The 54,583-nt window shown below is 69.9% G+C and carries 59 protein-coding genes and 4 tRNA genes (1 of these 63 cut by a window edge); 40 read left to right on the top strand and 23 right to left on the bottom strand.

Going from position 1 to position 54,583, the window contains the following annotated elements; genetic code table 11:
* Positions 1-2, top strand: a 2-nt sliver of a protein-coding gene (locus FK219_RS08360) for a M56 family metallopeptidase (RefSeq protein WP_152583652.1). 820 nt of this gene lie to the left of the window's left edge; a 2-nt sliver of its 822-nt coding sequence is all that appears in the window; its start codon lies beyond the left edge, outside the window; its stop codon straddles the left edge of the window (only 2 of its three bases are visible, at positions 1-2).
* 78 nt (positions 3-80) lie between these two features.
* Here the strand turns inward: FK219_RS08360 and FK219_RS08355 are convergent, their stop codons facing one another.
* Complete coding sequence (locus FK219_RS08355) at positions 81-689, bottom strand: vitamin K epoxide reductase family protein (protein WP_152583651.1); 609 nt, start codon at positions 687-689, stop codon at positions 81-83.
* A 428-nt stretch (positions 690-1,117) separates the two neighbouring features.
* Here FK219_RS08355 and FK219_RS08350 point away from each other — a divergent pair, with 428 nt between their 5' ends.
* The 7 genes from FK219_RS08350 (at position 1,118) to lnt (ending at position 6,776) form a co-directional block, all read left to right on the top strand.
* The gene (locus FK219_RS08350; protein WP_328821655.1) at positions 1,118-1,987 is read left to right on the top strand and encodes a cation diffusion facilitator family transporter; all 870 of its coding nucleotides are present in this window, start codon (positions 1,118-1,120) and stop codon (positions 1,985-1,987) included.
* A 29-nt stretch (positions 1,988-2,016) separates the two neighbouring features.
* A complete protein-coding gene (locus FK219_RS08345; protein WP_152583649.1) occupies positions 2,017-2,475 on the top strand; it encodes an ArsR/SmtB family transcription factor in 459 nt (152 codons plus the stop codon).
* Positions 2,476-2,554: 79 nt separating this feature from the next.
* Positions 2,555-2,938, top strand: a complete 384-nt coding sequence (locus FK219_RS08340) for a hypothetical protein (protein ID WP_152583648.1) — start codon at positions 2,555-2,557, stop codon at positions 2,936-2,938.
* 127 nt (positions 2,939-3,065) lie between these two features.
* Complete coding sequence (locus FK219_RS08335) at positions 3,066-3,716, top strand: DsbA family protein (RefSeq protein WP_152583647.1); 651 nt, start codon at positions 3,066-3,068, stop codon at positions 3,714-3,716.
* A 104-nt stretch (positions 3,717-3,820) separates the two neighbouring features.
* Positions 3,821-4,822 (top strand): cytochrome c oxidase assembly protein, encoded by a 1,002-nt coding sequence (locus tag FK219_RS08330; RefSeq protein WP_328821653.1) that lies wholly within the window; start codon positions 3,821-3,823, stop codon positions 4,820-4,822.
* The gene (locus FK219_RS14125) at positions 4,819-5,196 is read left to right on the top strand and encodes a DUF6804 family protein (RefSeq protein WP_152583646.1); all 378 of its coding nucleotides are present in this window, start codon (positions 4,819-4,821) and stop codon (positions 5,194-5,196) included. The genes FK219_RS08330 and FK219_RS14125 overlap by 4 nt, the downstream gene beginning before the upstream one ends.
* Positions 5,196-6,776: an apolipoprotein N-acyltransferase gene (gene lnt / locus FK219_RS08320; protein ID WP_210416798.1), complete on the top strand. Its 1,581-nt coding sequence runs from the start codon at positions 5,196-5,198 to the stop codon at positions 6,774-6,776. Before FK219_RS14125 ends, lnt begins: the two co-directional genes overlap by 1 nt.
* Before the next feature lie 21 nt (positions 6,777-6,797).
* Here lnt and FK219_RS08315 read toward each other — a convergent pair whose 3' ends face one another.
* Positions 6,798-7,520, bottom strand: a complete 723-nt coding sequence (locus FK219_RS08315; RefSeq protein ID WP_152583645.1) for a DsbA family protein — start codon at positions 7,518-7,520, stop codon at positions 6,798-6,800.
* A gap of 106 nt (positions 7,521-7,626) precedes the next feature.
* Here FK219_RS08315 and ccsB point away from each other — a divergent pair, with 106 nt between their 5' ends.
* The gene (ccsB, locus tag FK219_RS08310; RefSeq protein WP_407941897.1) at positions 7,627-8,586 is read left to right on the top strand and encodes a c-type cytochrome biogenesis protein CcsB; all 960 of its coding nucleotides are present in this window, start codon (positions 7,627-7,629) and stop codon (positions 8,584-8,586) included.
* 160 nt (positions 8,587-8,746) lie between these two features.
* Here ccsB and FK219_RS08305 read toward each other — a convergent pair whose 3' ends face one another.
* Entirely contained in the window at positions 8,747-9,355 is a 609-nt protein-coding gene (locus tag FK219_RS08305; protein ID WP_152583644.1) for a hypothetical protein, read from the bottom strand.
* A gap of 81 nt (positions 9,356-9,436) precedes the next feature.
* The gene (locus tag FK219_RS08300; RefSeq protein ID WP_152583643.1) at positions 9,437-10,435 is read right to left on the bottom strand and encodes an o-succinylbenzoate synthase; all 999 of its coding nucleotides are present in this window, start codon (positions 10,433-10,435) and stop codon (positions 9,437-9,439) included.
* A gap of 120 nt (positions 10,436-10,555) precedes the next feature.
* Here FK219_RS08300 and FK219_RS08295 point away from each other — a divergent pair, with 120 nt between their 5' ends.
* The 3 genes from FK219_RS08295 (at position 10,556) to FK219_RS08285 (ending at position 13,799) form a co-directional block, all read left to right on the top strand.
* A complete protein-coding gene (locus FK219_RS08295; RefSeq protein ID WP_152583642.1) occupies positions 10,556-11,470 on the top strand; it encodes a 1,4-dihydroxy-2-naphthoyl-CoA synthase in 915 nt (304 codons plus the stop codon).
* Between the two features lie 147 nt (positions 11,471-11,617).
* Positions 11,618-12,748: an AMP-binding protein gene (locus FK219_RS08290; protein ID WP_152583641.1), complete on the top strand. Its 1,131-nt coding sequence runs from the start codon at positions 11,618-11,620 to the stop codon at positions 12,746-12,748.
* Between the two features lie 55 nt (positions 12,749-12,803).
* Positions 12,804-13,799, top strand: a complete 996-nt coding sequence (locus FK219_RS08285; protein ID WP_328821652.1) for a 1,4-dihydroxy-2-naphthoate polyprenyltransferase — start codon at positions 12,804-12,806, stop codon at positions 13,797-13,799.
* Positions 13,800-13,868: 69 nt separating this feature from the next.
* Here FK219_RS08285 and FK219_RS08280 read toward each other — a convergent pair whose 3' ends face one another.
* The 5 genes from FK219_RS08280 to FK219_RS08260 form a co-directional block, all read right to left on the bottom strand.
* Positions 13,869-15,014 (bottom strand): sensor histidine kinase, encoded by a 1,146-nt coding sequence (locus tag FK219_RS08280; protein ID WP_152583639.1) that lies wholly within the window; start codon positions 15,012-15,014, stop codon positions 13,869-13,871.
* The gene (locus FK219_RS08275) at positions 15,011-15,862 is read right to left on the bottom strand and encodes a response regulator transcription factor (protein WP_152583638.1); all 852 of its coding nucleotides are present in this window, start codon (positions 15,860-15,862) and stop codon (positions 15,011-15,013) included. The genes FK219_RS08280 and FK219_RS08275 overlap by 4 nt, the downstream gene beginning before the upstream one ends.
* Before the next feature lie 23 nt (positions 15,863-15,885).
* On the bottom strand, positions 15,886-16,629 hold the full coding sequence (locus tag FK219_RS08270; protein ID WP_152583637.1) for a cytochrome c biogenesis CcdA family protein: 744 nt from the start codon (positions 16,627-16,629) through the stop codon (positions 15,886-15,888).
* Between the two features lie 9 nt (positions 16,630-16,638).
* On the bottom strand, positions 16,639-17,163 hold the full coding sequence (locus FK219_RS08265; protein ID WP_152583636.1) for a thioredoxin family protein: 525 nt from the start codon (positions 17,161-17,163) through the stop codon (positions 16,639-16,641).
* Between the two features lie 93 nt (positions 17,164-17,256).
* Positions 17,257-17,508 carry a DUF4229 domain-containing protein gene (locus FK219_RS08260; protein ID WP_152583635.1) on the bottom strand — a complete coding sequence of 84 codons (252 nt, stop codon included), beginning with the start codon at positions 17,506-17,508 and terminating at the stop codon, positions 17,257-17,259.
* Between the two features lie 87 nt (positions 17,509-17,595).
* Here FK219_RS08260 and FK219_RS08255 point away from each other — a divergent pair, with 87 nt between their 5' ends.
* Genes FK219_RS08255 through FK219_RS08245 form a run of 3 tightly spaced genes read left to right on the top strand, consistent with a single transcriptional unit; the run spans position 17,596 to position 20,513 of the window.
* Complete coding sequence (locus FK219_RS08255; RefSeq protein ID WP_152583634.1) at positions 17,596-17,952, top strand: PLDc N-terminal domain-containing protein; 357 nt, start codon at positions 17,596-17,598, stop codon at positions 17,950-17,952.
* Complete coding sequence (menD, locus tag FK219_RS08250) at positions 17,924-19,651, top strand: 2-succinyl-5-enolpyruvyl-6-hydroxy-3-cyclohexene-1-carboxylic-acid synthase (protein ID WP_152583633.1); 1,728 nt, start codon at positions 17,924-17,926, stop codon at positions 19,649-19,651. The genes FK219_RS08255 and menD overlap by 29 nt, the downstream gene beginning before the upstream one ends.
* A gap of 37 nt (positions 19,652-19,688) precedes the next feature.
* The gene (locus FK219_RS08245; protein ID WP_152583632.1) at positions 19,689-20,513 is read left to right on the top strand and encodes a PPK2 family polyphosphate kinase; all 825 of its coding nucleotides are present in this window, start codon (positions 19,689-19,691) and stop codon (positions 20,511-20,513) included.
* Between the two features lie 82 nt (positions 20,514-20,595).
* Here the strand turns inward: FK219_RS08245 and FK219_RS08240 are convergent, their stop codons facing one another.
* Positions 20,596-21,861 carry an isochorismate synthase gene (locus FK219_RS08240; protein WP_328821651.1) on the bottom strand — a complete coding sequence of 422 codons (1,266 nt, stop codon included), beginning with the start codon at positions 21,859-21,861 and terminating at the stop codon, positions 20,596-20,598.
* A gap of 102 nt (positions 21,862-21,963) precedes the next feature.
* Here FK219_RS08240 and FK219_RS08235 point away from each other — a divergent pair, with 102 nt between their 5' ends.
* From FK219_RS08235 to FK219_RS08225, 3 genes are read left to right on the top strand one after another with little or no spacing between them, the layout of a single operon-like run.
* Entirely contained in the window at positions 21,964-22,758 is a 795-nt protein-coding gene (locus FK219_RS08235) for a class I SAM-dependent methyltransferase (RefSeq protein ID WP_328821650.1), read from the top strand.
* Between the two features lie 31 nt (positions 22,759-22,789).
* A complete protein-coding gene (locus FK219_RS08230; RefSeq protein ID WP_328821649.1) occupies positions 22,790-23,854 on the top strand; it encodes a polyprenyl synthetase family protein in 1,065 nt (354 codons plus the stop codon).
* A 55-nt stretch (positions 23,855-23,909) separates the two neighbouring features.
* Positions 23,910-25,259, top strand: a complete 1,350-nt coding sequence (locus FK219_RS08225) for an FAD-dependent oxidoreductase (protein WP_152583630.1) — start codon at positions 23,910-23,912, stop codon at positions 25,257-25,259.
* 51 nt (positions 25,260-25,310) lie between these two features.
* On the opposite strand, the gene FK219_RS08220 is transcribed toward FK219_RS08225, so the two are convergent.
* The 5 genes from FK219_RS08220 to FK219_RS08200 form a co-directional block, all read right to left on the bottom strand.
* The gene (locus FK219_RS08220) at positions 25,311-25,781 is read right to left on the bottom strand and encodes a type IV toxin-antitoxin system AbiEi family antitoxin domain-containing protein (RefSeq protein WP_152583629.1); all 471 of its coding nucleotides are present in this window, start codon (positions 25,779-25,781) and stop codon (positions 25,311-25,313) included.
* Positions 25,782-25,986: 205 nt separating this feature from the next.
* Positions 25,987-26,397: a DUF1801 domain-containing protein gene (locus FK219_RS08215; protein WP_152583628.1), complete on the bottom strand. Its 411-nt coding sequence runs from the start codon at positions 26,395-26,397 to the stop codon at positions 25,987-25,989.
* A gap of 32 nt (positions 26,398-26,429) precedes the next feature.
* Positions 26,430-27,917 (bottom strand): cardiolipin synthase, encoded by a 1,488-nt coding sequence (gene cls, locus FK219_RS08210; protein WP_152583627.1) that lies wholly within the window; start codon positions 27,915-27,917, stop codon positions 26,430-26,432.
* Between the two features lie 9 nt (positions 27,918-27,926).
* Positions 27,927-29,144 (bottom strand): MFS transporter, encoded by a 1,218-nt coding sequence (locus FK219_RS14120; RefSeq protein WP_152583626.1) that lies wholly within the window; start codon positions 29,142-29,144, stop codon positions 27,927-27,929.
* Between the two features lie 6 nt (positions 29,145-29,150).
* Positions 29,151-29,639, bottom strand: a complete 489-nt coding sequence (locus tag FK219_RS08200) for a YajQ family cyclic di-GMP-binding protein (RefSeq protein ID WP_152583625.1) — start codon at positions 29,637-29,639, stop codon at positions 29,151-29,153.
* A 6-nt stretch (positions 29,640-29,645) separates the two neighbouring features.
* On the opposite strand from FK219_RS08200, the gene FK219_RS08195 reads away from it, so the two are divergent.
* The 4 genes from FK219_RS08195 (at position 29,646) to FK219_RS14115 (ending at position 32,995) form a co-directional block, all read left to right on the top strand.
* Positions 29,646-30,494, top strand: a complete 849-nt coding sequence (locus FK219_RS08195) for a lytic transglycosylase domain-containing protein (RefSeq protein ID WP_235923843.1) — start codon at positions 29,646-29,648, stop codon at positions 30,492-30,494.
* A 91-nt stretch (positions 30,495-30,585) separates the two neighbouring features.
* Positions 30,586-30,667, top strand: a tRNA-Tyr gene (locus FK219_RS08190).
* Between the two features lie 3 nt (positions 30,668-30,670).
* Positions 30,671-31,489, top strand: coding sequence for an inositol monophosphatase family protein (locus FK219_RS08185; protein WP_152583624.1), 819 nt, complete (start codon positions 30,671-30,673; stop codon positions 31,487-31,489).
* 180 nt (positions 31,490-31,669) lie between these two features.
* Positions 31,670-32,995, top strand: coding sequence for a M23 family metallopeptidase (locus tag FK219_RS14115; RefSeq protein WP_152583623.1), 1,326 nt, complete (start codon positions 31,670-31,672; stop codon positions 32,993-32,995).
* 28 nt (positions 32,996-33,023) lie between these two features.
* Here FK219_RS14115 and FK219_RS08175 read toward each other — a convergent pair whose 3' ends face one another.
* Positions 33,024-34,736: a glycoside hydrolase family 13 protein gene (locus tag FK219_RS08175; RefSeq protein ID WP_152583622.1), complete on the bottom strand. Its 1,713-nt coding sequence runs from the start codon at positions 34,734-34,736 to the stop codon at positions 33,024-33,026.
* A 138-nt stretch (positions 34,737-34,874) separates the two neighbouring features.
* Between FK219_RS08175 and FK219_RS08170 the strand changes: the two genes are divergently transcribed.
* Together FK219_RS08170 and FK219_RS08165 are read left to right on the top strand one after the other, a co-directional pair.
* A tRNA-Thr gene (locus FK219_RS08170) sits at positions 34,875-34,946 on the top strand.
* Positions 34,947-34,981: 35 nt separating this feature from the next.
* Positions 34,982-35,058: transfer RNA gene (locus tag FK219_RS08165), tRNA-Met, on the top strand.
* 180 nt (positions 35,059-35,238) lie between these two features.
* Here FK219_RS08165 and FK219_RS08160 read toward each other — a convergent pair.
* On the bottom strand, positions 35,239-35,817 hold the full coding sequence (locus FK219_RS08160; protein ID WP_152583621.1) for a hypothetical protein: 579 nt from the start codon (positions 35,815-35,817) through the stop codon (positions 35,239-35,241).
* A gap of 393 nt (positions 35,818-36,210) precedes the next feature.
* On the opposite strand from FK219_RS08160, the gene FK219_RS08150 reads away from it, so the two are divergent.
* Genes FK219_RS08150 through FK219_RS08135 form a run of 4 tightly spaced genes read left to right on the top strand, consistent with a single transcriptional unit; the run spans position 36,211 to position 39,166 of the window.
* Complete coding sequence (locus FK219_RS08150) at positions 36,211-37,125, top strand: aminoglycoside phosphotransferase family protein (RefSeq protein WP_152583620.1); 915 nt, start codon at positions 36,211-36,213, stop codon at positions 37,123-37,125.
* Positions 37,126-37,183: 58 nt separating this feature from the next.
* Positions 37,184-37,633, top strand: coding sequence for an FAS1-like dehydratase domain-containing protein (locus FK219_RS08145; protein ID WP_407941895.1), 450 nt, complete (start codon positions 37,184-37,186; stop codon positions 37,631-37,633).
* A complete protein-coding gene (locus tag FK219_RS08140) occupies positions 37,630-38,049 on the top strand; it encodes a MaoC/PaaZ C-terminal domain-containing protein (protein ID WP_152583619.1) in 420 nt (139 codons plus the stop codon). The genes FK219_RS08145 and FK219_RS08140 overlap by 4 nt, the downstream gene beginning before the upstream one ends.
* 13 nt (positions 38,050-38,062) lie before the next feature.
* Positions 38,063-39,166 (top strand): UDP-N-acetylmuramate dehydrogenase, encoded by a 1,104-nt coding sequence (locus tag FK219_RS08135; protein WP_152583618.1) that lies wholly within the window; start codon positions 38,063-38,065, stop codon positions 39,164-39,166.
* Between the two features lie 170 nt (positions 39,167-39,336).
* On the opposite strand, the gene FK219_RS08130 is transcribed toward FK219_RS08135, so the two are convergent.
* Genes FK219_RS08130 through FK219_RS08115 form a run of 4 tightly spaced genes read right to left on the bottom strand, consistent with a single transcriptional unit; the run spans position 39,337 to position 42,889 of the window.
* Complete coding sequence (locus FK219_RS08130; protein WP_152583617.1) at positions 39,337-39,954, bottom strand: response regulator; 618 nt, start codon at positions 39,952-39,954, stop codon at positions 39,337-39,339.
* Entirely contained in the window at positions 39,951-41,099 is a 1,149-nt protein-coding gene (locus FK219_RS14110; protein ID WP_152583616.1) for a sensor histidine kinase, read from the bottom strand. Before FK219_RS14110 ends, FK219_RS08130 begins: the two co-directional genes overlap by 4 nt.
* Before the next feature lie 18 nt (positions 41,100-41,117).
* Positions 41,118-41,990, bottom strand: a complete 873-nt coding sequence (locus FK219_RS08120; protein WP_152583615.1) for an ABC transporter permease — start codon at positions 41,988-41,990, stop codon at positions 41,118-41,120.
* Positions 41,987-42,889 carry an ABC transporter ATP-binding protein gene (locus FK219_RS08115; protein ID WP_152583614.1) on the bottom strand — a complete coding sequence of 301 codons (903 nt, stop codon included), beginning with the start codon at positions 42,887-42,889 and terminating at the stop codon, positions 41,987-41,989. The genes FK219_RS08120 and FK219_RS08115 overlap by 4 nt, the downstream gene beginning before the upstream one ends.
* Before the next feature lie 253 nt (positions 42,890-43,142).
* Between FK219_RS08115 and FK219_RS08110 the strand changes: the two genes are divergently transcribed.
* On the top strand, positions 43,143-43,478 hold the full coding sequence (locus FK219_RS08110; RefSeq protein ID WP_152583613.1) for a histone-like nucleoid-structuring protein Lsr2: 336 nt from the start codon (positions 43,143-43,145) through the stop codon (positions 43,476-43,478).
* 47 nt (positions 43,479-43,525) lie between these two features.
* Here the strand turns inward: FK219_RS08110 and FK219_RS08105 are convergent, their stop codons facing one another.
* Positions 43,526-44,731, bottom strand: coding sequence for a pyridoxal phosphate-dependent aminotransferase (locus FK219_RS08105; protein ID WP_152583612.1), 1,206 nt, complete (start codon positions 44,729-44,731; stop codon positions 43,526-43,528).
* Between the two features lie 163 nt (positions 44,732-44,894).
* Here FK219_RS08105 and FK219_RS08100 point away from each other — a divergent pair.
* The 6 genes from FK219_RS08100 to FK219_RS08075 all read left to right on the top strand — a co-directional run bounded on the left by FK219_RS08100 (position 44,895) and on the right by FK219_RS08075 (position 48,382).
* A tRNA-Trp gene (locus tag FK219_RS08100) sits at positions 44,895-44,967 on the top strand.
* Between the two features lie 111 nt (positions 44,968-45,078).
* Entirely contained in the window at positions 45,079-45,366 is a 288-nt protein-coding gene (gene secE, locus FK219_RS08095; RefSeq protein ID WP_152583611.1) for a preprotein translocase subunit SecE, read from the top strand.
* 63 nt (positions 45,367-45,429) lie between these two features.
* Complete coding sequence (gene nusG, locus FK219_RS08090; RefSeq protein WP_152583610.1) at positions 45,430-46,407, top strand: transcription termination/antitermination protein NusG; 978 nt, start codon at positions 45,430-45,432, stop codon at positions 46,405-46,407.
* A gap of 120 nt (positions 46,408-46,527) precedes the next feature.
* A complete protein-coding gene (rplK, locus tag FK219_RS08085; RefSeq protein ID WP_152583609.1) occupies positions 46,528-46,959 on the top strand; it encodes a 50S ribosomal protein L11 in 432 nt (143 codons plus the stop codon).
* Between the two features lie 78 nt (positions 46,960-47,037).
* The gene (gene rplA, locus FK219_RS08080) at positions 47,038-47,727 is read left to right on the top strand and encodes a 50S ribosomal protein L1 (RefSeq protein ID WP_152583608.1); all 690 of its coding nucleotides are present in this window, start codon (positions 47,038-47,040) and stop codon (positions 47,725-47,727) included.
* A 124-nt stretch (positions 47,728-47,851) separates the two neighbouring features.
* A complete protein-coding gene (locus FK219_RS08075; RefSeq protein WP_152583607.1) occupies positions 47,852-48,382 on the top strand; it encodes a GNAT family N-acetyltransferase in 531 nt (176 codons plus the stop codon).
* Positions 48,383-48,459: 77 nt separating this feature from the next.
* On the opposite strand, the gene FK219_RS08070 is transcribed toward FK219_RS08075, so the two are convergent.
* Positions 48,460-49,428, bottom strand: a complete 969-nt coding sequence (locus tag FK219_RS08070) for an NADP-dependent oxidoreductase (protein ID WP_407941894.1) — start codon at positions 49,426-49,428, stop codon at positions 48,460-48,462.
* 569 nt (positions 49,429-49,997) lie between these two features.
* Here FK219_RS08070 and FK219_RS08065 point away from each other — a divergent pair.
* The 5 genes from FK219_RS08065 (at position 49,998) to rplL (ending at position 54,361) form a co-directional block, all read left to right on the top strand.
* Entirely contained in the window at positions 49,998-50,738 is a 741-nt protein-coding gene (locus tag FK219_RS08065) for a response regulator transcription factor (RefSeq protein WP_152583606.1), read from the top strand.
* A gap of 46 nt (positions 50,739-50,784) precedes the next feature.
* The gene (locus tag FK219_RS08060; RefSeq protein WP_152583605.1) at positions 50,785-52,212 is read left to right on the top strand and encodes a sensor histidine kinase; all 1,428 of its coding nucleotides are present in this window, start codon (positions 50,785-50,787) and stop codon (positions 52,210-52,212) included.
* A 44-nt stretch (positions 52,213-52,256) separates the two neighbouring features.
* Positions 52,257-53,102 carry an NAD-dependent epimerase/dehydratase family protein gene (locus FK219_RS08055; protein WP_152583604.1) on the top strand — a complete coding sequence of 282 codons (846 nt, stop codon included), beginning with the start codon at positions 52,257-52,259 and terminating at the stop codon, positions 53,100-53,102.
* Positions 53,103-53,403: 301 nt separating this feature from the next.
* The gene (gene rplJ, locus FK219_RS08050; RefSeq protein ID WP_152583603.1) at positions 53,404-53,919 is read left to right on the top strand and encodes a 50S ribosomal protein L10; all 516 of its coding nucleotides are present in this window, start codon (positions 53,404-53,406) and stop codon (positions 53,917-53,919) included.
* Positions 53,920-53,971: 52 nt separating this feature from the next.
* Positions 53,972-54,361, top strand: a complete 390-nt coding sequence (gene rplL / locus FK219_RS08045; protein WP_152583602.1) for a 50S ribosomal protein L7/L12 — start codon at positions 53,972-53,974, stop codon at positions 54,359-54,361.
* Positions 54,362-54,583: the final 222 nt, after the last annotated feature.

Raw genomic sequence — 54,583 nt, 5'->3', positions numbered from 1 at the left:
GATCGCCAGAGCCAGCAGACGCCTGGGCGCACTCTGGCTCACGAGTCGCACAGCGCGAGCGGGCGGACAGTGCCGGGCTGCTACCCGCTCAAGAGAAACGGAAATTCGACCAGAATGGATATCACGATCACGGCGTAATTCGCCAGCGTGGCGACCCACGCGAACGGGAAGAACCACTCGCCGAACCGCCGTGCCCTGGTCCCGAAGAGAGCGCCGCTACGCAACGCCCATGACACCAGGTACCACCACAGAGGAATTGTGACTGCCCAGACGACCATGCAGTACGGGCACAACACCCCGATCACGAAAACGCTCTGTGCGAAGAGCCACGTGACAAAAAGCCACGCTCCGAGAACACCGGCCGTGAATAGTCGCCAGTACCAGGCGCTGAAGCGCGCTCCAGCGAGCAGGCCCGCGGCGACGACGATTGGCGCAACGAAGCCCGCGACACCCAGGATCGGGTTCGGGAAGCCCAGCAGAGATGCCTGCCAGCGGTCGAAAAGAGCGCCGCACGTTACGAACGGACTGATGTCGCAACTGAGCGAGACGGTCGGGTTCTGCAGGCTACGGATCCGCTCCACCAGCAGGGCCGCAGAGGCAAACCATCCGATCAGCCCCGAGGCAAGCAGGACGATCGCGAGCGCGACCGGCGACCGGTGACCGACTGGCTGGAGTATGCGCTCGTTCATGGGTCATGCTCGCCTTTCGTGACATGCGGGTCTGCGGCTCGCAATGGAGGGGTCTGGAGCCACGCTACCTGAGCGGACGGCGTACTCATGATGGTCGCGAACGCAATCCGAATCAATCTACCCTGAGCGATCCACCGGCGTCGGAGGGGGTCGGTGCGCTCGAGCCGGCCCGTGGTCACAGCCCGCAGTCCCTCCTGAGTTGTCTAGGAGCGACGACCGAGGGAGCCCTTCTGCAATAGCGAGTGGCATGCCGCGATGGCCGCGACGTCTCGGTGGCACCGACTCGGATGATCGGCCCGGCCGCTCGCTCGCGCCCTTGAGTGCGTGGGGCCTTCCCGCGTCGACACGGCAAACACCCGTGACTGCGACGCAAGCTCCTGCTGACGTAGCGTCCGTAACCGACACCGCGCCACGCGACAAGGCCAAGACTGGCTCGCGGAACGGCCAGCGCACAGCTACGCCCTCGCGCCAGCGCTCGCCTGAACTGCATGGTGGTCGAGTTCGTGGCCGGAATCGCCGTGAATTCGCTCGCGTTGATCTCCGATGCTGCACACATGGCGACGGACGTGATCGGGCTCGGGATGGCTCTGGCGGCCATCACTCTGGCGAAACGCCCGGCCACCCTCCAGCGCACGTATGGGCTCTACCGGCTGGAGGTTCTCGCGGCACTCGCCAACGGAGCCTTGCTCTTCGGCGTGGCTGGATACGTCATCGTCGAAGCGATCCAACGTTTCAGCGAGCCGCCTGACGTGCCTGGTGTGCCTCTCCTGGTCGTGTCGACGATCGGGTTGCTCATCAACATCGTGAGTTTCCGTCTCCTCATGGCTGGCTCTCGGGAAAGCCTCAACATCCGGGGAGCATACCTCGAGGTCTTGGCGGATCTGCTCGGATCGGTCGGGGTCATCGCGGCGGCCGTCGTGCTGCTCACCACGGGATGGGCTTATGCGGATCCGATTGTCGGGGTCGCGATCGGGCTCTTCATTCTCCCGCGCACGTGGAGGCTGAGCAGGCAAGCGCTCAGGATCCTTCTGGAAGTGGCGCCGCCACACATCGATCTTGGCGAGCTGCGCGCGGCGATACTCTCCGTTGACGGGGTTGTCGACATCCACGATCTCCATGTCTGGACCGTGACATCAGGGTTGGAAGCTGCGAGCGGACACATCGTTGTCTCCCCCGAGCACGACTACCACGGCGTCCTCGACGAGATACTGATTGTCTTGCGGGACGACTACAGCATCGACCACCCGACTATCCAGTGCGAACCGATGGCATTCGATGAGGCTCCTCGGGCCGTGTGAGCGAAGGAGTGCGGAGTATCATCAGAACCATGGAGGACATCGGCTCGAGGCGGCACCGCGAGGTGCCTCCCGGATCCGATCATTCCGATCACGCTGAGCAGGTGCGGGCAAAGATGCCACACACGCCGCATGTTTCCGACTTGGCCGACATATTCCGCCTTCTCGGTGATCCCGGGCGGGTACGCATACTGATCGCCCTGTTGCCGGGTCCCATGGCCGTGCACGATATCGCTCGCGTCGTAGACGCGAGCGAATCCTCGGTGTCGCATGCCCTCCGCCTGCTCCGCGCCCACCGCGTTGTCGGAGTCAAGCGAGAGGGTCGCCACGCGTACTACGCCCTGGCCGATTCGCACGTACGCGTGCTCCTCGAGTTGGGTCTGGAGCACGTGGGACACCTAGTGCTCTTGCACCCCGGGAATGAGCACGACGACCAGCTCGGTGCGCGGTCCGACGGCGCGCGTCGGACGATCGAGAGTGGTGACCTCTAGCATGACGCAGGTCTCGTGGCGCCGAGATTTCCGAGTCGACCTTGCGCCTCGGCATCACGCCACAACCGCGAGAGTGGGCATGGCGATCGTCACACTCCTCCTCGTCGCCGCGGCGATCCTTGTCGCCCATCACTCGCAAGCGACTCAGGGCCCTGTCGAGCGATCCTTGTCATCCGACAGTGGTCAGGCGCTGCTCTCGACCGAACTCAGGGTGCTTGTCGACACGGCCGACGCGTCTGACGAGAACGAAGCCGCCTACCTCATGGCAGGTGGCATGACCGTGATTGTCGGTTGCCTGGCGGGCCTGTTCATCCTGGGCGTTCGCGCGTGGTTCGGACGAGTCGTACCGTGCTTATCATCGACCGGTGACAGGGTCCTTGGGCCCACAACATCGTCCGCGCCTCGGAGGATCATCGGCTGGCTCCGACCCGAACTCGCCGCTCTGTGCGTGAATCGCACGTAGGACCCGGCGCCGTCTGAGCTTCAGCGGTCGCTGAGCCCGCGCCATCGCTCTCTCATCTTCATTGCCGCGACGGCAACTGCCGTGCGCGCCCGCCCACGTGTTCCATCATTTCTAGAGGAGAACAAACATGAATTCAAACGTCAGAGTCGCCATCGTCTTGAGTGGCGTGATCGTGATCGTGGTGGTCGCGTTCGTCATCGTGGCCATAGCGCAGAACCAACAGCCAGGCCCCGTTGCGGCGCCGACCGCCGCCCCTGCGCTGTCTGAGGACAGCCACATCTTGCAAGACGCGGGAGAAGACGCGGTGACGGTAGTCGAGTTCCTCGACTTCGAGTGCGAGGCCTGTGGTGCCTTCTACCCAGTCGTGGAGGGCCTCCGCGCCGAATATGCCGGAGAGGTGACCTTCGCGATTCGGTACTTTCCGCTTCCCAGCCACTACAACTCGAGGAACGCTGCCGTCGCCGTGGAAGCCGCCGCACAACAGGGGCAGCTGGAGGCGATGTACAGCCGTCTGTTCCAGACTCAGTCGGAGTGGGGTGAGGCGCAGGAGTCACGCGCCCCGCTCTTCCGACAGTTTGCCGAGGAGATAGGACTCGATATGGCCGACTATGACGCGGCGATCGCCGATCCTGCCACCCTTCAACGAGTCAAGTCAGACTACGACGAGGGAGTTTCGCTGGGAGTCTCCTCGACCCCTACCTTTTTCGTCAATGACCAGATGGTTCAAATGGACTCCTTTGACGACCTCCAGAATGCCATCGAAGCGGAACTCAACTGATGAGAGCGTCTCTGACGCAACGTCGACCGCGCTGCTGGAAATCCGAGGACAACGAGCAAAGCAAGCCGAGACGCTAGCCGCCGAACGCGTGAGGAGCATCAGAAGTGACTGAAAACTGGGTGAACCTGCCCGAGGCTCCGCCGAGCCTCGGGCAGTTTCTGGCGTTCGATCCGCAGCCCCTACCGATCCTGCCGCTCGTCGGCTTGTCGCTCGCCGCGCTCTACGTCGTCGGTGCTGTCCGGCTGTGGGTAACGGGTCGACGCTGGTCCGTGGGCCGGACGGTCGTCTTCCTGCTGGGATGCTTGTCGATCGTGCTCGTGACGGGGTTGGGAGTCGAAGGCTACGGCTACGTGATGTTCTCCGTCTTCATGTTCCAGCAACTGACCCTCATGATGCTGATTCCGCCACTGCTCGTGCTCGGCTCGCCGGGCACACTCTTGCTCAGAGCGACACCGCATCACGGCTGGGGGCGCGGTGTCCTGCGCTTCGCAATGGCAGGGCTTCGAAGCCGAGTCAGCCGAGGGCTTCTGCATCCCGTGTTCACCGTGCCCCTCTTCCTCTTATCCTTCTACGGCCTGTACCTCGCGAATTTCGCCGATCCCATTCTCTCGACACCGTGGGGGCACATTGCCCTCGAGCTCGGCTTTCTCGCCGCGGGCGTGCTGTTCACGATTCCCATCCTGAGCAGTGATCCCCTGCCCATTCGGATGTCTTATCCGGCGCGAGCGCTCGATCTTGCGGCCGAGGTAGCCCTACACGCCTTTTTCGGAGTGCTCCTCATGATGAGCCCTTCTCTGGTCCTGGATTACTTTGCGAATCCGCCTCAGACGCTCGGCGTTGATCCCCTGGCGGATCAAGGGGTCGCGGGTGGACTGGCGTGGTCCTATGGTGAAGCTCCTACCGTTCTCCTCCTGATCTATATCCTGCACCGCTGGCATCGCGACGATACGTCGCGAGCCGCTGCCGCCGACGTGCGCGCCGACCAGGAGGGTGCCCCCGGGCTCGAGGCCTACAACGACTACCTCGCGCGCCTGGGGCAACGCGATCATGGGACGCAGGCGCGACGGAACCGCGATGTCGCGGCGGACGGAGACCCCACAGCATGAGGCGAAGCGTCGATGCTCACCCCCCTCGACCGGTGTACCGGCGCCCGGCTCTGGTGCCTGGACTTCTCGCCGCCATCGTCGCACTGGCGGGGCTAGCGCTCGTCGGCACGGAAGCGTTCATGCCGATTCGATACGTTCTGGCGATCATGGCCCTCATCATCGCTTGGTTCGCTGTCGAAGCTCGACACTGGTGGTGGTTGCCGATCCTGCTGGCTATCGCGGTGCTGTGGAATCCGGCCTTCCCCATTCCGTTCGCTGGCATCTGGGGGGTTGCCGCTCAGTATCTCGCCGCCCTCGGCTTCCTCGTCGTCGCCGCCTTCTTCAAGGTTTCTCCACGGGCTGAGTCAGGTGTCGACACCCCCGGCGCACCCTGATGGAAGCCCATGCACGCGGCCGGATGATTCCGCTGTGGCTCGCCCTTCCCCTTGCTTCGGGAGCGGGCCTGCTTCTCGACGCCGGCTTCCCGGATCGTGGCATGTGGCCGCTTCCGTTTATCGGGGTCGGTCTTCTGCTTGTTGCCCTTATCGGGCGAAGCGCAGGTGGTGCCCTGCTCGTGGGATTCGTGGCCGGCGCAACCTTCTATCTTGCGTTGATTCAATGGGCTTCTCTCTTCCTCGGCCCGTTGCCGATGGGGGCTCTCGTCGCCCTGCAGGCGGCGCTGTTCGCGCTGGGGTGTCTCCTCATCTCTCTGGCGTACAGATGGCTTCCGACGTCTGGTGCGAATAGTCATGCTCGGTACCTGGTGCCCTCGGCCATCGCCGGTTTGTGGGTTCTTCGCGAAATGGTCGCCAGCACGTGGCCGTATGGCGGTTTTTCTTGGGGACGGCTAGCCATGTCGCAGTCGGAGAGCCCGTTCAGCGATTTGCTCTCGTGGGTCGGGCTGTCGGGAGTGAGCTTCCTCATGGTGGCGCTCGTGGCGCTCGTCGTCGAGATGTTGAGCCCGTTCTCGCCTGCCCGCTGGGGTGACGCCGTGGTACCAGCGCTCCTGACTGCGGTGCTCGTCGCCATACCGACATGGCCGATGTCGTCCACCGGCAGCATGCGCGTCGCGGCGATTCAGGGGAACGGACCGGCGGGATACTTTGACGACCGCAACGACGGCGCGCTCTTGGCCGCGCAGTACGAGGCGACGCTTCCCGTGCTGGATCGCGATCTGGACGTGATCGTCTGGCCGGAAGGCTCGACGGACCGCAGCCCGCTTGACGATGCGCGAACCGCCGCCGTTTTCGACCGGGTATCGCGGCAAGCGGGCGCACCGCTGATCGGTTGGGCCGTCACCGAGCGCGGGGGACTCACCTACAACACGCAGATTCTGTGGCAGCAAGGCTCGGGAGCAGTCGACTTCTACGACAAGCGCCACCCCGTTCCATTCGGTGAGTACGTGCCGGATCGTGAATTCTGGCGACCGTTGGCCCCCGATCTTATCGACCTGGTAGCGCGGGACTACACGCCGGGGTCGGCCGATGCCATCTTCACTGTCGATGGAGTGCCCACGGGCATCAATATCTGTTTCGACATCGCCGACGACACCGTGCTCCGAGACTCGGTGCTGGAGGGTGCGCAGGTCATCTTCTCGGCCTCCAACAATGCCGACTTCGGTCGCACCGACCAGAGTGCGCAACAGTTGGCCATTGCTCGGGCTCGCGCTATCGAGCTGGGTCGCACGGTGGTCAATGTTTCGACCGTCGGCCTCACGGCCATCATTGGCCCTGACGGGCGCACACTGGCTCAACTTCCCTGGCACGAACCAGGGAGCATCGTCGCGGAGGTCGAGCTCTTCGAGGGCCTGACGCCTGCTGCTGCCGCCGGCGGATGGTTCGAGCTCGCCGCGGCCGGTCTCGGCGTCGGCGTCCTCCTCCTGGCATGGTCGAGGAACGGTGTTGTGCAGCGACGAGCCCGGACCGATGGCGATGCGCGAAGCGGCGTGAGCGATGTGTCAGGCGCGTCGCGATGACGCTTTTCGACCCGTTGCGCTCTACTGGAGCGCGGATTCGACAGCAGCACGCAGGTCGTCAAAAGAGTTGAGCTGAACGAGTTCGCCGTCGAGGAAAAAGCTTGGGGTGCCTGTTGCCCCGAGCGCGAAGGCGTCTGCCTGGTCGAGTGCAATTCGCTCTCGCGTCGCGGGGTCGTCGGCGACGCGGTCGTACTCGTCCATGTCAAGGCCGAGCTGTTCGGCCAGGTCACGGAACGTGTCGGACTGATCGCCGCGAGCCGAACTCCACTCCTGATGCGTCGCAAACAACTCCTTGTACATTGCCGCGAATTCCCCTTGTGCGGCAGCGGCCTCGGCGGCAACCGCAGCTTCCACAGCGTGCGGGTGAATACTCGTGAGCGGTAGATTGCGCACGACGACGGCGAGGCGGTCGCCGTACTCGTCGGCCACCTGCTGAACGATGGGGCTCGCCGTAGCGCAGGCGGGGCATTGGAAGTCGACGAACTCGACGAGCACAGCATCCGCGTCCTGCGGCGCCACGTCCGAGAGCAGGTGCGGGTTCTCCCGCAACAGTTCGCCTGCGTCGCTCGGCGCAACTGTCGGCAATGCTTGCGGCTCCGCCCGGTTGAGACTCGAAACGACGATCGCGACGATGATCGCGATGAAGGCGAGCGCCACGCCGACCGCGATGAGTTGTGCGGCGCGCGGCGACACGGGCGACTTCTTGCGGCGGGCGGACTTCACGGGCCGAGTTTTTCGGGGCATGCCCTCAGCATCGAGAGGGCAGCTAGGAGATGTATGGGCCGGAGGCCCCTGATCGAGGAGCAGCGGCGAGGCGGCGCCTCACAGCTGCACATCGTACGATGAGGTTGTGATGGACAATCTCGTTGCCTACTCCCTCGTCGCCGTGTATTCGGCCATGGGCGTCTACACGGTCGCCTTCATCCTCTTCACGCTCGATCTGGCCAAGAGGTCTGCCCAGCGCGCCGAGCCGGTAGCCGCGCGGGCGCAGCAGGCGGCTGTGAACTCCTCGAGCATGACCAGCGTCCTCGAACGTCCGGTTGCTCCGCTCCAGTCGGGCGGAGCAACCAGGTACGAGCGAGCGGGCCTCGCCCTCTCGATCCTCGGGTTCGTGCTGCACGCTGCCGCCGTCCTCACGCGCGGCTTCGCTGCGGAGCGCGTGCCGTGGACGAACATGTTCGAGTTTGGTCTCACCGCCACCGTCGTCATGATGGGTACTTTCGTCGCCGTGCAACTGTGGAAAGACCTCCGCTATCTTGGCGCCTACATCACGGGGTTCGTCGTGCTCTCGCTGGGGATCGTCACCGTCAACTTTTACGTGGATGTTGTCCCCACTCCGCCCGCACTGCAGTCGGCGTGGCTCGTCATCCATGTTCTCGTCGCTGCCCTGGCTACCGCATTCTTCGCGATCGGTGCCGGGCTCTCCATCATGCAGCTGATGCAGGCGCGGCGTGAGGCCCGCGAGAGTGCGGGCCTGCGTTTCCTCGACACGTTGCCCGGCGCATCCGTTCTCGAATCGCTCGCCTACCGGGTGACGGTCGTCGGCTTCGTGTTCTGGACATTCACGCTCATCGCCGGCGCCATCTGGGCCGAGCGCGCCTGGGGTCGGTACTGGGGCTGGGACACCAAGGAGGTCTGGACCTTCATCATCTGGACGCTCTTCGCCGGCTACATCCATGCGCGCGCGACGCGGGGCTGGCGGGGCAACCGCTCGGCGTGGCTCGCGATCGTCGGCTTCGGCGCCGTGCTCTTCAACTACTCGATCGTCAACCTGTACTTCAACGGGCTGCACTCGTACTCGGGGCTGTAGGCGCGCTATCTAGGGGCGCGCGGTCGGGTGGTCCGCCGCGCCGGCTCCACCCCGGTAAAAGTAGTGTCGGCGCGGCGGAGTCTGTGCCCCGCGGTAGTCCGGGCCCGTGCGGCCTGTAGTCGCCCCTCAGACTCGCGGGGTCGGGCTCAGCTCGCGGGCGTCAGCTCGCCGGTGTGAGCGCGACGGGCGTGCGGCCCGAGCCGGTCTCGAACTGCAGCACGGGCGTGCCGCTCGAGCAGTCGAACGGCGCATCGTTGATCGGGTCGGAGAGCAGCAGGCCGCCCGCCAGGTCAGAGCCGTCGATGGTCTGGCCCATCACCGTCACGATGACGGAGAGGTCGTTGTCGACGAGCGTCGTCGTGATGACGCCGTCCTCCGCCGTGTAGGTGCCGCCGAGGCCGCCCGTCGCGACGCCTTCACCCTCGCCGGCGCCGTCGATCGTGAGATCGAGCACGAAGTCGGAGGTGTAGCGGTACTCGTCTGCCGTGAACGAGAGCCCGACGCTCCCGTCGATGGCGAAGGAGACGCCGTCGAGGTCGGCGGCGAGCGCGTCGTAGAACGACTGCATCTGGTCTTCGGCGATACGCCAGTCGCCCACGAGGCACGCGGGGTCGGTCGGGTCCGTCGGCTTCTCCTCCGGGGCGGTCGGTTCCTCGACCGCCCCGTCCTCCGCCGGGTCGGGCTCGGCGTCGCCGGAGGGGGCGCCGCATCCCGTGAGCGCGAGCGCTCCGGCGACGGCGATGGTGGCGGCGAATCCTGCACGACGCATGGTTGACCTCCCGAGGCCCGGATCGATGACCTGACTCGAGAGTAGCGAGCGATCCACTCGCGCGGGGTAGGTACTTTCTGCCTAGCGAGGTGCGGTGGCGAGCACGGCGTGGCAGCGCGTGAGGCGCTCGCGCCACCAGGCGGTGCGGTCGGCGGGCGCGGAAAGGCGAGTCAGAGCATCCGCATCGAGGGATGCCCGGCCCACGCCGATCGCACCGTTCACGGGCACGATGCGCGGGTTGGCGATGTCGTCGGCGAGCAGCGCGCCGGTGCCGAGCCCGCAGTCGAACTCGAGGCTCGGCAGTCGCGCGGCCAGGGCCGCACCCATCGCGTGACCCACGCTCGTGTCGAGGGCGCTCGAGACCACCGCGGGCAGCCCGGCCTCGGCGACGATGCGCAGCGCGCGGTCGACGCCCCCGAGCGGGGCCGCCTTGATGACGAGCAGGTCGGCGGCCTCGGCGCGTGCTACCGCGAGGGGATCAGCGGCCTTGCGCACGCTCTCGTCGGCGGCCACGAGAACGTCGATGCGGTGGATGCGCCGCCGCAGCTCGGCGAGTTCGGGCACGCTCGCGCACGGCTGCTCGACGTATTCGAGGTCGAACTGCTCGAGCTCGCGCACGGCGTGCTCGGCCTCGTCGAGGTTCCACGCGCCGTTCGCGTCGAGGCGGATGCGCCCGGCAGCGCCGATGAGCCGCCGCGTCTCGCGCACCCGGGCGACGTCGTCGGCGAGGCTCTCGCCCGGTTCGGCAACCTTGATCTTCACGGTGCGGCAATCGCCGAAGCGGCTCAGGACGCCCGCGATCTGATCGAGCGGCACGGCGGGCAGCGTGGCATTGACCGGGATGCTCTGCCGCAGCGCTGGAGCCCGCGACTCTCGCCAGCCGAAGTCGAGGGCCGCGGCGAGCCACGTGCTGGCCTCGGCATCTGAGTATTCGAGGAAGGGCGCGAACTCGCTCCACCCCGCCGGGCCGTCGAGCAGCACGGCCTCACGGTGCTGCACGACGCGGAACCGCGTGGTGAGCGGCACGCTCACGACGTGGGAGCGGCTCAGCACGTCGTCGAGCTCGGGCAGAGCATCCATCGCCCCAGTCTGCCGCTTCTGTTCGCAACTCAGGCTGTACGCGCAGAAGTGACCCGTGAACACAGTCGTCCGGTGGGCTCTGCCTGAGTTGCGAACCGGGTGCGCGGGTAGGCTCGCGGCATGGCCGAGCCGCACGTCTCCGAACTGTTCGACGCCGCCCGCTGGAGGGTCGCGCCGGGCTTCGACGACCTCACCGACCTCACGTACCACCTCGACACGACGGGGCGCGTGGCGCGCATCGCGCTCGACCGGCCTGAGGTGCGCAACGCTTTTCGCCCGCACACGGTCGACGAGCTCTACCGCGCTCTCGACGACGCGCGCCAGAACCCTCGCGTGGGGGTCGTGCTGCTCACCGGCAACGGGCCGAGCGCCAAGGATGGCGGCTGGGCGTTCTGCTCGGGCGGAGACCAGCGCATCCGCGGGCGCGGCGGGTATCAGTATGCCGAGGGTGAGACGGCCGACACGGTCGACGCTGGCAAGGCGTCGAGGCTGCACATCCTCGAGGTGCAGCGGTTGATCCGCTTCATGCCGAAGGTCGTCATCGCTGTCGTGCCCGGGTGGGCGGCAGGTGGCGGGCACTCGCTGCACGTCGTGTGCGACCTGACCCTCGCGAGCGCCGAGCACGCGCGCTTCAAGCAGACCGACGCCGACGTCGGCTCGTTCGACGCCGGCTACGGCAGCGCCTACCTCGCGAAGCAGGTCGGCCAGAAGGTGGCGCGCGAGATCTTCTTCCTCGCGCGCGAGTACGACGCGCAGCGCGCCTACGAGATGGGAACGGTCAACGCCGTCGTGCCGCACGCCTCCCTCGAGGCGGAGGCGCTCGACTGGGCCGAGACGATCCTCACGAAGAGCCCGACGGCCATCCGCATGCTCAAGTACGCCATGAACCTCACCGACGACGGAATGGTCGGCCAGCAGCTCTTCGCGGGCGAGGCCACGCGGCTCGCCTACGGCACCGACGAGGCCGTCGAGGGCCGCGACGCCTTCCTCGAGAAGCGCGCCCCCGACTGGGCACCCTTCCCCTGGCAGTACTAGCTGCTGCGCGCGCAGCGCGCAGCGCTCTCCTGTGCCAGATCTGGCGCATATGGGCGCTTGGCCACGAGGTGAGCGCCCATTCGCGCCAGATCTGGCGCACCTGGGCGCACGTGGGCGAGCGCCGCGTGCGCGGGGTAGCGTGGGCGCGTGACTCGTCCGCTCGCCGTCGTCGATACCGCTGACCCGCTGCAGTGCCGGGCCGCCCTGCGCGAGGCGCTGAGCGGCGACGGGCCGGCGGTGCTGTTCCGCGGCGGGGGCGTGAACCCCGTGCACACGGCTCCGCTCGAGGTCGAGCAGCGCATCGCCGTCGTCGTGGAGACGAGCGGCACGACGGGCCGGCCGAAGCGCGTCGCGCTGAGCGCCGACGCCGTGCTCGCGAGTGCGGCGGCAAGCCAGAGCGCACTCGGGGGCCCCGGCCAGTGGCTGCTCGCCCTGCCCGTGCAGTACATCGCGGGCATCAACGTGCTCGCTCGTTCCCTCGCCGCCGACGTCGAGCCCGTGCCGGTGCCGCCGGGGCGCATGAGCGGCGCGCGCGTGCTGGCCGCAATCGAGCAGATGTCGCAGCCGACGCGCTTCACCGCGCTCGTGCCGGCCCAGCTCGCGAGGCTCGTCGACGACGCCGAGATGGATGCGCCCCTCCGCGAGGCGCTCGCCGGTTTCTCGCGCATCCTCGTCGGAGGCCAGGCGACGCCCGCGCCGCTCGTCGAGCGGGCGACGGCGCTCGGCTGGCGCATCACGCGCACCTACGGCTCGAGCGAGACGAGCGGCGGCTGCGTGTACGACGGCCGGCCCATCGGCCAGACCCACGTGAGGGTCGTCGACGGCCGCGTCGAGCTCGGGGGCCCCACGATCGCCGAGTACTACCTGGGCGACCCGGCGCGCACGGAGAGCTGCTTCATCGAGGACGACGGGGAGCGCTGGTACCGCACCGACGACGCCGGTGAGCTGGCCGACGACGGCACGCTGCGGGTGCTCGGCCGCCTCGACGACACGATCGTGTCGGGCGGTCTGAAGGTGCGCCTGGGCGAGGTGGAGCGCGTTGTGCGCGAGCAGTCGGGTCTCGCCGACGCGGTCGTCGTGCCCGGCCACGACCCGGAGTGGGGCGAGGTGCCCGTCGTCGTCACGACGCAGTCTGCCGACCTCGCGGCAGTGCGGCGCGCGGTCGGTGCCGCCCTGGGCCCCGAGGCGCGCCCCGACCGCATCCGGGTGCTGGATGCTCTGCCGACGCTCCCGAGCGGCAAGCCCGACCGGCTCACGATCGCGCGCCTCGTCGACTGAGCCGCGACCGCGGCGAGGCGCCGCTCGGCGCGCGCCCGCGGCTACACTCGCATCCGTGGCCTCCCCGACGAAGAAGACGAAGAAGAAGTCCGCGAAGCGCGCCCCCTCGAAGCGCACGAGCCCCGCGCGCACGAATCCTGCGAAGGCGAGTGCGGCGTCCGGCAACCCGGCGAAGGTTCGTCCCGCGACGGCGCGCGACTGGATCGCCGGCGCCCGGCTGCGCACCCTGAGCCTCGCCGTCGCGCCCGTCGCCCTCGGCACGGCGATCGCCTACAACACTCTCGGCTACAACCTCGCGATCGCGCTGCTGTGCCTCGCCGTCGCGGTCTTCCTGCAGGTCGGGGTGAACTTCGCCAACGACTACTCAGACGGTGTGCGCGGCACCGACCGCTACCGGGTCGGCCCGAGCCGGCTGACGGGCTCGGGGGCTGCGAAGCCCCGCACGGTGCTCACCGTCGCGCTCGTGTTCTTCGGCCTCGGTGCGGCGGCGGGCCTCGCCGTCGTCGTCCTGACCGGCATCTGGTGGCTGCTCGCGGTCGGGGCGGTCGCGCTCGTCGCCGCCTGGTTCTACACGGGGGGCAAGCGCCCGTACGGCTACGCGGGCCTCGGCGAGCTCGTCGCCTTCGTGTTCTTCGGCATCGTCGCTACGGCCGGCACGACGTTCGTGCAGATCCAGCAGGTGCCCCTCGAGGCGTGGCTCGCGGGCACCATCGCGGGGCTCTTCGCCGCGGCGATCCTGCTCGTCAACAACATCCGCGACCGCGAGCAGGATGCCCTGGTCGCCAAGCGCACGCTCGCCGTGCGACTCGGCGACCTGCCGGCCCGCATCCTCTTCTCGGTGCTGCTGGCAAGTGCCTACGGCGTGCTCGTGCCGTTCGCACTGCTCTTCCAGTGGGCACCCGCGGTGTACGGCACACTCCTCATCAGTGCCCCCGTCATCCTCATCGTGCTGCTCGCGCGCACGGCGGGGGAGCTCGTGCTCGCGCTCAAGCTCACTTCCCTGGCCGCGCTGCTCACGGGGCTCGGGTTGGCCGCCGCCATCGCGTTCTAGGGTCGGCGCGGTTCACTGCGGCGCGGCTCGGGTCAGGGGGCTCAGGTCAGGCGGCTCGGGTCAGGGGGCTCAGGGGCGCGGCAGCAGCAGCGTGAACTCGGCACCGCCGGCACCACCCGTGGCACCCGGCTCGCCGCGCGCGGCGCTCGCACTGCCGCCGTGCGCCTCGAGGATCGCGCGGGTGATGGCGAGGCCGAGTCCGGCGCCGCCGGCGAGGCCCAGGCGGGGGGAGGTGCGCGCCGCGTCGGCGCGCCATCCGGCGTCGAAGACGTGGGGGAGGTCGGCCTCGGCGATACCGGGCCCGCGGTCGCGCACGCGCACGCGCCCGGCTCCCTCGTGCTCGTCGACGGCGACCGTCACGACACCGCCGACGGGGGAGTGCTCGATCGCATTGACGACCACGTTGATGAGGGCGCGGCTGAGGGCCTGCGCGTCCACGACGGCCGTGACCGCGTCGGTCGCCGCGAGCTCGAGGGTCACATCGTGCTGGGCCGCGAGGGGGGCGAAGTCGGCGACGACGTCGGAGGCGAGGTCGGTGAGAGACACCGTCTCCGGAGAGAGCGCGAGCGTTCCAGCGTCGATGCGCGAGAGCTCGAAGAGGTCGCCGATGAGGGCGTGCAGGCGCGTCACGTGCGAGCCGAGCTGGTGGGCGTGCCGCTCCGGCTCGGTCGAGAGGCCGTCCTCGAGGGTCTCGGCGATCGCGCGGATGCTCGCGAGCGGCGCGAGCAGGTCGTGCGCGATGCGGGCGACGAGGTCGCGCCGGGCCGCCTCCGCCCGCTCCGACGCGGCGCGCGCCGCCGCCAGCCGGTCGCTCGACTCGGCGAGCTCGCCCTGCACGGCGTCGAGCTCCGCGGTCACGCGGCGAGCCGGCTCGACGGTGTCGCCCGCCCCCAGTCGGCGGGCATCGCGGCCGAGGCCCCGGGCATCCCTCGAGAGCGCCAGCGTCAGCAGGAGCGCCATCGCCAGGGAGACGACGCCGCTCGCCGCGGTCACCGAGAGAGCCACCATCGTGTCGGCGTCGTTGATGTACATGCCGCCCGCGGTGAGGGCGATGCCGCCCGCAACGGCGCCGACCGCTGCTGCGACGATGACGATGACGTGCACGACCAGGGGCGCCCGGCGCGCGAGCCGCAGCACGATCGCCGCAAGAAGCCCCGCGACGAGGGCGCTGCCCGCCGCGAAGCCCAGCACCTGCGCGTAGTCGGCGATCGTCATGGCGACTCAGCCCCCTCGGCGTCGGTCGGGGCGGGGTCAGGGTCGGCAGGGTCGTGGCCCGCGGAATCGAGGCCAGCGGGATCGAGGCCGGCCGGATCGAGGCGGTAGCCGACCCCCCACACGGTCGTGATGATGCGCGGGTGCGAAGGGTCCTGCTCGACCTTCTCGCGCAGGCGCCGTACGTGCACCGTGATGGTCGACACGTCGCCGATCGTCCAGCCCCACACCTCGCCGAGCAACTCGTCGCGACGCAGCGTGCGGCCGGGGCGGCGCACGAGGTGCGCGAGCAGGTCGTGCTCGCGCGCGGTGAGAGCGAGCGGTGCGCCGTCGAGACTGATCGTGCGGGCGGCGGCGTCGAGGTGCAAGCGCCCCAGGGTCACGTCGCCGTCCACCTCTCGGTTCGCGGTCGAGCGGCGCAGCAGCGCCTCGGCGCGCAGCACGAGCTCGCGCGGCGAGAACGGCTTCGCGAGATAGTCGTCGACCCCGGCCTCGAGGCCCTCGATGCGGTGCTCGGCCTCGCCGAGGGCGGTGAGCATGATGATCGGCACGGTCGAGCGCTCGCGCAGCCGACGCGCCACCTCGAGCCCGTCCACGCCCGGGATCATGCGGTCGAGCACGACGAGGTCGGGCTCCGACTCCTCCGCCGAGCGCAGCGCGCGCACCGAATCGGGCGCTGTCGCCACCGTCGCGCCCGCCGCGCTCAAGTAGGTCGCGGCGATCTCGAGCAGCGTCGGGTCGTCGTCGACGACGAGCACGGCTCGACCATCGAGCGGGCGGCTGAGCGCCGATGAGGCGGGGTCGCGACCCGATGACGCGACCCCGCCTGCGGAGCCCCCCGGCTCCGCCATCCCCCCTGCCTCAGGCGCCACGGTCACCCACCGCGCAGCACCCCTTCGAGATCGGCGATGGGGTTGTACCAGCCGAGGTCGAGGATGAGCGTCTGCAGAGCCTTGTCGGCCCCGACGATGACGACGACACCCACGATGATGAACAGCACGCCCATCGTGCGGCGGAACCAGCCGCGCGGGTCGGCGAGCCACCCCAGCCGGCGCGCGGCCCCCCGGCCGGCGAGCGAGATGAGCAGCAGCGGAATCGCGAGACCGACCGCATAGAGGCTCACGTAGAGCACCCCCTCGGCGAACGAGACGGGCAGCACGGTCGCGACGATGAGCGCGTAGGTGGGGCTGCAGCTCGAGAACACCGGGCCGAGTGCGGCCCCGGTGAGGATGTCGCCGCCGATGCTCTGCCGCTGCACCGAGCCGTCGAGCGCGCGGTTGCTGCGATCACCGAGGCCGAGGCGCGTCGAGAATCGCTCCCACAGGCTCGGCGCGAGCAGGTTGATGCCGAGCAGGATGACGATGACGCCCGAGATGACCTGCCACACCTGCGTCGGGATGCCGAGCAGCGCCGTCGTCGCCTTGAGCAGCAGGGTGAAGGCGATGACGCTCACCGCGAGGGAGCCCGCGATGACGTAGGGGCGCACTCGTGCCCGGGTCGAGCCGGCGTCGTCGGCGACGATCGAGCCGCCGATGATGATCGGCAGCAGCGGCAGCACGCACGGCGCCGCGACGGTGAGGACGCCAGCGGCGAGGCTGACGAGAGCGAGCCCTTCCACGCCGCGAGCCTAGGGCGCCGCCGCCACGAGGGCGTCGAGCGTCGTGTCGGAGTACAGAACCTCGGAGGCGAGGGCGGCACCGTCGTCGTCGACGAACACGATCGTCGTCTGGATGGTCACGCCGTACTGCTGGCGCAGGCTCGTCGCGGTGTCGAAGTCGACCTTGATGATCGTCAGGTCGTCGGGAATCTCCCCCGAGAGGATGCTCTCCTCGAGCGCACGACACTGCGGGCACCACGGCGCATGGAAGAACAGCGCCTTCGTGCCGGCGGTCTCCGCGATGATGCCGTCGCGGTACTCGACGTACGCGCCCGCCTGCGCGGCGTCCCCGCTCGAGCCGGCCCCAGCATCCGTCGCGTCGTCGTCCATCTCGTCGTCTATGTCGTCGTCCATCGACTCGCTCGAGCCGGGCGCGGTCGAGACTTCGGCCGAGGGCTCGACCGCGGGGTCGCCCACCGGGGTGCAACCGGCGACCACGAGGGCCAGGGCGGTCGCGAGGGTAGCCAGTCGCAGAAGGGGCGCGGGAGAGGTCATGAGGAGAATCTAGGCGGCGCCCGGTCGCGCCGACAGCGTGCGAGCTTACGAAACCCTTACCGAGCGAGGCACGTCCCCTGCAGCGGCTGCCGGTCAGCGGTTCTCGAGCGCGGAATCCTCGGCGTCGGCGTCGGGATCCTCCGGCGTCTCACGCGTTCGACGGGCAGCGAGGTCGGCGGCGACCGCGTGCCGCAGGCCGGGGAAGAAGATGTAGGAGACGGTGAAGGCGATGATCGTCGCGATGATCGCGGCCCACCACCACTGCAGCTGCGCGAGCAGGAGGAGGGCGAGGACGCCGCCGAACAGTCCGAACCGCACCAGGCTGTAGGCGATCCACGGGCTCATGCGCCCATTCTACGAGCGCGACCAGGGTGCAGGCTGCGCACGGCCCGCTCTCGGGCGCCGCCCAGAGCACATGATTACAGTAGGGGCATGGCCAGAGTCATCGTCGTGCTCGTGGTGGTCGCCGTCGCCTTCACGATCTATACGCTCGTCGACGTCCTGCTCACCGACCGTCGGCGCATCCGGGCCATGCCGAAGGCGGCCTGGGCCGTGCTCGTGGTCGTGCTCCCCGTGCTCGGCGGCATCCTGTGGCTCATCGTCGGCAAGGCCCGCCGAGGCCCCGGCCGCATGAGCCGCACGGTCGCTCCCGACGACGACCCGGCGTTCCTCGGCACGCTCGGCCGCGACGAGGTCGCGCGCCGTGCCGAGCAGGACGAGCGTCTGCGCCGCCTCGAGCAGGAGCTCGCCGACCTCGACGATGACAACCCTCCGCCCGCTGAGCGCTGAGTCGCCGGCCTCGGCGTCCGCGGCGGCCCTGCTCGAGGGTCTCGTGGCGCACGGGGTCGCCGACGTCGTGCTGAGCCCCGGCTCGCGTTCGCAGGCCCTCGCCCTCGCGGCGGCGGCCTTCGCGCGTGCCGGGCACCTTCGCGTCACGGTGCGCATCGACGAGCGCGTTGCGGGCTTCACCGCACTGGGTCTCGCCGTGCAGACCGGTCGGCCCGTCGCGATCGTGTGCACGTCGGGCACGGCTGTCGCCAACCTGCACCCCGCCGTGCTCGAAGCGCACCACTCGGGTGTTCCGCTCATCGTGCTCACGGCCGACCGCCCTGCTGAGCTGCGCGGCATCGGCAGCAACCAGACGACGGTGCAGCCGGGCATCTTCGGCGAGCTCGTGCGCGCTGACTGGGATGTGCCCGCCCCGACGGGCGCGCCCGGTGAGCGTGAGGATGCTCGCACCCTCGCCGCCCTCGCGGTCAGGGCGAGTGCCGAGGGCCCCGTGCACCTCAACCTCGCGTATCGCGAACCGTTGAGCGGGAGCATCCATGTTCCGGACCCGATCGATGCCGCACCCGCACTGGATGATGCGCCCGCTGCCCCCCGGCAGACGCTCGACCTCGTGCCCGACGACGCGACCGTCGTCATCGCGGGCCACGGCGCCGGGCCGGCCGCCGAGCAGCTCGCGGTCGATCTCGGCGCTCCGCTCATCGCGGAGGTGTCGAGCGGCGCCCGCTTCGGCCGCCACCTCGTCGTCGCCTACCGCGACGTGCTGCGCGGGCCGCACGGCGAGGCCGTCGGCCGGGCGATCGTGTTCGGGCACCCGACTCTCAGCCGCGAGGTGCCCGCCCTGCTCGAGCGCGACGACGTCGAGACGATCGTCGTGCGCACGCCCGGCGTCGAGGCGTACAACCCCGGCCGTCGCGCGCGCATCGTGGACGACGTGCGCGTGCAGGGCACCCCCGATCGCACCGTCGTGCGGCGCTGGGTCGGCGGCTGGGTGAGCATGTCGCGCGCCGTTCTCGAGTCGCAGGAGCCCGGCGACCCCGCGCCCGAGCTCTCGCTCGCCGTCTCGAGCGACCGCGGCGTGCGCGCCGCCTTCGCCTCCGCCGAGCTCGCCGTGCTGCGCGCCCCCGTCGACCGGCGGATGCTCGTGCGCGCCGTGTGGGCTGCCACCTGGCCGCACGATCGACTCGTTCTGGCGGCCTCCCGGCTCATCCGCGTCGCCGACGCGATCGTGCCCGGCAAGGCGATCCCCGTGCACGCCAACCGCGGTCTCGCCGGCATCGACGGCACGGTATCGACGGCGACGGGCATGGCGCTCGGCGCTGCCGATGCGGAGACCACCGCGACGCCCGGTACGACGCGCGTGCTCCTCGGCGACCTGGCCCTCCTCCACGACGCCGGTGCGCTGCTCGCCCCCCTGCCCGACGACCTGCGGCTGCACGTCATCGTCGGCAACGACGGCGGCGGCACGATCTTCGACGATCTCGAGGTGGCCGCGACCGCGCCCGCCGACGACTTCGAGCAGGTCATGCGCACGCCGCAGGAGGTCGACCTCGCCGCACTCGCGGCGGCCGGCGGCTGGGCGTACCGACGGGTGACGACGCGCGCCGAGCTCGACGACGCGCTCACCGCGCCCGAGCCCCGCCTCCTCGTCGAGGTGCCTCTCAACGAGCCGACTCTGACCGAGGCCACGTCGAGCGACTGACCCACGCGCTCACCGCGCTGCCGGGTAGCCTCGGGTCATGGACGAGCTGCTGCGGGCACCCGCCGACGTACGACTGCACGACATCGACACGCGCTCCACCCCCGGCTTCGACGGCGACAAGGCTGACGGTGAACGGGCGCTCGCCGATGGTGTCGACGAGCTGAGCTCCCTGCAGGAACGGCTGCACGCGGCAAGCACCGCCGGCGAGACGCGCCGCGTACTGCTCGTCATCCAGGCCATGGACACGGCGGGCAAGGGCGGCATCGTGCGCCACGTCATCGGCTCCGTCGACCCGCAGGGCGTGCAGCTCGCGGCCTTCAAGCGCCCCACCGAGGAGGAGCTCAGCCACCACTTCCTGTGGCGGGTCGAGAAGCAGCTGCCCGCCGTCGGCAAGATCGGCGTCTTCGACCGCTCGCACTACGAGGACGTGCTCATCGGGCGGGTGCGCGAGCTCGCCCCCGCCGACGAGATCGAGCAGCGCTACGACGACATCGCCGCGTTCGAGCGTCGCGTCGCCGACAGCGGCACGAGCATCGTGAAGGTCATGCTGCACATCTCGAAGGACGAGCAGAAGGAGCGCCTCGCCGAGCGGCTGGACCGCCCCGACAAGCACTGGAAGTACAACCCAGGCGACATCGATGAGCGGATGCTCTGGGCCGAGTACGAGCGCGCCTACGAGCTCGCCATCGAGCGCACGGATGCCGACCACGCGCCCTGGTTCATTGTGCCCGCCGACCGCAAGTGGTACGCCCGGCTCGCGGTGCAGTCGCTGCTCCTGTCAGCACTGCGCGACCTCGACCCGCAGTGGCCGAGTGCCGACTTCGACGTCGAGCTCGAGAAGCAGCGCCTCGCCGACTCGTAGCCAGCGCTGCGGCTGCCGCTACCGCAGACTGTCGGCCGCCACGCCGGCCGACACGAACTGCCTGTGTCCTTTTGGACGCCCTCTATCGGAGGGCGTCCGCAATCGGCCGGAACTTCATGCGGGTCTCGGCGAGCTCGGCCTCGGGGTCGGAGTCGGCGACGATGCCAGCCCCGGCATGCGCCGTGAGCAGCCCGTCGGCGTCGACGGTGGCGCAGCGCAGCGCGATGACCCACTCGCCGTCGCCGTCCTGGTCGATCCAGCCGACGGGCGCCGCGTAGCGGCCGCGATCGAAGGGCTCGAGCGCGGCGATGAGGGCGAGGGCGTCCGCGGTCGGCGATCCCGCGACGGCGGCCGTGGGGTGCAGCGCGGCGACGAGGTCGAGCGCACTGGACTGCTCGCCGAGCTCGATGGCGACGTCGGTGGCGAGGTGCCAGAGGTTGGGCAGCTTGAGGGTGAAGGGCAGTTCGCTCGCGGTGACGGCGCGGGCGTGCGGGCGCAGCGACTGCAGCACGCTCTGCACGGCGAAGGCGTGCTCGTCGAGGTCTTTCGTGCTCGTGGCGAGCGTCGCGGCGGCCGCGGCGTCGTCAGCGGCGTTGGCTCCCCGCGCGGTGCTGCCGGCGAGAACGCGCGCGCTCGCCTCGCGCGCGTGCACGTTGACGAGCGTCTCCGGGCTCGCGCCGACGAGGCCGTCGACCGCGAAGGTGAGGCAGTCCGGGTAGGCCTGGGCGAGCTCGTCGACGAGCGCGCGACGGTCACTGTCGGCAGGAATGCGGGCGGTCGCATCCCGGGCGATGACGACCTTCTCGAGCTCTCCGCCGCGGATGCGGGTGAGGGCCTCGGAGACGACGCCCATGAAGGCGTCGCGGCTGAGGCTCGAGGCGGCGAGTGTGGCGCGCGGGCGCTCGCCGATCGGGCGCGGCAGCGGTGTGGAGACGGGCTCGAGGCCACCCTGCTCGACGCTCAGGCGCGTGACCCAGGAGACCCCCTCGTGGCGGCCGATGATGAGCTCGGGCACGATGAGTGTGCTTGTGGCACCGGAGTCGTCGGCGAAGGCGAAGGTGCCGAACGCGACGAGCCCGCTGCCGGGGCGGCGCACCGGGTCGTCGACGTGAGCGAGATCGCTCACCGAACGCCACTGAGCGGCGGCCTCGGCGATCCTGTCGGGGCCCCGGTATTCGAGTCGCAGCGTCTCTCCCACGCCCACGATGCCGTCGCCGCGGCGCAGGGCGACAAGGGGAGTGCCCGGTTCTGCGTAGGGCAGGAGCGGCCCGGGGTCGGGCACGGTCTCGGTGACGACTCGCAGCACGTCGGCGGCAGGATGCGCCGCGGGCGCAGCGGGGGAGGGCACGGATCGAGCGTACTCTGCGCGTCCTGCGCCGCTGTCGCGCACTCGACGCCTGCCCAGGCGCCTCACGGTCAACCCCGGGTGAGCGCTCACTAGACTCGGTGTGTGACGAGGGCAGACCTGACGAAGACGCCGCGCGAGGTCGCGGCGATGTTCGATGGCGTGGCGCGCGGCTATGACCGCACGAACGCCGTGCTCTCGGTCGGCAACGCGGGCCTGTGGCGCGCGGCGACGGGTCGGGCGGTCGACCCGCAGCCCGGGGAGCGCATCCTCGACATCGCGGCGGGCACGGGCACGAGCGCTGCGGCGCTCTCGAAGTCGGGCGCGAAGGTCATCGCCCTCGACTTCTCGCAGGGCATGGTCGAGGAGGGCCGCCGCCGGCACCCGGGCCTCGAGTTCGTGCAGGGCGATGCCGAGAAGCTGCCGTTCGGCGACGACGAGTTCGATGCGGTGACGATCAGCTTCGGCCTGCGCAACGTGCAGCGCCCCCAGGTGGCGCTCGCCGAGATGTACCGCGTGCTCAAGCCGGGCGGGCGTCTCGTGATCTGCGAGTTCTCGCGGCCTCCCGTCGGGGTCGTGCGCGCGGGCTACTTCGCCTACCTGCGCTACGTCATGCCTCTCGTCGCGGGTGCGGCGAGTTCGAACCCCGAGGCCTATCGCTACCTCTTCGACTCGATCAAGGACTGGCCCGACCAGACCCGGCTGAGCCAGTGGTTGCGCGGTGCGGGATTCACGCGAGTCGCGTACCGTAACCTCACGACGGGCGTCGTCGCCCTGCATCGTGGCCGCAAGCCGGCGAATGCGGCGATCCGCGCGTCCGTCGCTCAGCGCCGAGCACGCTCGACCGAGTCGAGCACCTCGACCGATGCGGCCGTGTCGTCGTCCTTCACGGCGCTGTAGCCTCCTTCCTCTCGACAGATCGGCAGATCCGGTGACCCACGGCACTCCCCTCGCCCGCCGCAGCAAGACGCTCAGCGCGTCGCTCGGCCTCGGCGAGAAGCTCTTCGCCTCGAGCGAGGAGCGGCGTTTCGCCGACGCGATCGAGGAGGGTCTCGCGGAGGTCGAGGCGGGCCTGCTGCGCGAGGTGAGCTTCGCCGATGACATGGCGGATGTCGCGTCCCGCTACCTTCTCGAGGCGGGGGGCAAGCGCATCCGCCCCGTGCTGACGCTTCTGACCGCCCAGTTGGGCGAGGGCAACAACGCTGCGGTCATCACGGCGGCGCAGGCGATCGAGATCACCCACCTGGCCTCGCTCTACCACGACGACGTCATGGATGAGGCGGAGATGCGCCGCGGGGTTCCGAGCGCGCAGAGCGTGTGGGGCAACTCGGTGGCGATCCTGACGGGCGACCTGCTGTTCGCGCGCGCGAGCAAGCTCGTCGCGAGTCTCGGTGAGGGCGCGATCAAGCTGCAGGCCGACACGTTCGAGCGCCTGTGCCTGGGCCAGTTGCACGAGACGGTGGGCCCGCGTCTCGACGACGACCCGATCGACCACTACCTTCAGGTGCTCGCCGACAAGACGGGGTCGCTCATCTCGGCGGCCGCGCAGATGGGCGTCATCTTCTCGGGCGCGCCGCAGGAGTACGCCGAGCCGGTCGTGGTCTTCGGCGAGAAGATCGGTGTCGCCTTCCAGCTCATCGACGACGTCATCGACCTGGCCGAGCCGGAGTCGGAGACGGGCAAGGCGCAGGGCACCGATCTGCGCAGCGGCGTCGCGACCCTGCCTCTGCTCTACTTGCGCCGCGCTGCGCAGAGCGACCCGGGGGCTGCCGACCTGCTGGACCGCATCGAGCGTCACGTCGTGGCTGGTGGCACCGAGGAGGAGCTCGCCGCGGCGATCGCCGAGTTGCGCGCGCACCCGGTGACGGGGGAGACGCTCGACGAGGCACGCCGCTGGGCGGATGACGCCGTCGCCGCCCTCGCGCCCTTGCCGCCGAGCCCGGTCACGAAGGCCCTCACCAAGTTCGCGGAAGCCGTCGTCGACCGCAGCAAGTAGTCTCGATCCCCGTGGCTCCGCCGCCTCCGCCGATCCAGAAAGTGCTCTACTTCTCATGACCAAGCTCAGGCTCGCCATCGTGGGCGCCGGCCCCGCCGGCATCTACGCCGCCGACATCCTCCTCAAGCACGAGCGGGCGTTCGAGGTCTCGATCGACCTGTTCGAGCAGCTGCCCGCACCGTACGGGCTCGTGCGCTACGGGGTGGCCCCGGATCACCCGCGCATCAAGGGCATCGTCAACGCGCTGCGCGAGGTGCTGGATTCGGGTGACATCCGCGTCTTCGGCAACGTGCGGTACGGCACCGACATCACGCTGGACGACCTCAAGAGGCACTACAACGCGGTCATCTTCTCGACGGGTGCGGTGCGGGATGCTCCGCTCGAGATGCCCGGCATCGATGCGCACGGCAGCTACGGTGCCGCTGACTTCGTCAGCTGGTACGACGGGCATCCTGATGTTCCGCGCGAGTGGCCGCTCGAGGCGCAGTCGGTGGCGGTCATCGGCAACGGCAACGTGGCGCTCGACGTGGCGCGCATGCTCGCGAAGCACTCGGAGGATCTGCTGCCGACGGAGGTGCCCGACAACGTGTACGCGGGCCTGCAGGCCTCGCCCGTGACGGATGTGCACGTGTTCGGCCGCCGCGGCCCGATGCAGGTGAAGTTCACGCCCCTGGAGCTACGAGAGCTCGGTGAGCTGCGCGACGTGGACATGATCGTGCACGAGGAGGATTTCGACTACGACCCTGCCTCGCGTGACGCGATCACGTCGAACAAGCAGCTGACGGTCATCGACCGCATCTTCACTCAGTGGCGCGCACGCGAGACGGGCAGTGCGTCTCGGCGCCTTCACCTGCACTTCTACGCGCGACCTGTGGAGGTGCTCACCACGGATGGCGCGGTGAGCGGCTTCCGGTACGAGCGCACCGAGCCGGACGGCCAGGGCGGCGTGCGCGGTACGGGCGAGTTCCGCGAGGTCGAGGTGAGTGCGCTGTATCGCGCGGTGGGCTACTTCGGCTCGCCGCTCGACGGCATCCCGTTCGACGAGCGCCACGGCGTGATCCCGAACCACGAGGGCCAGGTGCTCGGCGACGACAACAACCAGGTGCCGGGCGTGTACGCGACGGGCTGGATCAAGCGCGGCCCGGTCGGGCTCATCGGCCACACGAAGAGCGACGCGATGGAGACGATCCAGCACCTCGTGAAGGATCAGAGCTCGTGGTGGTCTCCCGCGGAGCCCGCCGAGCAGGCGGTGACCGACCTGCTCGATCGTCGAGGGGTGCTGTACACGAATCTCGACGGCTGGCACCGTCTCGATGCCCACGAGGTGGCGCTCGGCGAGAACCAGGGCCGCGAGCGCATCAAGGTCGTGCCGCGCGACGAGATGATCCGCATCTCCCGCGACTGAGCATGCCGGTCGCGCGCCCGAGATGTGGCGCCGCGGCGATGCGGTGTCCTCTCAGAACGACCACTGCGTTGGTTCACCTCCGGGCCTCGTGCTCTCGGGCATCCGTTCGGGTGCGCACAGAGCGGCCTGACGAAGTGCAGCCTCGAGGGAGACGCACCAGCGATCTCCCGAGTTTGCATCAGCGTCGGACCAGTGCACGACCGCTGGTCCTGAATACCGCAGGCGATGCCCTCGCGAAGGACGGCAGACGTGCGGTGGAGCCTCAATGCCGGCAGAACTGATCGCGCCCAAGTATTCGAGCGCGCTCACGCAGGCGAGTGGCCCGCCGTGCGCCCAGGAGGCGCGAACGGCTGCAGGCAGATCGACCGATCCGTACCAGCCTCGACAGAGCCGATGCAGCCAGCCGTACTGCACGCCGATGCGCACATCGTGAGAGGTCCAGCCGACGCGCAGAAGCTCAGCGCGAGACATGATCCCGCCGTGATGGGCGATGCAGTCCTCGAAGGTGAAGAATTCGCGCACGACGAGGAGTCTGGTGCCGGTTGTGTGCCACTGGTGCCGCGAGAACGCCGTAGGGGATGCGCCACGTGCAGACGCACGTGGGGAGGACGCGCGACGGAACGAACCCAGGCCTCCGCCCCTTCCACAACTTCGGAATGGAAGGAACTCGGGTGACCGTGCCGGCGCCGCTCCGAAGTTGTGGAAGGCGGAGAGAGGTGCAGTGTGGTCAGACGGCGGAGTCCGCGGTCGTCGTCCAGCCGAGGGCGACGAGCTCGCGCAGCACGTCGAGGTCGATGGCCGACAGTCGGGTGACGTAGACGCACGCGACAGAGGCGGTGTGCGGCCCGAGGCGATCGAGCAGCAGGGGCGAGTCGGGGTGCTCGGTGAGCCCGTACAGGGAGAGCTTGGCCTTGCGCGGTGAGAAGCCTGTGCGCAGCCAGACTCCATCGTGCCCGCTCGCATAGCGATAGGTGTACTGACCGAATCCCACGATCGACGGGCCCCACATGACGGGCTCCGCGCCCGTGGCGGCGCGGTACACCTCCACGAGCTCAGCGCCCTCCGCGCTGCGTCGAGCGTCCAGGGTCGCGAAGAACTCCTCGACCGGAACGTCGGTCGGTCGCGTCTTCTGCGTCATGGGGGCACCCTACGCTCGCGGCCGCGCCGGGGCTACTGCACAGTCGCCGTCACGCGCGCGAGGTCGTCGAAGATGCGCATGTGGCGCGGGCGGCGCATCCAGTCGTCGAGAGTGAGTTCACGCGAGTTGTCGCGATAGGACTGCTCGATCGCGCGCAAGTCGCTGATGATGCTCGCTCCGCGCACCATGACCGACACCTCCAAGTTGAGGCTGAACGAGCGCATGTCCATGTTGCTCGAGCCGATCACGGCCACCTGGTCGTCGATCGTGAAGTGCTTGGCGTGCAGCACCGTCGGCGCTCGGTACAGCCAGATGCGCACACCCGCGCGCAGCAGCTCCTCGTAGTAGGAGCGCTGTGCGTGGAAGACGAGTGGCTGATCGCCGATCTCCGACACGAAGAGCTGCACGTCCAGCCCGCTCTGCGCCGCTGTCGTGATCGCGTAGAGCATCGACTCGTCCGGCACGAAGTACGGCGAGCAGATCTGAATCTGCTCCTGCGCCGCGTAGAGCAGCGAGTTGAAGAGCCGCAGGTTGTTCTCGCCCTCGAATGCCGGCCCGCTCGGCACCACTTGAGCGTCCAGAATGCGCGTCGGGTCCGCCTCCACGACGGCGGGGGTCTCGCGCAGCAGTAGCTCATCGGTCTCGCTGTACCAGTCTGTCGCGAACAGCGCGTCGACACCGGCGACGATCGGCCCCTCGAAGCGCACCATGAGCTCCTTCCACTCCAGACGCCCCGACCAGTGGGGGCCGCGGTGGTAGGTGCGCTCGATCAGGTTCTGCGACCCGGTGAAGGCGACGCGGCCGTCGACGATCAGGAACTTGCGGTGGTTGCGCAGATCCGGCCGCTGATACTGGCCCAGCCAGGGGCGCACCGGCAGCATCCGATGCCACTGGGCGCCGATCGCGTCGAGCCGCCGCAGCATGCGTCGGTAGCCGCGCACCCGCACAGACGCGACGTGGTCGAACAGCACGCGCACCGTCACGCCGCGCGCGACCGCGCGCGCGAGGGCGTCGAAGAACGGGGCGGTCTCCTCGTCGACCGACATGATGTAGAACTCGACGTGCACCGAGCGGGTCGCTGCATCGATCGTCGCCGACATCGCTCGCAGCGACTCCGCATAGTCGGCGATGAGCTCTGCCGAGTTGCCGCCCACGAGCGGCATGGACCCCAGATTGCGGTTGAGCTGCGCGATCGGCATGAGCCACGGCGGCCAGGGCTCGTTCGTCGAGACCTGATCCATGCCGGCCGTCGTGTCGAGGATGTACTGGTTGATCTCCACCTGCTTCTCGCGCCGGCGTCTCGGCAGGCGGCGCGAGCCGAGCGACAGGAACAGCAGGAACCCGACGATGGGCAGGATGTAGATGAGCAGCAGCCAGGCGAGCGCGCTCTGCGGCCGACGGTTGCGCGGCACGACCACGAGTGAGACGAGCGCGACCGTCACGATCGTCAGCAGCAGCAGCCCCGCGATCACGGCGGCGGCGATCGCTCCGGCGCCGCTGACCGTGATCTGGTCGCTCATGGGCGCAGTCTACTGAGCGGCATCGGACGAGGCCGGGTGCTCGCGCGCGGCGACGCCGGCCACGAGCAGCGCGGCGATCGCGAGCACCACGACGAGCGCCACCACGGCGGGCCAGTCGCCGACGACGAACAGCACGCCGCCGAGCCAGCCGGCGGCGCTCGACCCGGCGTAGTAGCTGAGCGTGTAGATGCTCGTCGCTTGTGCTCGCCCTACGCTCGCGCGCGCGCCGATCCACCCGGAGGCCACGGCGTGGCCGGCGAAGAACCCGGCGGTGAGGGCGACGAGACCCACGATGACGACCGCGAGCACGGGCACCAGGGTGAGCACTGCGCCCACGAGCACGAGGGCGCCGGAGGCGAGAAGCACGCCTCGTCGGCCGACCCGGTCTACGAGGGCGCCCGCCATGCGCGAGGAGAGCGTGCCGGCGAGGTAGGCGGTGAAGAGCAGCGACGCGACCGCGGGCGGCAGCCCGAACGGCGCCTCCTCGAGGTGGAAGCCCAGGTAGTTGTACATCGTGACGAGCGCTCCCATGAGGAGCGCGCCCTGCAGCCACAGCGCCACGACGACGCGATCTCGTGAGAGCGTGCGCACGACCGAGACAATGTGACGCGCGCCCCGCACCGTGCCCGGCTGAAAGCCGCGAGCCCGCGGGGCGAGAAGAAGGAACACGACCGCCGCGACCGCGGCGACGGCTGCCGCGACGGCGAGCCCTCCGCGCCAGTCGCTCAGCTCGGCGACCGGCGCCGCCACGAGCCGCCCCGTGAGGCCGCCGACGCTCGTTCCCGCCACGTAGGTCGCGGCGGCGACCCCCGCATGCCGCCGGTCGACCTCCTCGCTCAGGTAGGTGAGCGCGACAGCGGGGAGACCGCCGAGGGCGACACCTTCGACCATGCGCACTCCGACGAGCAGCTCGATGCTCGGCGCGAGCGGCGCGAGCAGCCCCAGAGCGCTCGCGCCGACGAGCGCGATGCGCATCGCGGCGAGGCGACCGATGCGATCGGCGACCCACGACCATGGCAGCACCGCGGCGGCCAGCCCCGCGGTCGTGCCCGAGACCGTGAGGGCGGCCGTCGCGGGCCCGACCTCGAGGTCGCGCGCGATCTGCGGCAGCACCCCCTGTGCCGACCACAGCTGCGTGAAGGTCGCCACGCCCGCGATGAAGAGCGCGGCGAGAAGCCGCCTGTACTCCCGGCTGCCACGCGGGTGACCGCCGAAGGTGCCCGTCACGGCATGTCAGCGCATGTTGACGAACTGCAGCGCCACGTCGAGGTCTTTGCCCTTGAGCAGCGCGATGACCGACTGCAGGTCGTCGCGGCTCTTCGACTGCACGCGCAGCTCATCGCCCTGAATCTGGCTCTTGACGCTCTTCGGGCCCTCGTCGCGGATGATCTTCGCGATCTTCTTCGCGTCCTCGCTCGAGATGCCGTTCTTGAGCCCGACCTCGATGCGGAACTCCTTGCCGCTCGCGTACGGCTCGCCCGTATCGAGGCTGCGGATGCCGATACCGCGCTTGATCATCTTCGACTCGAGCACCTCGAGCACGGCCTTCACGCGCTCCTCGGCGCTCGCCTTGAGCAGCAGCCTCTCGCCGCTCCACTCGATCGACGCGCCGACGCCCTTGAAGTCGTAGCGCTGCGCGATCTCCTTCTGCGCCTGGTTGACGGCGTTCTCCGCCTCCATCTTGTCGACCTTGCTCACGATGTCGAATGAGGAATCAGCCATGCGCCCATGCTAGCCGCCACCCCGCGCTGCCGGTCGGACTCGCGCCAGGTGCGCATGGTGGAATGGCGCATGCTCTCGCGCCGCGCCCTCGCCACGCTCATCGGCGGGCTGCTCGCGGGCGGTGTCGTGCTCGCGCTCCTCATCGCCCTTGTGCTCGCTCCGCGCGGCGGCGGTGGGGATGCGGCCCCACCCGCCCCGACCGAGGCCGCTCCCGCACCGCGCTGGGCAGCGCCAGCCGAGGTGCCGCCCGGGGCCTCCGAGCCCACTCGCGCCGGGGTCGCTGGCCTGGCCGACCCCGAGTGGCTCGCCGCCGTCGCCGCCGAGACGGGCATACCTGAGCGGGCGCTCGCCGCCTACGCGGGCGCCGCGATCGCGAAGAACGGCGAGCGACCCGACTGCGACCTCGGCTGGAACACGCTCGCCGGCATCGGCTGGGTCGAGTCGCGGCACGGCAGCTATGGCGGAGCATCCATCGCCGATGACGGCACCGTGAGCCCGCCCATCATCGGCATCGCGCTCGACGGGTCGACGACCGCGCTCATCCCCGACACCGACGACGGTGCCATCGACGGCGACGACGAGTTCGACCGCGCCGTCGGGCCCATGCAGTTCATCCCCGGCAGCTGGGCCAACTGGTTCGTCGACGCGAGCGGCGACGGTGACGCCGACCCGCACAACATCGACGACGCGTCGCTCGCCGCCGCCAACTACTTGTGCCGCGCGACGCCGACCCTCGGCGACGAGGAGTCGTGGCGGGCGGGCATCGCCGCCTACAACTCGGCGAGCAGCTACCTCGACGCCGTCGCGACGCGCTCCGCTTTCTACGCGCAGGCCGCCGCGGATGCGGTGCCGTGAGACCGCCTCGCGATGGTCACACGAGGCTCGTACCTCTTGTATCCTTGACTCGCGCTTCCGCTCGATGACCACATCGGTCGGGCGCGCACCCGGCGAGTTACCCTAGCGGCCAAAGGGATCTGACTGTAAATCAGACGGCTCAGCCTTCGGGGGTTCGAATCCCTCACTCGCCACCCATGACCGACACCTCGCTCCTCGCCATCGCCCGCGGCATCGCCGTCGAGGCGGCAGAGCGGGTCGCCGAGGCCCGCCGAGGCATCGTCGAGGTCGCCGACGTGAAGTCCTCCTCGGTGGATGTCGTGACGCAGGTCGACCGCGACACCGAGTCGTTCATCCGCGGTCGGCTGCTCGAGCTGCGCCCCGACGACGCGTTCCTCGGCGAGGAGTCGGGGGGCGGAGGCGGCACGAGCGGCCTCACCTGGGTCGTCGACCCGATCGACGGCACCGTCAACTTTCTCTACGGCATCCCGCACTACGCCGTCAGCATTGCGGTCGTCGAGGGAGAGCCCGACCCGCAAAGCTGGACGGCCCTCGCGGGCGCGGTCATCAACCCGGCGACGGGTGAGCTGTTCACGGGCTCCGCTGGCGGGGGAGCGTTCCTCGGCGAGCAGCCGCTGCGCGTCTCCCGCCCCGACTCTCTCGAGCGCACCCTCCTCGCGACAGGCTTTGCCTACGACGCAGCTATTCGCGCCGAGCAGGGCGCGGTTGTCGCCCGCCTGCTCTCTCGCGTACGTGACATCCGCCGCATGGGCACCGCCTCGCTCGACCTGTGCGCCGTCGCTTCGGGCCGCGTCGACGCCTACTTCGAACGCACGCTCAACCCGTGGGATCACGCGGCCGGCGCGCTCATCGCCGAGGAGGCCGGCGCGCGGGTGAGCGGGCTCGGGGTGCCGCGGCCCAGCACGGCGTTCCTGCTCGCGGCCCACCCCGAGCTGGCCGCCCTGCTCGAACCGCTGCTTCTCGAGGTCGCAGCAGACGGGCCGGAGCAGTCATGAGTGTCGTGCGCGAAGCCTGCGAGTTCGTTTCACGGACTGGTCGAATCGCCGTGAACCGGTTAGTCTTTACCAATCCGTGATAATTGCGGAGCTTGACCCTGCCTCCTTCCGAGACGGTCGAATACCCACGTGCGAGTCCCAGAACCCGACTAGAGATGTGATCAAGGCCTACCGATACCCGTGACAGACGAGCTGCAGCCGCGGAACAGCGCCCCCGAAACGGACGCCACCGCCCTCCCCGGAACCCTGCAATCTCTCGGCTTCACTTTTGGTGAGGAATCCCCGGCAACACAGCCTGTCGAGGTTCCGCTCGAGGCCGTCTCCACGACCCCCGCGCCCCTGAGCCGTCGCGCTCTGCGCGAGGCGGAGAAGTCGAGCTCGCGGCGCCGCGGTCGTGCCGGTGGCCGCAAGGACCGTCGCGCGAAGGCCGATGCACGCGCGACTCCTGCGGTTGCCTCGCCCGCCGCGCCTCCCGCTCCGATCGACCCCGCCGATGTGGCGACCGCACCGCTCGACGCGGTCGACGACACGGCGGCCGAGGCTTCCGCGCTGCAGGCCAGCCCGGCCTCGAGCGCGGCGGCCTCGGTCGCGACGGCACCGACCGCGTCAGCACCGAGCGCACCCGAGCCGTCCGCCGTGGTCGGCCCCGTGCATCCCGCCTCATCGCGCGGTCGCCGCAGCGTGGCGACGCGCACCCCGGCCAGCCGCCCGCCCGCCACCGCGTCAGCGCCCGCCCGCACCCGCCTCGGCAAGCGGGTCGCCCAGAAGACCTTCCCGCCCGTCGTCATGGCGGCGGCCGCTGCGCTTCTCATCGGCACCTCCGTGCACCCCAGCGCCCTCTTCGATCCGGATGCTCAGCCGGCGTCGGCCGCCTACGCCGCCATCCCGACCAACGAGCTCGAGTCGACCGAGGCCGCCGCCGCCGAGCCGGCGCCGGAGATGGTCGAGGACCAGGTGCTCGAGATCGCCCCGACCGAGAGCGTTGCCGCCCCGGTCGCGAGTCGCGACGACTGGTCGGTGACCTCGTACGCCGAGATGCTGCGGCTCAAGTACGGTACTCGCAACTTCTCGTATTCGACCAACGGCACGGGTGCTGTGCGGTGGCCGTTCCCGAATCCGGTGCCCATCAGCTCGGGCTTCGGCGACCGCGTTGCCCCTTGCTTCGGCTGCTCGTCCTACCACCGCGGCCTCGACATGCTTGGCGGAGGGGGCAATCCCATCTACGCGATCGCCGACGGCGTCGTCACCGGCGTCGGCGAGTACACGTCGTACGGCTACCGAGTCGAGATCTCGCACACGATCAACGGGCAGAGGGTCACAAGCCTGTATGCCCACATGGAGTGGGACAGCTCGCCACTCAAGGTCGGGCAGGAGATCCCGGTGGGGACTCTCGTCGGCACGGTTGGCAATTCGGGGCTCTCCACGGGGCCGCACCTGCACCTCGAGATCGCCATCGACGGCATCGAGATCGACCCCTTCGCCTGGCTCACGACGAACGCGAGCTAGGACGAACGCCCGGTAGTCGGGCGTAGCCTCAGGCGGCCACCCACACGGTCGTGTCACTCGGTACGGCGCCGGCCTCGAGCGGGTCGCTCGCGAGGATGACCTCGCCGGCCGGCAGCTCGACGGGAGCATCGCCGAGGTTCGCGATGACCGTGACGCCGCCGTTGCGGAAGGCGAGCACCTCGTCGGCGTACCCCTCGAGCCAGGTCAGCGTGCCGAGGCCGAAGCCGTGCTCGGCGCGCAGCGCGAGCGCGAGACGGTAGAGCTCGAGCGTCGAGCCCTCGACGTCGGCCTGCGCGGCGTGCGCGAACCGCGCGAACGTCTCCGGCTGCGGCAGCCAGCTCTCGCCGGTCGTGTTGAAGCCGAAGGCGGGAGCGTCGGGCTCCCACGGGATCGGCACGCGGCAGCCGTCGCGCCCGTACACTTCCCCGCCGGTGCGGTGGAACGACGGGTCCTGACGGTACTCGTCGTCGAGCTCGATGACCTCCGGCAGGCCGAGCTCTTCGCCCTGGTAGAGGTAGGCGCTGCCCGGCAGTGCGAGCATGAGCGCCGTGGCTGCACGCGCCCGGTGCAACCCGAGAGCGGCATCCGGCTTCTCGGGCGATGACGGGCCGATGCCGGCACCGGGACCGGCCGCGTACGGGGCGAGGCCGAGGCGGCTCGCGTGGCGCACCACATCGTGGTTGGAGAGCACCCACGTGCTCGGCGCACCCACGCCCGTGAAGGCTTCGAGCGACTCGGTGATGACGTCGCGCAAGCGCGGCGCGAGCCACGGGGTCGCGAGGTAGGAGAAGTTGAAGGCCTGGTGCATCTCGTCGGGGCGCACCCACAGCGCGGCCTTCGCGAGCGGCTCGACCCAGGCCTCGGCGCACAGCACGCGGTCGCCCTCGTACTCGGCGAGCACGGCGTGCCAGTCGCGGTAGACGGCGTGCACGGTGTCTTGCCCCCAGTAGGGAACCTCGAGGGAGCCCATGAGGCCCTCGGCGAGCTCGCTGTCCTCCTCGGCGGCCTCCTCGATGTCGGGCAGGCCCTCGGCCTTCATGAGGCCGTGGGCGACGTCAACGCGGAAGCCGTCGGCGCCGCGGTCGAGCCAGAAGCGCAGGATCTGCCGGAACTGCTCCCACACCCACGGGTTCGTCCAGTCGAAGTCGGGCTGCGTGCTGTCGAAAAGGTGCAGGTACCAGTCGCCGGGGGTGCCGTCAGCGTTGGTCGTGCGCGTCCAGGCGGGGCCGCCGAACATGGAGTGCCAGTTATTGGGCGGCAGCTCGCCGTTGTCGCCCGTGCCGGGGCGGAAGATGAAGCGGTCGCGCTCGGGCGAGCCGGGGCCGGCGGCCATGGCCTCCTGGAACCACTCGTGCTCGCTCGAGCAGTGGTTGGGCACGAGGTCGACGATGACGCGCAGGCCGAGCTCGTGCGCACGGTCGCGCAGGGCGTCGAAGTCGTCGAGGGTGCCGAAGATGGGGTCGACGTCGCAGTAGTCGGAGACGTCGTAGCCGGCGTCCTTCTGCGGCGATCGGAAGAAGGGGGAGAGCCACACGGCGTCGACGCCGAGGTTGGCGAGCGACTCGAGCCGCTGCGTGATGCCGGCGAGGTCGCCGATGCCGTCGCCCGAGGCGTCGGCGAAGGACCGCGGGTAGATCTGGTAGATGACGGCGGAGCGCCACCACTCGGAGCCCGGGGCAGAAGCCAGCTCGCGGGGGTGCCCGGAGGGCAGGGTGGCAGTCGCGGTGTTCTCGTGAGGCATGACGAACACGATACGGCCAACGCGCCCCATGTGGAAACGGTTCCATCCTCGCTTGCCGTGCACCCGGGGTGCAGAACAGCCGGAATCATGGTGCTAATCTGTTGCGGTGCCGTTGCGCCTTACGGGCTCTACGGTCGCGCCCCGATAGCTCAGTGGTAGAGCACTTCCATGGTAAGGAAGGGGTCGTCAGTTCAATCCTGACTCGGGGCCCTGGCCCTCTCGCACACAATGCGGGAGGCCTACCCGGCGGGGTAGCTCAGGTGGTTAGAGCACACGGCTCATAATCGTGGTGTCGCGGGTTCGAGTCCCGCCCTCGCTACCAATGCGAAGAGCCCCGCCTCGGCGGGGCTTTTCGCATTGGTATCCAGGGTGTCGCCGAGAACCTTCCTGGGCCCCCACCGCGCAGTCCGCGGCGCCGCGCAGCGGCGTCGAGGCGGCACGGTAGGGATCGAGTCCCGCCCTCGCTACTCAGTACCCTGCGCCTCGCAGTAACCTGCGCCCGTCAGTACCCCTCGGGCAGATCCTTGAGCTGCTGCAGGGCGAGCTGCTCGCGCAGGTCCTCCTTGACGGCGTCCATGCTCGCGCGCCGCTCCTCCTCGCTCTGCTCGGCGCCGAGGGGGATGAGCCGCGCCTGGGTGAGCTCGGCGAGGGTCTCCTCGCGCGCGACCGCGAGCAGGGCGTGCGTCTGGGCGGGATCTTCCTCGATCTCGCGCAGCCGGTCGACGACGCCGCGCAGGATGCGGGCGCGGGTGCGCTGATGCTCGGCGTCCTGCCGCGCATTGGCGGCGGCGCGGCGGGAGCGCCCGAACGTGCGGCGTGGCGCGGCGCTGCTCTCCTCGAGCCGCTCGGCGGTCTGCGTGAGCTCGGCCATGAGCGTCTCGATCTCGCGCCGCGCGAGCTCGATCATGTCGTCGTCGTTCCACGGTTTCTCGTCGCGCAGCGTCAGCATGATGATGCTGTTCTTGATGGACAGCCGCAGCGCGGAGCGGGCGACGAGCACGCCCTCCTCGATGGGGCTCGCCGGCAGGTGCGGTCGCCCCGCACCCCGAGGGGACGGGCGGGAGGCATCGGGCGACGGCATGGTGTCCTTGCGTGAGGAGAGCGGTGCTCTCAGAGTACGGCGCTGGGCTGTCTGCGGCGCTGTGCGAGCATCTTGTCGCGACACGCCGAGACCACAACATCTAGGGGAATGACAACCGTGTCATTCCCTGTATATAGTGAGAGCCCTAGCCGCCGGGGGCGGAGAATTCATACCAAGAGGAGGTCCGCAATGGACAACGACAACGACACCGTGGGCGGCTACGACGTTCCCGTCGACCCCATGGACATGCTGCAGTGCGACAGCTGCCAGTAGGCATCGCACCCACGAGCTGATACACGGTTCTGCCGAGGCCCCGGTCCACCACGAGGTGACCGGGGTTTCGTGCTATCAGGAGACCGCGCGTAGCGCACCGTCGAGTACAGGAGGCCGGTCGTGAGCATCACCGTCGATGCCCTGACGCCCGAACTGGGGCGCTCCTCGACGCGCCTCGCCTCCGACGCCGAAGTGCTCGATCGCGTGCATCGCACCCTCGGCCCCGTCGACGTCGTCGCCGAGCACGACGGCGCTCACAAGGTCTCGCGCGTTCTGCAGGTCGTCACGCGCGGCGAGGAGCGCGCGGTCGTCAAATGGCATCGGGATGCTCTGCCGCACCGCCGCGAAGACACCGCCCTGCACCACCACACTCCCGCGCTGAGCGGCGACGCGCCGCGCCTCGTGCTGAGCGACCCGGCCCTGCGCCTCGTGGTCGTCTCGCACGTGCTCGGCGAGCAGGCCGCAGGCACGGAGCTCGAGCACGACGAGGCCGTGCACGCTCGCGCCGGCGAGCTGCTGCGCCGCCTGCACGACTCCGCCCCACCCGTGCGCCACGACCGCTTCGGCCCGATCATCGCCGCCGACTTCGAACGCTGGAGCACCCTCGCCGACGACCTGTGGGGCGAGCGGGGCGCCGAGGAGCGTCACGCCGCCCGGCAGCACGTCGCCGCGGCCCTCGACCTGGGCGCGCTCGACCACGTGCCCGCGCACCGTCAGCTGCATCCCCGCCACTGGGTCGTCGACCCGGGCGGCCGCGTGCGCTTCGTCGACTTCGCCGCCTTCGAGTTCGAACCGTGGTCGGCCGACCTGCTGTGGCTCGAGTACGGAGCGTGGCGCGACGCGCCCGCCCTGCGCGCGGCCTTCCTGCACGGTTACGGGCGCGTGCCGAGCGAACGGGACGAGCTCGTGCTCGGCGCCGTCGCGGCCGTGCGCGGGCTCGAGCTGCTCGTGCGCGGTGAGCGGCGCGGCCATGCGGCCGAGAGGATGCTCGGGCGGAGCATCCTCGACCGGCTCCTCGGCACCGCCCTCTTCTGAGCCCGCCCTCGGGACTGAGCCCATTCGCCAGTCCCAGCCCGCCGCCTAGACTGGGCGGGTGCCCGTGAACCCTGATCTGACCGAGCGCGAGTTCGCTCCGACACCTGCGTACCTCGTGGGGCGCGAGAAGGTGCGCGAGTTCGCCCGTGCCGTGCTCGCGACCTCGCCGCTGCACCACGACCCGGCCGCCGCGCAGGCAGCCGGCTACGCGGACGTCGTCGCCCCGCCGACCTTCCCGATCGTCATCGCCGAGGCGACGCTGCAGCAGCTGCTCGCCGAGCCTGACGCGGGCATCGACTTCAGCCGCGTCGTGCACGGCGACCAGCGCTTCACCTACACGCGCCCCATCGTCGCCGGCGACGAGCTCACCGCGACCCTGCGCGTGACGAGCATCAAGACGCTCGGCGGCAACAGCATGGTCGCGAGCGAGAGCACGATGGTCGACGCCGCCGGTGCGCACGTCGTCACGAGCGTGTCCACCCTCGTCGTGAGAGGGGACGACTCGTGAGCCTCGCAGAGAACCTGGGCCTCGAGGTCGGCCAGGTCGTCGCCGAGCAGACCTTCAACCTCAGCCGCGACACGCTCGTGCGCTACGCGGGGGCGAGCGGCGACTTCAACCCCATCCACTACCGCGACGACGTCGCCGCGCAGGTGGGTTTGCCGGGCGTGCTCGCGCACGGCATGCTCACGATGGGTGTCGCGGTGCAGCCCGTCGTCGACTGGCTCGACGGCCGCGGCTGGGTGAGCGACTACCAGGTGCGCTTCACGCGCCCCGTCGTCGTTGACCCGCAGGCTGGTGCCGAGGTGACGGTCACGGCGACCGTCGGCGTGATCGACGACGCGGGCGCGCGCATCGATCTCACCGCCGTCTACGAGGGGCAGACCGTGCTCGGCAAGGCGCAGGTGCGCATCAGCGCGCACTAGCTCTTCGACCCTCATGAAGCTCAGCGACCTGACGACCCTGCGCATCGGCGGCGAGGCCGAGCGCTTCGTCGACGCGACCGAGACCGACCAGCTTGTCGAGACGGTGCTCGAGGCCGACCGCGTGGGCGAGCCCTGGCTCGTGCTCGGCGGCGGCTCGAACGTGCTCATCGGCGACGACGGCATCGAGGGCGTCGTGGTGCGGGTCGCGACGCGCGGCATCGAGCGACTGCCGAATGCGCCCGGCTCGGCGCGCCCCATCCGATTGCGCGTGCAGGCCGGGGAGCCGTGGGAGGCGCTCGTCGAGCACACCGTGCGCCAGGGCTTCTCGGGGCTCGAGGCGCTGTCGGGCATCCCGGGCTCCTGCGGAGCCGCCCCCATCCAGAACATCGGCGCCTACGGGCAGGAGCTCGCCGAGAGCCTCGTCGCCGTCGAGGTGCTCGACCTCGACTCCGGGGAGCGCACGACGTGGCCCGCGCCCCTGCTCGAGCTCGGCTACCGCACGAGCAGCATCAAGCAAGGGCGTCGCGCGGTCGTGCTGAGCATCGACCTCGCCTTGGGCGCCGACGAGGATGCTCGTAGCCGACCCGTGCGCTACGCCCAGCTCGCCGACGCCCTGGGCGTCGAGATCGGCGAGACCGCGCCCCTCGTCGGTGTGCGCGCCGCGGTGCTCGCGCTGCGGGCCGCGAAGGGCATGGTGCTCGACCCCGACGACCCCGACTCGGTGAGCGCCGGATCGTTCTTCACGAACCCCATCGTGAGCGAGGCCTTCGCGCGCACCCTGCCCGGGGAGGCGCCGCGCTGGGCGCAACAGCCGGAGGCGCCGACGCGCGCCGTGCCGCTCGGCGCCGAGCCCGCCCCGCCGCCGCCCGTCGTCGAGGGAACCGTCAAGCTCAGCGCCGCGTGGCTCATCGAGCATTCCGGCATCGGCCGCGGCTTCGCGCTGCCCGGCTCCGGTGCCGCGGTGTCGAAGAAGCACACGCTCGCGCTCACGAACGCGAGCGGCGCCGCGACCGCGCGCGAGGTCGCCCAGCTCGCCGGCTACATCCAGACGCGTGTCATGAGCGAGTTCGGGGTCGTGCTGCACCCCGAGCCGGTCTTCCTCGGCGTCGAGCTCTAGCCCCGGCCTACAGCACCCACTCGAGGCTGTCACCTCCACAATTCAGGAGTGAGGGCCGCCAAATGGCCCGCACGGGGGCGCCGTCGGCGTGTCACCAGGCACCCGCTGCAGAAACTCCTGAATTGTGGAGACGCCGCGCGGCGATCACGCCGTGGCCGCTGCGCTCTCGACTAGAGGAGCCCGCGCTCCATCGCGAGGGTCACCGCGCGCGTGCGGTCGCTCACGCCGAGCTTCTCGAAAGTGCGCAGCAGGTGCGTCTTCACGGTCGCCTCGCCGAGGAAGAGGCGCTCGCCGATCTCGCGGTTCGAGAGCCCTTCGGCGACGAGCCGCAGCACCTCCGTCTCGCGCGGCGTGAGCGCGGCAGGCGCCGGCTCGCGCATGCGCGTCACGAGCTGCGCGGCGATCGACGGCGAGAGGGCGACCTCGCCCGCGGCGACCGAGCGCACCCCCGCGACGAGCTCCTCGGCCGGGGCGGCCTTCAGCAGGTATCCGCTCGCGCCCGCCTCGATCGCGGCGAGGATGCTCGCATCCGACTCGTAGGTCGTGAGCACGAGCACGCGGATCTCCGGCGCGCTCTCCCGAATGCGCGCCGTCGCCTGGTCGCCCGTGAGCCCGGGCATCCTGACATCCATGACGACGAGATCGGGGCGCAGCGCGAGGGCGCGACCCACGGCATCCTCACCGTCGACCGCCTCGCCGACCACCTCGATGCCGTCCTCGGCCTCGAGGAGCGACACGATGCCGGCGCGCACGACCGCGTGGTCGTCGGCCACGAGTACGCGGATCACAGCGCGAGCTCCTGCACGCTTACCTCGGCGGTGAGCCGCGTGCCCTCACCGGGGGCGCTCGTGACGCTGAGCGAGCCGCCCACGAGGGCGAGGCGGTCGCGCATGCCGGGCAGCCCGAACCCGTCTGGTGCGTCGTCCGGGTCGAAGCCGATGCCGTCGTCGGTCACGGTGACGCGCACGGCGCCGTCCCCCGCGACGAGCCCCACCTCGATGCGGGATGCTCGCGCATGCTTGCGCGCATTCGCGAGCGCCTCCTGCGCACAGCGCAGCACGACCACCTCGAGGTCGCGCGGCAGCACGAGCCTCTCCGGCCCCTGCACGGTCACGGTCACGCCCGTCTCGCGCTGGAAGCGCTCGGCGATGCGGCGCAGAGCGTTGAGCAGATCGAGACGGGTCTCGCCCGTCTCGACGCTCGCGCCCGCCGCCACGAGCGCGCGCGTCTCGGCGAGAACGCCGCGCGCGTTCTCCTCGATGAGCGCGAGCGTCTCCACCGCGCCCGCGCCCTCCCGCCGTGCGCGCTGGGCGAGCATGACGAGCCCCGTGAGGTCTTGCGCGATCGTGTCGTGCAGTTCGCGGGCGAGGTGCTCGCGCTCGGCGGCGGCTCCGGCGTCGCGGTGCAGGGCGGCGATCTGCTCCTGCGCGCCCTGCAGCTCGGTGAGCAGGCGGCCGCGCTCTTCGCCGAGCTCGACCATCCGGGTGATCCAGAAGCCCATCGCGAGGCTGAACCCGAGGGCGAGCGACTGCGTCACGATGATCTGGATGATGTCTTCCGGCCCGGTGCCGATGCCGATGGCGAAACCGACGCCGACCGCCACGGCGATGAGCACGTTGCCGACGACGGCGTCACGCGAGCGGGCCGCGAAGACCCACGAGATCGGGTACGCGAGCGCCTGCAGGATCGCGAGGGTCGGGTACCCGGCTGTGCCGATCCCGGCGGCGGCGGTGACGAGCAGCACGAGCGTCCACGACGGTGACTCCGACTCCGCGCGACGGTCGCCGACGACGGCCCACGCGACGACCAGCAGGGCGATGCCCGTGAGCGCGAGCGTGAGGCGCCACGGAGTCTGCAGGTTGGCGATGGCGAGTACGCCGGTGAGGGCCGCCATGCCGAGCACAGCGACCCACCACCAGCGCCTCGCCGTCATGCGGCCGAGCCTAGCCACTCAGCTGTCCTTGCGGATCCAGCGGAACGTGAGGCGGGCGAGCACAAGACCGACGACGAGCCACAGACCCAGCACCAGGGCGACCCCGGGCAGCTCCCACGACTCGTTCGGCTCGAGAATCACGAGCTCCTCGGGCAGGAACACGCTGCGCATGCCCTGCGCCATCCACTTGAGGGGAAAGACGCTCGCGAAGTTCTGCAGCCAGTCCGGCAGGTTGCTGAACGCGAGGTACACACCCGAGATGAACTGCAGCACGAGCGTGATCGGGATGACGACGGCCGTCGCACTCTTGCCGCTGCGCGGAACAGCGGAGAGGGCGATGCCGAGGATCGCCGAGGTGACGACACCGAGCACGAACACCCACGCGAACACGAGCCAGTTCTGCGGCTCCTCCGGCAGGGGCACGCCGAAGACGGTGAAGCCGAGGGCGAGCAGCACCGCGGCCTGCGCGAGTCCCGTGACGAACGACTGCCCGAGCTTGCCGATGAAGTAGCTCACCACCGGAAGGGGAGAGCCTGCGAGCCGCTTGAGCGTGCCGTCGCTCTTCTCGAGCGCGATGTCGATCGCGAGGTTCTGCACACCGCTCAGCAGCAGCCCGGCGGCGAGCATTGCGGGCAGGTAGAACCACGCGGCGCTCACGTCGTCGCCGTCGACTGTCTGGCCGAAGCTCGCCTGGCTGAACGACACGCTGAAGATCGTGAGCATGACGACCGGGAACAGGAACGTGAAGAACACGGTGTCGCCCTGGCGGAAGTACGCGCGCACCTCGTAGCCAATGCGCAGGCCTCCGAGGCGGATCGCCCGCAGGATGCTGCTGCCGACAGCGTGCGAGGTCGTGCGCGGTGCCGGGGTGGTGCTCGTCGTCGCGCTCATCGTGCGACCTCCGTCTCTGTCGTGGTCGGTTCTGCGTCATCCGAGGTCGAGGTCTCGCGGCCGATGAGGTCGAGGTAGACGTCCTCCAGGCTCGGACGAATCACCTCGAGCGCGTCGGGTTCCGGCCCGAGCCGGTCGATCAAGGCGGCGACGAGCGCACCCGGTGCGTCGGTGCGCTGCTCGCGCTGCTCGCCCGCCTCGCGCCAGCGCACGAGCGGAGTGCGAGCATCCGCACCGCCGAGCTCGCCGATCGGGGCGAGGTCGACCATGCGACCGCCCGCGATGACACCCGCGCGGTCGCCCAGCTGGGCGGCCTCGTCGAGGTAGTGCGTCGTGAGCAGAATCGTGGTGCCCTCCGACTGGAGGGTGCGGATGAGATCCCAGAAGCTGCGCCGCGCCTCGGGGTCGAAGCCCGTCGTCGGCTCGTCCAGGAACAGCAGCTCGGGCCGCCCGACGATGCCGACCGCGACGTCGACGCGGCGACGCTGCCCTCCGGAGAGCTTGCGGATGAGCGTGCCCGCCTTCTCCTGCAGCCCGACGGCGGCGATCACCTCGTCGACGTCGCGCGGGTTCGGGTAGAGGGCCGCGAAGTGCCGCAGCTGCTCGATGACCGTGACGTTGCCGCTCTCGCCGGAGGACTGCAGCACGATGCCGAGCCGCGCCTTCCAGTCGAGGCCGCCGCGGCCCGGGTCGACGCCGAGCACGCGGGCGTCACCGCTCGTGCGGTCGCGATAGCCCTCGAGAATCTCGATCGTCGTGGACTTTCCTGCGCCGTTCGGGCCCAGCAGGGCGAAAGTCTCGCCTCGGTGAATATCGAAGTCAATACCGTCGACAGCGGCGAAATGGCCGTAAATCTTGCGCAGCTCGCGCACCTCGACGACGTTCTCGTGTGTGGTCATGCGACTACTCTGCGCCTCTCAGCCCGGCCGCGACAACGGCCGTTAGGCCTACTCTGCCGTCCACCGACCGGTGGACCCGCCCCCGTTCCTGTTCTTAACTCAGGCAGGAATCGGGTGTGTGCGGGGTCAACCGGTCACCACCGCACTCTCTGCCTGAGTTGCGAACGACATGAGCGCATAGAGTGCGCCCGCATTTCGCAGCCTCTACACTCAATGCGCACACCAGCACGACTGTTTATCGAGGGGGAATTCCATGAAGCGCATTACCACCGAACTCGTCGACGATATCGACGGCACGGTTATCGAGCCCGGTACGGGCGGCACCGTCGCCTTTGCGCTCGACGGCACGAATTACGAGATCGACCTCGGTGACGACAATCAGCGGGCGCTGCGGGATGCTCTCGCACCGTTCATCGCCAACGCGCGCTCGACGGGCCGCCGTGGCGGCGCTGCCCCGCGCAAGCGCTCAAGCGGCTCGAGCGATACGGCCGCCGTGCGCGAGTGGGCGCAGCGCAACGGCTACACCGTGGGCGACCGCGGGCGCATCCCCGCCGAGATCCGCGAGGCGTACGCCGCCGCACAGCGCTGACGCCGCGCAACGCTGACGCCCTGCAGCGCTGACGCCGCGCGGAGCGACTACGCGGCGAAGAAGTGCTGCAGGCGCTGGACGCCCTCGAGCAGGTCGGCGTCGCCGAGCGCGTAGCTGAAGCGCAGGTAGCCGCTCGGGCCGAACGCCTCGCCGGGCACCGCGGCGACCTCCGCTTTCTCGAGGATCAGCTCCGCGAGCTCGAGCGAGGTCGTCGGCGTGACACCGTGCCACTCGCGGCCGAGCAGCGCCGTGACGTCGGGATAGACGTAGAAGGCTCCCGTGGGGGTGGGGGTGAGCATCCCGTCGATCTTGTTGAGCTCGGCGACGGCGAGACGACGGCGACGGTCAAAGGCCTCGCGCATCGTGGCGACTGCGTCCTGCGGGCCCGTGAGGGCGGCGAGGGCCGCGCGCTGCGAGACGTTCGCGACGTTGCTCGACAGGTGCGACTGCAGGTTCGAGGCCGCCGCGATGACGTCCTTCGGGCCGATCATCCACCCCACGCGCCAGCCGGTCATCGCGTAGGTCTTGGCGACGCCGTTGACGAGGATGCACTGCTCCGCCAGCTCGGGAACAGCCTCGACGATCGACACCGCGCGCGCGCCGTCGTAGGTGAGGGACTGGTAGATCTCGTCGGTGATGACCCAGATGCCGTGCTGCAGGGCCCACTCGCCGATGGCCCGCGTCTGCTCGGGGCTGTAGACCGATCCGGTCGGGTTGGAGGGGCTCACGAAGAGCAGCACCTTCGTGCGCGGCGTGCGCGCTGCCTCGAGCTGCTCGACCGTGACGAGGTAGTCCTGGTCGCTGCCGGCGAAGACTTCCACGGGGGTGCCGCCGGCGAGCGCGACGACCTCCGGATAGGTGGTCCAGTAGGGGGCGGGCAGCAGCACCTCGTCGCCGTCGTCGACGATCGTCTGGAAGGCCTCGTGTACGGCCTGCTTGCCGCCGTTGGTGACGATGACCTGGCTTGCTGGCACCTCGAGGCCCGAGTCGCGCAGAGTCTTCTCGGCGATCGCCTCGCGCAGCTCGGGCAGCCCGGCAGCCGGCGTGTAGCGGTGGTTCTTCGGGTCGCGTGCCGCCTCGACGGCGGCCTCGACGATGTGGTCGGGCGTCGCGAAGTCGGGCTCGCCCGCCGCGAAGCTGATGACGGGGCGCCCGGCGGCCTTGAGCGCCTTGGCCTGGGCGTCCACCTTGAGGGTGGCCGATTCGCTGATGGCGGCGATGCGGTGGGCGATGCGTCGAGGGTCGCTGGTCACGCTGCGCAGTCTACCGACGTCGCGTCGGGCGGCTTCGGGATGCTCGGCTCGCGCGCAGCGCATTCCGCCAGGTTGGCGGCCTCGCGCGCGTCGCCTACACTGGGGATCGGTGGTTGATCTCCGCCATGCTTTGGCATGCCCGCGGGTCAGCGCCGCACCGCAGAGGGCGGTGGCTCAATTGGTAGAGCAGCGGTCTCCAAAACCGCAGGTTGCAGGTTCGAGTCCTGTCCGCCCTGCACAGTCGCCGAGCTCGGCGCATCCGTTCGCGACGTGGGACGAGATGCGCCGAGTGCGGCGGTGAGCACCACCCCCAGTTCAGTACCCGAGCGACGAAGGTAGAGCATCACGTGAGCAATGTGATCGACGAGCCCGGCGGCGAGGATGTCGTCGCCAAGGCGAAGCGGGAGCGCGCCGAGAAGCGCGGACCGTTCGGTCGTTTCGCGCTGTTCATCCGTCAGGTGCTCAACGAGCTCAGCAAGGTCGTCACGCCGACGCGCCGCGAGCTCATCACCTACACGCTCGTCGTGCTCGTCTTCGTGATCATCATGATGGCGATCGTGTCGGGCCTCGACATCGTGTTCGGGTCTCTCGTGAACTTCCTGTTCGGTACGGGAAACCTGGGCGCCGGCGGCTGAGTCCGCCTCCACGAGCACGTCCGACAGCCGTGCACGTTCGACAGCACAAGGAAAGAAGAAGCAGTGTCTGAGAAATTGCCGCGCGACATCGATCTCGCGACCGCCGCCGAGCAGTCCTCTGAGGAGGACGAGGCGCAGGAGGGCAACGTGCTCGACTCTCAGCAGCACTCCTCCGACCCGGCTGAGCACAACGCGATGCACGTCGTCGACGACGAGAACCGCGAGCCCGACCTCGACGGCCTGCTCGACGCCCTCGACATGGCGGCCGACCCGGAGGCGGACGCCGTCGTCGAGGACGCCCTCGACATCGACTCCGCCCAGGAGGCGGACGCCGCGGCCGAGGCGACCCACGACGAGTCCGACGAGGACGAGGACGCCGCTGCTGCCGCCGACGAGGCCGACGCCGAGGCTGAGGAGCCCGAGGTCGACCCCTACGAGGAGTTCAAGCTCGAGCTGCGCATGAAGCCGGGCAAGTGGTACGTCGTGCACTCGTACGCCGGCTTCGAGAAGCGGGTCAAGCAAAACATCGAGAACCGCAAGATCTCGATGAACATGGAGGAGAGCATCTACGAGGTGCAGGTCCCCATGGAGGACGTCGTCGAGATCAAGAACGGGCAGCGCAAGCTCGTCAACCGCGTGCGCATCCCCAGCTACGTGCTCGTGCGCATGGACCTCAACGAGGACAGCTGGTCGGTCGTGCGTCACACGCCCGGCGTGACCGGGTTCGTCGGCAACGCCCACAACCCCACGCCGTTGCGCTTCGACGAGGCGTTCCAGATGCTCAAGTCGACCGTGCAGGTCGTCGAGGCGCCCGCCAAGACCGGCGGCGCGAAGGGCGGCGGCGTCGCGGCACGCGTCATCCCCGCCGAGATCGACTTCGAGGTCGGCGAGACCATCACGATCAAGGAGGGCTCGTTCGCGGGCCTTCCCGGCACGATCAACGAGATCAAGCCCGAGAGCGGCAAGCTCACGGTGCTCGTCTCGCTCTTCGAGCGCGAGACCCCGGTCGAGCTGTCGTTCGACCAGGTCACCAAGCTCTGACCCTGTACCCCGAGTCGAGCGGCACGCTCTAGACTCATCAGTTGACCGCGGCGCGCACAGGGCGCGCAGGCGGGAGCGCGGCACTCTCACCGGGTGCCGCACGACACGAAGGAAGAAAATATGGCACCGAAGAAGAAGGTCTCGGGTCTGATCAAGCTGCAGATCCAGGCCGGCGCCGCCAACCCCGCCCCGCCCATCGGGCCCGCGCTGGGTCAGCACGGCGTCAACATCATGGAGTTCTGCAAGGCCTACAACGCGGCCACCGAGTCGCAGCGCGGCAACGTCATCCCGGTCGAGATCACCGTGTACGAGGACCGCTCGTTCACGTTCATCCTCAAGACCCCGCCGGCCGCAGAGCTCATCAAGAAGGCCGCCGGCGTGCAGAAGGGTTCGGGAACCCCGCACACCGTCAAGGTCGCCTCGATCACGCGCGAGCAGGTTCGCGCGATCGCCGAGCAGAAGCAGTCCGACCTCAACGCCAACGACCTCGACGCCGCGGAGAAGATCATCGCCGGCACGGCGCGGAGCATGGGCATCACGGTCGACAAGTAAGCGACCTCACAGACCTTCAACCAGCGGGAGAGCCTGCCAGGCTCGTCAACCGCGTTCTTCCCCACTAGGAGACACAACATGGCACAGAAGTCCAAGGCCTACCGGGCCGCGGCCGAGAAGATCGAGCCGGGCAAGTTCTACACCCCTGACGAGGCCGTCGCGGTCGCCCGCGAGACGGGCTCCAAGAAGATGGACTCGACCGTTGAGGTCGCGCTCAAGCTCGGCGTCGACCCCCGCAAGGCCGACCAGATGGTGCGCGGCACCGTCAACCTGCCTCACGGCACGGGCAAGACCGCCCGCGTCATCGTGTTCGCGACCGGCCCCGCGGCCGAGGCCGCGATCGCGGCGGGCGCCGACGAGGTCGGCGGCGCCGAGCTCATCGAGAAGGTCGCCGGCGGCTACACGTCCTTCGACTCCGCGGTCTCGACCCCGGAGCTCATGGGCCAGGTCGGTCGCCTCGGCAAGGTGCTGGGCCCGCGCGGCCTCATGCCCAACCCGAAGACCGGCACCGTGACCCCGGACCCGGCGAAGGCCGTGACCGACATCAAGGGCGGCAAGATCGAGTTCCGCGTCGACAAGCACGCGAACGTGCACTTCATCGTCGGCAAGACCGGCTTCACGCAGGAGCAGCTCGCGGAGAACATCCACGCGGCGCTCGACGAGGTCGTGCGCCTCAAGCCGTCGAGCTCGAAGGGTCGCTACGTGCAGAAGGCCACCGTCTCGACGACGTTCGGCCCGGGCATCCCGCTCGACGTCAACATCTTCTAGGCGCACCGCACCGCGCCGCACCGCCACGATGGCCCCGCTTCGGCGGGGCCATCGTCGTCTGCCTGAGTTGCGAACGGAGGCGGGGCGGCACGGGATGCTCGGGGCCGGGCGGCAGAATGGGGGCATGACTGCGCGCATTCGGCCCGCGAGCGCGGCGGAGGCAGCGGCTCTGCACGAGCTCGCCGCCCTCACCTTCCCGCTCGCCTGCCCGCCCTCGACGACGGAGGCCTCGAAGGCGGCGTTCATCGCGGAGCACTTGAGCGAGGCGGCGTTCGCCCGCTACCTGGCCGACCCCGCACGCGATGTGGTCGTCGCCGACGATGCGGGACAGCTCATCGGCTATGCGATGGTCGTGCACGGGGAGCCGGCCGACCCCGATGTCGCGCAGGCGGTGCGCTCGCGGCCGACGGCCGAGCTCAGCAAGCTCTACGTGCACCCTCTGCACCACGGGGGCGGGGTCGCCTCGGCCCTCGTCGCCGCGGTCGTCGACGCCGCGGCACGGCACCGTGCCGCGAGCGTGTGGCTCGGAGTCAACCAGCACAACGCGCGCGCGAACCGCTTCTACGCCAAGAGCGACTTCGAGACGGTCGGCAGCAAGAGGTTCCTCGTCGGCGACACCTTCGAGGACGACTGGGTGCGCGAGCGCACGCTCTGACCGGCGCCTACGGCGCAGCGCTTACTGCGCAGCGCTCACTCCGCAGCGCTCACTCCTCAGCGCCTACTGCGCGGCGCTCACTGATCTGGCGAGACCTCGAGCACGATCTTGCCGCGCGTGTGGCCCTCCTCGAGCAGCCGGTGGGCCTCGGCGGCCTCGCTCAGCGGCAGCACGTGGTCGAGGTTCACGCGAAGATCGCCAGACTCGAACAGGCGCGAGAGCACCGCGAGGGTCGCCCCGCTCGGTGAGACCTTGTAGCCGGTCGCCCGTACGCCGGCCTCGAGAGCATCCTCGCGCATGGTCGGCCAACTGCCGCTGGGCGCGTTGACGAGAAGCCCCCCGGGCCGCAGGACGCTGAGCGAGCGCGTGCCCGTGTCGTCGTGCACGTTGCCGATGAGGTCGATGACGACATCGGCGTCGTGCACGTGGTCCTCGAAGCGGGTCGACGTGTAGTCGATGACCTGGGAGGCGCCGAGCTCGCGCAGCCAGCCCTGGTTGCGCGCGGAGCCCGTCGTGGTGACATGGGCCCCGAAGTACGCGGCGAGCTGCACGGCGAAGTGCCCGACACCGCCGGCTCCCGCGTGGATGAGCATCCGCTGCCCCTCATGAGCGCGCGCGACGTCGACGACCATGCCCCACGCCGTGAGGGCGGCGACCGGCACCCCGGCCGCCTCGGTGAAGCTCAGCGAGGCGGGCTTGGGGCAGACGGAGGCCTCCGGCAGCACGGCGTACTCGGCGTAGGTGCCGTCGAAGCGAGGCACCATCGACATGCCGTAGACCTCGCGGCCCACGGCGAGCGGGTGGGCCTCGTAGGGCGACTCGACGACGACGCCCGCGACGTCGTAGCCGAGGATCACGGGGAACGACCTCACGGCGCCCGCGACCCCGCGGCCTGCCCGGGTCTTCGCGTCGATCGGGTTGACGCCCGCCGCCATGACCTTCACGAGCACTTCGGCGTTCGCCCGTACGGGCATCGCCACGTCGGCGGGGGAGAGCACCTCGGGGCCGCCCCACTCCGTGGCCACCATGGCCGTCATCGTCGTCATCGTCGGTCCCCTCCCGCAACGAGCATCAGTCAACCGCGCTTTCGGGTCGCGGATGTTTCCAGAGTGTCACGCAGGGGCAAACTCTCCCGGAATCACGAGGCTGGAGAGCGAGTGGGGTACAAAAGATGAACATCGTGGTCCCCCTTTCTGGGGACCGAATCACCCCCGGAGGGGGGCCTGTGCTCGATGTTCGTATAGCGCACACTCGTAGAGAAGGGGGACACCCCCGGTCCCCCACAGTGAGGACACGAGCACCCGAAGCTCGCGTCGCTCCAATACCCCGCCCGACTCGACCCGAGAGGAACGACATGATCACCCTCCCCCTCCTCATGATCTCCGCCCTCGTGGGCTTCTTCGCCCTCATGGCCGGCATCGCCGGCACGGGCCGCAAGTCCCGTGGGGCCCACCGCGCTTGACGCACCGGCTCCCCGAGAGCCACGCGCCACCGCGCCGTACGACGAACCCCGGCAGTCCCTTCCCCCAAGGGCAGCCGGGGTTCTCGTTGTGATGCTCATTGCTTCAGGGCTGGCTCAGAGCAGGCTCATAGGTTCATGGGCAGTACTGGGACCATGTCCTACGACGATCAGACCGAGTCGCCTCGCCTCACCCACCCCGACGGCTCCCCCGTGCGGGCGCTCGTCGTCGACGACGAGCCCTCCCTCGCCGACCTCGTCTCGATGGCGCTGCGCTACGAGGGGTGGGAGGTGCGCACCGCCCTCACCGGGCAGGAGGCGCTCGCGCACGGCCGCGAGTTCCGCCCCGACATCGTCGTGCTCGACATCATGCTGCCCGACCTCGATGGCCTCGAGGTGCTGCGTCGCCTGCGGGCGGACGGCAGCAACGTGCCGGTGCTCTTCCTCACCGCGAAGGACGCCGTCGATGACCGCGTCGTGGGCCTCACCGCGGGGGGCGACGACTACGTCACGAAGCCGTTCAGCCTCGAGGAGCTCGTGGCGCGACTGCGCGGGCTCATCCGCCGCAGCGCGCTCGTGGTGAGCGAGCGGTCCGACCCCGAGATCCGCGTCGGCGACCTCGTGCTCAACGAGGAGAGCTACGAGGTGCGCCGGGGCGACACCGAGATCGAGCTCACCGCCACCGAGTTCGAGCTGCTGCGCTACCTCATGCGCAACCCGCGTCGTGTGCTCAGCAAGGCGCAGATCCTCGACCGAGTCTGGAGCTACGACTTCGGCGGGCGGTCGAGCATCGTCGAGATCTACATCTCGTACCTGCGCAAGAAGATCGACACGCTCGGCCCGGCGATGATCCACACCGTGCGCGGCGTGGGCTACCTCATCAAGCCGGTCGCGTGAGGCCGCGTCGCGTGCGATCCCGCCGCGTGAGGACGGGGGCCTGAGGATGCGCGGCTGGTCGCTGCAGCAGAGGCTCGTCGCGGGCATCCTCGCCCTGCTCGCTGTCGCGACGCTCGGCATCGGCGTCGTGAGCACCTTCGCCCTGCGCACCTCCCTCATCGGTCAGCTCGACGACGAACTGCGCACGACGACGCAGCGCGTTGCCGTGACGCTCGACGCGGGGCCGGGGGATTCGAGTCGCAGCCTGCTCGGCCCCGGACTGCCGCTCGGCTCGCTCATCGCGGTCGTATCGCCGCAGGGTCGCGTGACGGCCGCCTACCTCGACCTCGACGCCGAGGTCCGCGAGCTGTCGGCCCTCCAGCAGCGCGTCCTCGCGGGAGCCTCGATCGAGCAGCCGCGCACCATCCGCTTTCCCGGTGGGCTTGGCGAGTACCGCGTGCTGGGTGCTCCCGTCGGTGAGGGCTCTGCCGTCGTGGTCGGGCTCTCGACGCGCGAGGCGACCGTGACGACCGCGCGCCTCGGCGCGACGATCACCGCCGTCCTCATCGGCACCCTCATCGTCGCGGCGGCGCTCGGGCGCAGCGTCGCGCGCGTAGCACTGCGACCCCTCACGCGCATTCGCGAGACGGCGACGCGCGTGACCGAGCTGCCGCTCGACCGCGGTGCCGTCGCCCTCTCCGACCGGCTCGAGACGATCGACACCGATACGCGCACCGAGGTCGGGCAGCTGGGTGCCGCCTTCACGCGCATGCTCGACCACGTGCAGGCGGCGCTGCTCGCCCGCGAGGCGAGCGAGGGCAAGGTGCGGCAGTTCGTCGCCGATGCGAGCCACGAGCTGCGCACGCCGCTCGCGGCCATCCGCGGCTACAGCGAGCTCACCCGGCGGGGTGGGCACGAGGTGCCGCCCGACGTGCGCCACGCGCTCGACCGCATCGAGTCGGAGTCGGTGCGCATGACCGAGCTCGTCGACGACCTGCTGCTGCTCGCGCGACTGGACGAGGGCCGAGCGCTGCGCGCCGACCCCGTCGACCTCGGCCGTGTGATCGCGGATGCTCTCGCCGACGCCCGCGCCACGAGCGACGATCACCGCTGGAGCGTCGAGGTACCCGACGAGCCGGTCGTCGTCACCGGTGATCAGGGGCGGCTGCACCAGGTCGTCGCGAACCTCCTCGCCAACGCGCGCGTGCACACGCCCGAGGGCACGTCGGTCGCGGCGTCGGTCGCCGCCGTCGACGGCGAGGCGATCGTGCGCGTGGCGGACGATGGGCCAGGGATTCCCGAGGAGGTGCAGCCGGTGCTCTTCGAGCGCTTCGCGCGCGCCGACACCTCGCGCTCGCGCGCGACGGGCAGCACGGGGCTCGGGCTCGCGATCGTCGCGGCGGGCGTGGGCGCCCCCGACGGCAGCGTGTCGGTGGAGTCCCGCCCGGGCCGCACGGTCTTCACGGTGCGGCTGCCGCTCGTGCGCGACGAGTAGCCTCGACGAGGGCCGCGACCGTCGGCCCGCAGAGGAGGTCGACCGTGATCATCGCCGTGACAGGATCCAGCGGCAAGCTCGGCGTCGGAGTCGTCGACCATCTGCGGGAGCGCGGTCACACCGTCATCGGTATGGACGCCGTCGGCGCCCGCGGCAAGGATTTCGTGCAGGTCGACCTCGCCGACTACGGCCAGGTGGCGGATGCTCTCGCCGGGGTCGAGGAGCGCCACGACGGCGTGGACGCGCTCGTGCACCTCGCGGCGACACCCGCGCCGGGCATCCGGCCCGATACGGCACTGCTGCAGCAGAACGTCACGATGACGATCGGCGTCGTGCAGGCGGCGCGACGCGCGGGGATTCGGCGCATCGTGCACGCCTCGAGCGAGACCCTGCTCGGCCTGCCGCTCGAGGAGCCGCCGCCCGCCGCGCCCATCGACGAGACCCAGACGGTGCGACCCAACTTCATGTACGCGGTCGGCAAGCACCTCGAGGAGGAGTTCGGGCGCGCGATCTGCCGACTGGAGCCCGAGCTCGCGATGACCGGCCTGCGCTTCAGCAATGTCATGGCGCCCGAGGACTACGCCGAGTTCGAGACCTGGCAGGACGACCCGGCCGTGCGGCGATGGAATCTGTGGGGCTACATCGACCGCCGCGATGGTGGCCACGCGGTCGAGCGCGCACTTCTCGCGCAGCAGCCCGGCTACAGCGCTTACATCATCGCCGCAGCAGACACCGTCATGCGGCGGGACAGCGCCGAGCTCATGGCGGCCGAGTTCCCCGACGTACCGGTGCTCTCCACGGTGAGCGGGCGCCAGACCCTCCTGTCAATCGACGCCGCTCGGCGCGACCTCGGCTACGCGCCGCGGCACAGCTGGCTCGACGAGACGTAGGCGCCCCCGGCCGCGCGCGCACCCGGTCGACGCCGTTTTGCGTGCGAGCCGCTCCGTGCCGTATGCTGAGCGCTTGCCAGAGACCGCCGGTTGTCGACGGGCCCGTTCGCGGGCGAGTCGGCCGAAGGCTCGCAGTTCTTCCTCGTGAAGAGCGGCGAGGGCCCGCGCAGGTGTGAGGAAACCTTTGCCGTGCATCCCGTACCGGGATCGCGAAGAAGCCCCGAGCGCCCGCGCTACGGGGCTTTCGTCATGTGTGCCGGGTGATCCCTGGAGTCCGAACGTCAATGACTAGAGGAGCACCATGGCGAACAAGGAAGCAACGGTCGCCGAGCTGTCAGCACTTTTCCACAGCTCGAAGGCCGTACTGCTGACCGAGTACCGCGGTCTCACGGTGGCCCAGCTCAAGCAGCTGCGTGCCGCACTCCGTGAGGACGCGACCTATGCCGTGGTGAAGAACACGCTGACCAAGATTGCGGCCAACAACGCCGGCATCGACTCGTTCGATGACCTGCTCGAGGGTCCTTCTGCCATCGCCTTCGTCCACGGTGACACCGTGAACGTGGCGAAGGCCATGCGCGACTTCGCCAAGGCGAACCCCCTCCTCGTGGTGAAGGGCGGGTACTTCGACGGTAACCCGCTCACCGCCGCCGAGGTGACCAAGCTCGCCGATCTCGAGAGCCGTGAGGTGGTGCTGGCCAAGCTGGCCGGTGCCGTCAAGGCCTCGCTGTTCGGTGCCGCGTACATGTTCAACGCTCCGCTGGCTCAGGCCGCGCGGGCAGTGGACGCGCTGCGGCAGAAGCAGGAGTCCGCGAGCTGAATCCAGCCCCGCGGTAGATCAGACCAGTAGCAGCACGTAAGAAGGAGAAATCATGGCAAAGATGTCGACTGACGACCTCATCGAGGCGTTCAAGGAGCTGTCGCTCATCGAGCTCAGCGAGTTCGTGAAGAAGTTCGAAGAGGTCTTCGAGGTCACCGCCGCGGCACCCGTCGCCGTGGCCGCGGCCGGCCCCGCCGGTGGCGGAGCCGCTGCCGAGGAGGTCGAGGAGAAGGACTCGTTCGACGTCGTTCTCGAGGCCGCCGGCGAGAAGAAGATCCAGGTCATCAAGGAGGTGCGCGCCCTCACGAGCCTCGGTCTCGGTGAGGCGAAGGCGCTCGTCGACGGTGCTCCCGGTGTCGTGCTCGAGGGCGCGCCCAAGGACGCCGCCGAGAAGGCCAAGGCCCAGCTCGAAGAGGCCGGCGCCACCGTCACCCTCAAGTAGTCGCACCACCCGCAGCCTCGTGCTGCTCGCGCAGGCCCCGCCCGTCCGTCGACGGCGCGGGGCCTTCGTGCGTGGGGGGAGGCCTGCGCGCTGCGGTATTCGTGCGCGGGCTAGGTGTAATTCCTCGGGACGTTGTGAACGGGTGAGGTGAGCGAAGACCTCCGGAACGATGTGGGTTACCACACTCACTGATCGCCACCGGAGGTCTTCGTGTCTCACCGT

It is taken from the genome of Microcella pacifica, assembly GCF_009371975.2.
Classification (GTDB): domain Bacteria; phylum Actinomycetota; class Actinomycetes; order Actinomycetales; family Microbacteriaceae; genus Microcella; species Microcella pacifica.
Note: the sequence above shows the minus strand (reverse complement) of the source record. Positions and strands in the feature narration are given on the sequence as shown.

What these genes read in the sequence shown, in the direction of transcription:
- FK219_RS14110 (WP_152583616.1), bottom strand. Translation starts at nt 41,099, where the DNA reads ATGACGGCGAGGCGCTGGTGGTGGGTCGCTGTGCTCGGCATGGCGGCC.
- FK219_RS08225 (WP_152583630.1), top strand. Translation starts at nt 23,910, where the DNA reads ATGACCAAGCTCAGGCTCGCCATCGTGGGCGCCGGCCCCGCCGGCATC.
- FK219_RS08065 (WP_152583606.1), top strand. Translation starts at nt 49,998, where the DNA reads ATGTCCTACGACGATCAGACCGAGTCGCCTCGCCTCACCCACCCCGAC.
- rplL (WP_152583602.1), top strand. Translation starts at nt 53,972, where the DNA reads ATGGCAAAGATGTCGACTGACGACCTCATCGAGGCGTTCAAGGAGCTG.
- FK219_RS08340 (WP_152583648.1), top strand. Translation starts at nt 2,555, where the DNA reads ATGGCGATCGTCACACTCCTCCTCGTCGCCGCGGCGATCCTTGTCGCC.
- cls (WP_152583627.1), bottom strand. Translation starts at nt 27,917, where the DNA reads ATGAGCGACCAGATCACGGTCAGCGGCGCCGGAGCGATCGCCGCCGCC.
- rplA (WP_152583608.1), top strand. Translation starts at nt 47,038, where the DNA reads ATGGCACAGAAGTCCAAGGCCTACCGGGCCGCGGCCGAGAAGATCGAG.
- FK219_RS08245 (WP_152583632.1), top strand. Translation starts at nt 19,689, where the DNA reads ATGGACGAGCTGCTGCGGGCACCCGCCGACGTACGACTGCACGACATC.
- FK219_RS08300 (WP_152583643.1), bottom strand. Translation starts at nt 10,435, where the DNA reads ATGGATGCTCTGCCCGAGCTCGACGACGTGCTGAGCCGCTCCCACGTC.
- FK219_RS08070 (WP_407941894.1), bottom strand. Translation starts at nt 49,428, where the DNA reads ATGACGACGATGACGGCCATGGTGGCCACGGAGTGGGGCGGCCCCGAG.
- FK219_RS08060 (WP_152583605.1), top strand. Translation starts at nt 50,785, where the DNA reads ATGCGCGGCTGGTCGCTGCAGCAGAGGCTCGTCGCGGGCATCCTCGCC.
- FK219_RS08075 (WP_152583607.1), top strand. Translation starts at nt 47,852, where the DNA reads ATGACTGCGCGCATTCGGCCCGCGAGCGCGGCGGAGGCAGCGGCTCTG.
- rplK (WP_152583609.1), top strand. Translation starts at nt 46,528, where the DNA reads ATGGCACCGAAGAAGAAGGTCTCGGGTCTGATCAAGCTGCAGATCCAG.
- FK219_RS14125 (WP_152583646.1), top strand. Translation starts at nt 4,819, where the DNA reads ATGAGGCGAAGCGTCGATGCTCACCCCCCTCGACCGGTGTACCGGCGC.
- FK219_RS08185 (WP_152583624.1), top strand. Translation starts at nt 30,671, where the DNA reads ATGACCGACACCTCGCTCCTCGCCATCGCCCGCGGCATCGCCGTCGAG.
- FK219_RS08305 (WP_152583644.1), bottom strand. Translation starts at nt 9,355, where the DNA reads ATGCGTCGTGCAGGATTCGCCGCCACCATCGCCGTCGCCGGAGCGCTC.
- rplJ (WP_152583603.1), top strand. Translation starts at nt 53,404, where the DNA reads ATGGCGAACAAGGAAGCAACGGTCGCCGAGCTGTCAGCACTTTTCCAC.
- FK219_RS08195 (WP_235923843.1), top strand. Translation starts at nt 29,646, where the DNA reads ATGCTAGCCGCCACCCCGCGCTGCCGGTCGGACTCGCGCCAGGTGCGC.
- FK219_RS08255 (WP_152583634.1), top strand. Translation starts at nt 17,596, where the DNA reads ATGGCCAGAGTCATCGTCGTGCTCGTGGTGGTCGCCGTCGCCTTCACG.
- FK219_RS08135 (WP_152583618.1), top strand. Translation starts at nt 38,063, where the DNA reads ATGAAGCTCAGCGACCTGACGACCCTGCGCATCGGCGGCGAGGCCGAG.
- lnt (WP_210416798.1), top strand. Translation starts at nt 5,196, where the DNA reads ATGGAAGCCCATGCACGCGGCCGGATGATTCCGCTGTGGCTCGCCCTT.
- FK219_RS08355 (WP_152583651.1), bottom strand. Translation starts at nt 689, where the DNA reads ATGAACGAGCGCATACTCCAGCCAGTCGGTCACCGGTCGCCGGTCGCG.
- FK219_RS08260 (WP_152583635.1), bottom strand. Translation starts at nt 17,508, where the DNA reads ATGAGCCCGTGGATCGCCTACAGCCTGGTGCGGTTCGGACTGTTCGGC.
- FK219_RS08200 (WP_152583625.1), bottom strand. Translation starts at nt 29,639, where the DNA reads ATGGCTGATTCCTCATTCGACATCGTGAGCAAGGTCGACAAGATGGAG.
- FK219_RS08160 (WP_152583621.1), bottom strand. Translation starts at nt 35,817, where the DNA reads ATGCCGTCGCCCGATGCCTCCCGCCCGTCCCCTCGGGGTGCGGGGCGA.
- FK219_RS08275 (WP_152583638.1), bottom strand. Translation starts at nt 15,862, where the DNA reads ATGGCGGAGCCGGGGGGCTCCGCAGGCGGGGTCGCGTCATCGGGTCGC.
- FK219_RS08175 (WP_152583622.1), bottom strand. Translation starts at nt 34,736, where the DNA reads ATGCCTCACGAGAACACCGCGACTGCCACCCTGCCCTCCGGGCACCCC.
- FK219_RS08295 (WP_152583642.1), top strand. Translation starts at nt 10,556, where the DNA reads ATGGCCGAGCCGCACGTCTCCGAACTGTTCGACGCCGCCCGCTGGAGG.
- menD (WP_152583633.1), top strand. Translation starts at nt 17,924, where the DNA reads ATGACAACCCTCCGCCCGCTGAGCGCTGAGTCGCCGGCCTCGGCGTCC.
- FK219_RS08335 (WP_152583647.1), top strand. Translation starts at nt 3,066, where the DNA reads ATGAATTCAAACGTCAGAGTCGCCATCGTCTTGAGTGGCGTGATCGTG.
- FK219_RS08345 (WP_152583649.1), top strand. Translation starts at nt 2,017, where the DNA reads ATGGAGGACATCGGCTCGAGGCGGCACCGCGAGGTGCCTCCCGGATCC.
- FK219_RS08110 (WP_152583613.1), top strand. Translation starts at nt 43,143, where the DNA reads ATGAAGCGCATTACCACCGAACTCGTCGACGATATCGACGGCACGGTT.
- FK219_RS08215 (WP_152583628.1), bottom strand. Translation starts at nt 26,397, where the DNA reads ATGACGCAGAAGACGCGACCGACCGACGTTCCGGTCGAGGAGTTCTTC.
- FK219_RS08265 (WP_152583636.1), bottom strand. Translation starts at nt 17,163, where the DNA reads ATGACCTCTCCCGCGCCCCTTCTGCGACTGGCTACCCTCGCGACCGCC.
- FK219_RS08115 (WP_152583614.1), bottom strand. Translation starts at nt 42,889, where the DNA reads ATGACCACACACGAGAACGTCGTCGAGGTGCGCGAGCTGCGCAAGATT.
- FK219_RS08315 (WP_152583645.1), bottom strand. Translation starts at nt 7,520, where the DNA reads ATGCCCCGAAAAACTCGGCCCGTGAAGTCCGCCCGCCGCAAGAAGTCG.
- FK219_RS08120 (WP_152583615.1), bottom strand. Translation starts at nt 41,990, where the DNA reads ATGAGCGCGACGACGAGCACCACCCCGGCACCGCGCACGACCTCGCAC.
- FK219_RS08280 (WP_152583639.1), bottom strand. Translation starts at nt 15,014, where the DNA reads ATGACGATCGCCGACTACGCGCAGGTGCTGGGCTTCGCGGCGGGCAGC.